51 protein-coding genes and 4 pseudogenes are annotated in these 56,805 nt (G+C 66.4%); 21 read left to right on the top strand and 34 right to left on the bottom strand.

The genetic code is table 11. The features are described 5' to 3' along the window. Nucleotides 1-1,044: 1,044 nt before the first annotated feature. Nucleotides 1,045-2,172, bottom strand: coding sequence for an MBL fold metallo-hydrolase (locus tag WS75_RS19700; protein WP_059682314.1), 1,128 nt, complete (start codon nt 2,170-2,172; stop codon nt 1,045-1,047). A gap of 84 nt (nt 2,173-2,256) precedes the next feature. Here WS75_RS19700 and WS75_RS19695 point away from each other — a divergent pair, with 84 nt between their 5' ends. The 4 genes from WS75_RS19695 to WS75_RS19680 all read left to right on the top strand — a co-directional run bounded on the left by WS75_RS19695 (nt 2,257) and on the right by WS75_RS19680 (nt 6,938). After that, nucleotides 2,257-2,892 (top strand): TetR/AcrR family transcriptional regulator, encoded by a 636-nt coding sequence (locus WS75_RS19695; RefSeq protein WP_059682312.1) that lies wholly within the window; start codon nt 2,257-2,259, stop codon nt 2,890-2,892. Between the two features lie 211 nt (nt 2,893-3,103). Continuing rightward, the gene (locus WS75_RS19690) at nt 3,104-3,595 is read left to right on the top strand and encodes a flavodoxin family protein (RefSeq protein WP_059682310.1); all 492 of its coding nucleotides are present in this window, start codon (nt 3,104-3,106) and stop codon (nt 3,593-3,595) included. Nucleotides 3,596-4,435: 840 nt separating this feature from the next. Beyond that, nucleotides 4,436-5,092: a ProQ/FinO family protein gene (locus WS75_RS19685; protein WP_059682308.1), complete on the top strand. Its 657-nt coding sequence runs from the start codon at nt 4,436-4,438 to the stop codon at nt 5,090-5,092. Nucleotides 5,093-5,876: 784 nt separating this feature from the next. Then, on the top strand, nt 5,877-6,938 hold the full coding sequence (locus tag WS75_RS19680; RefSeq protein ID WP_059682306.1) for a DMT family transporter: 1,062 nt from the start codon (nt 5,877-5,879) through the stop codon (nt 6,936-6,938). Between the two features lie 128 nt (nt 6,939-7,066). On the opposite strand, the gene WS75_RS19675 is transcribed toward WS75_RS19680, so the two are convergent. The 8 genes from WS75_RS19675 to WS75_RS19640 form a co-directional block, all read right to left on the bottom strand. Next, nucleotides 7,067-7,432 (bottom strand): bleomycin resistance protein, encoded by a 366-nt coding sequence (locus WS75_RS19675; protein WP_059682304.1) that lies wholly within the window; start codon nt 7,430-7,432, stop codon nt 7,067-7,069. A 118-nt stretch (nt 7,433-7,550) separates the two neighbouring features. Further along, the gene (locus WS75_RS19670; RefSeq protein ID WP_059682362.1) at nt 7,551-8,141 is read right to left on the bottom strand and encodes a nitrogen fixation protein NifQ; all 591 of its coding nucleotides are present in this window, start codon (nt 8,139-8,141) and stop codon (nt 7,551-7,553) included. A 79-nt stretch (nt 8,142-8,220) separates the two neighbouring features. After that, nucleotides 8,221-8,646: a TOBE domain-containing protein gene (locus WS75_RS19665; RefSeq protein WP_059682302.1), complete on the bottom strand. Its 426-nt coding sequence runs from the start codon at nt 8,644-8,646 to the stop codon at nt 8,221-8,223. Nucleotides 8,647-8,825: 179 nt separating this feature from the next. Beyond that, nucleotides 8,826-10,325, bottom strand: coding sequence for an efflux transporter outer membrane subunit (locus WS75_RS19660; protein ID WP_059682300.1), 1,500 nt, complete (start codon nt 10,323-10,325; stop codon nt 8,826-8,828). Further along, a complete protein-coding gene (locus WS75_RS19655; RefSeq protein ID WP_059682298.1) occupies nt 10,322-11,293 on the bottom strand; it encodes an efflux RND transporter periplasmic adaptor subunit in 972 nt (323 codons plus the stop codon). Before WS75_RS19655 ends, WS75_RS19660 begins: the two co-directional genes overlap by 4 nt. A gap of 2 nt (nt 11,294-11,295) precedes the next feature. After that, nucleotides 11,296-11,508, bottom strand: a complete 213-nt coding sequence (locus WS75_RS19650; protein WP_059682296.1) for a DUF1656 domain-containing protein — start codon at nt 11,506-11,508, stop codon at nt 11,296-11,298. A 34-nt stretch (nt 11,509-11,542) separates the two neighbouring features. After that, nucleotides 11,543-13,693 carry an FUSC family protein gene (locus WS75_RS19645; RefSeq protein WP_059682294.1) on the bottom strand — a complete coding sequence of 717 codons (2,151 nt, stop codon included), beginning with the start codon at nt 13,691-13,693 and terminating at the stop codon, nt 11,543-11,545. Further along, nucleotides 13,690-14,169, bottom strand: coding sequence for a MarR family winged helix-turn-helix transcriptional regulator (locus WS75_RS19640; protein ID WP_059682293.1), 480 nt, complete (start codon nt 14,167-14,169; stop codon nt 13,690-13,692). The genes WS75_RS19645 and WS75_RS19640 overlap by 4 nt, the downstream gene beginning before the upstream one ends. Nucleotides 14,170-14,544: 375 nt before the next feature. Here WS75_RS19640 and WS75_RS19635 point away from each other — a divergent pair. Further along, nucleotides 14,545-14,760 (top strand): annotated as a pseudogene (locus WS75_RS19635) (hypothetical protein); the annotation flags it as partial. A gap of 90 nt (nt 14,761-14,850) precedes the next feature. Here the strand turns inward: WS75_RS19635 and dhaL are convergent. Beyond that, nucleotides 14,851-16,560 (bottom strand): dihydroxyacetone kinase subunit DhaL, encoded by a 1,710-nt coding sequence (gene dhaL / locus WS75_RS19630; RefSeq protein WP_059682288.1) that lies wholly within the window; start codon nt 16,558-16,560, stop codon nt 14,851-14,853. Nucleotides 16,561-16,896: 336 nt separating this feature from the next. Here dhaL and WS75_RS19625 point away from each other — a divergent pair, with 336 nt between their 5' ends. After that, nucleotides 16,897-18,084 (top strand): collagen-like triple helix repeat-containing protein, encoded by a 1,188-nt coding sequence (locus WS75_RS19625; protein WP_059682286.1) that lies wholly within the window; start codon nt 16,897-16,899, stop codon nt 18,082-18,084. 165 nt (nt 18,085-18,249) lie between these two features. On the opposite strand, the gene WS75_RS19620 is transcribed toward WS75_RS19625, so the two are convergent. Further along, nucleotides 18,250-19,374, bottom strand: coding sequence for a sigma-54 interaction domain-containing protein (locus tag WS75_RS19620; RefSeq protein WP_082729666.1), 1,125 nt, complete (start codon nt 19,372-19,374; stop codon nt 18,250-18,252). Between the two features lie 509 nt (nt 19,375-19,883). Between WS75_RS19620 and WS75_RS33705 the strand changes: the two are divergent. The 4 genes and pseudogenes from WS75_RS33705 to WS75_RS19600 all read left to right on the top strand — a co-directional run. After that, nucleotides 19,884-20,036, top strand: a pseudogene (locus WS75_RS33705) (FMN reductase); the annotation flags it as partial. 36 nt (nt 20,037-20,072) lie between these two features. Continuing rightward, nucleotides 20,073-21,179, top strand: coding sequence for a dimethylsulfone monooxygenase SfnG (sfnG, locus tag WS75_RS19610; protein WP_059682280.1), 1,107 nt, complete (start codon nt 20,073-20,075; stop codon nt 21,177-21,179). Between the two features lie 175 nt (nt 21,180-21,354). After that, nucleotides 21,355-22,584 carry an SfnB family sulfur acquisition oxidoreductase gene (locus WS75_RS19605; protein WP_059682360.1) on the top strand — a complete coding sequence of 410 codons (1,230 nt, stop codon included), beginning with the start codon at nt 21,355-21,357 and terminating at the stop codon, nt 22,582-22,584. A gap of 63 nt (nt 22,585-22,647) precedes the next feature. Beyond that, nucleotides 22,648-24,096: an APC family permease gene (locus WS75_RS19600; protein WP_059682278.1), complete on the top strand. Its 1,449-nt coding sequence runs from the start codon at nt 22,648-22,650 to the stop codon at nt 24,094-24,096. Between the two features lie 97 nt (nt 24,097-24,193). On the opposite strand, the gene WS75_RS19595 is transcribed toward WS75_RS19600, so the two are convergent. Next, nucleotides 24,194-24,841 carry a LysE family translocator gene (locus WS75_RS19595; protein ID WP_059682358.1) on the bottom strand — a complete coding sequence of 216 codons (648 nt, stop codon included), beginning with the start codon at nt 24,839-24,841 and terminating at the stop codon, nt 24,194-24,196. Between the two features lie 106 nt (nt 24,842-24,947). Here WS75_RS19595 and WS75_RS19590 point away from each other — a divergent pair, with 106 nt between their 5' ends. Next, nucleotides 24,948-25,799, top strand: a complete 852-nt coding sequence (locus WS75_RS19590) for a LysR substrate-binding domain-containing protein (protein WP_059682276.1) — start codon at nt 24,948-24,950, stop codon at nt 25,797-25,799. 37 nt (nt 25,800-25,836) lie between these two features. Here the strand turns inward: WS75_RS19590 and WS75_RS19585 are convergent, their stop codons facing one another. Next, nucleotides 25,837-26,727 carry a LysR substrate-binding domain-containing protein gene (locus WS75_RS19585; RefSeq protein WP_059682275.1) on the bottom strand — a complete coding sequence of 297 codons (891 nt, stop codon included), beginning with the start codon at nt 26,725-26,727 and terminating at the stop codon, nt 25,837-25,839. 152 nt (nt 26,728-26,879) lie between these two features. Between WS75_RS19585 and ydiJ the strand changes: the two genes are divergently transcribed. Continuing rightward, nucleotides 26,880-29,939, top strand: coding sequence for a D-2-hydroxyglutarate dehydrogenase YdiJ (ydiJ, locus tag WS75_RS19580; RefSeq protein ID WP_059682273.1), 3,060 nt, complete (start codon nt 26,880-26,882; stop codon nt 29,937-29,939). 100 nt (nt 29,940-30,039) lie between these two features. Here ydiJ and WS75_RS19575 read toward each other — a convergent pair whose 3' ends face one another. Both WS75_RS19575 and WS75_RS19570 read right to left on the bottom strand, forming a co-directional pair. Beyond that, the gene (locus WS75_RS19575) at nt 30,040-30,342 is read right to left on the bottom strand and encodes a hypothetical protein (RefSeq protein ID WP_059509270.1); all 303 of its coding nucleotides are present in this window, start codon (nt 30,340-30,342) and stop codon (nt 30,040-30,042) included. Nucleotides 30,343-30,430: 88 nt separating this feature from the next. Further along, nucleotides 30,431-31,585, bottom strand: a complete 1,155-nt coding sequence (locus tag WS75_RS19570) for a branched-chain amino acid ABC transporter substrate-binding protein (protein WP_059682271.1) — start codon at nt 31,583-31,585, stop codon at nt 30,431-30,433. A 402-nt stretch (nt 31,586-31,987) separates the two neighbouring features. On the opposite strand from WS75_RS19570, the gene WS75_RS19565 reads away from it, so the two are divergent. Further along, entirely contained in the window at nt 31,988-32,176 is a 189-nt protein-coding gene (locus WS75_RS19565; RefSeq protein ID WP_059682269.1) for a hypothetical protein, read from the top strand. A gap of 2 nt (nt 32,177-32,178) precedes the next feature. Here WS75_RS19565 and WS75_RS19560 read toward each other — a convergent pair whose 3' ends face one another. Continuing rightward, entirely contained in the window at nt 32,179-33,099 is a 921-nt protein-coding gene (locus WS75_RS19560) for a DMT family transporter (RefSeq protein WP_059682267.1), read from the bottom strand. Between the two features lie 57 nt (nt 33,100-33,156). Between WS75_RS19560 and WS75_RS19555 the strand changes: the two genes are divergently transcribed. From WS75_RS19555 to WS75_RS19540, 4 genes are all read left to right on the top strand, one after another. Beyond that, nucleotides 33,157-34,143, top strand: coding sequence for a LysR substrate-binding domain-containing protein (locus WS75_RS19555; protein WP_059682265.1), 987 nt, complete (start codon nt 33,157-33,159; stop codon nt 34,141-34,143). 170 nt (nt 34,144-34,313) lie between these two features. After that, nucleotides 34,314-34,976, top strand: coding sequence for a hypothetical protein (locus WS75_RS19550; RefSeq protein ID WP_059682263.1), 663 nt, complete (start codon nt 34,314-34,316; stop codon nt 34,974-34,976). 112 nt (nt 34,977-35,088) lie between these two features. After that, entirely contained in the window at nt 35,089-35,550 is a 462-nt protein-coding gene (locus WS75_RS19545) for a hypothetical protein (protein WP_059682261.1), read from the top strand. A 224-nt stretch (nt 35,551-35,774) separates the two neighbouring features. Further along, the gene (locus tag WS75_RS19540; protein ID WP_059682356.1) at nt 35,775-36,275 is read left to right on the top strand and encodes a hypothetical protein; all 501 of its coding nucleotides are present in this window, start codon (nt 35,775-35,777) and stop codon (nt 36,273-36,275) included. 146 nt (nt 36,276-36,421) lie between these two features. Here the strand turns inward: WS75_RS19540 and WS75_RS32510 are convergent. The 12 genes and pseudogenes from WS75_RS32510 to WS75_RS19485 form a co-directional block, all read right to left on the bottom strand. After that, a pseudogene (locus WS75_RS32510) lies at nt 36,422-36,660 on the bottom strand (porin); the annotation flags it as partial. A 138-nt stretch (nt 36,661-36,798) separates the two neighbouring features. Continuing rightward, nucleotides 36,799-37,173, bottom strand: coding sequence for a copper resistance CopC family protein (locus WS75_RS19535; protein WP_059682258.1), 375 nt, complete (start codon nt 37,171-37,173; stop codon nt 36,799-36,801). A gap of 2 nt (nt 37,174-37,175) precedes the next feature. Next, nucleotides 37,176-38,084: a hypothetical protein gene (locus tag WS75_RS19530; RefSeq protein ID WP_059682256.1), complete on the bottom strand. Its 909-nt coding sequence runs from the start codon at nt 38,082-38,084 to the stop codon at nt 37,176-37,178. 150 nt (nt 38,085-38,234) lie between these two features. Then, nucleotides 38,235-38,627 (bottom strand): DUF2946 domain-containing protein, encoded by a 393-nt coding sequence (locus WS75_RS19525; RefSeq protein ID WP_082729664.1) that lies wholly within the window; start codon nt 38,625-38,627, stop codon nt 38,235-38,237. 174 nt (nt 38,628-38,801) lie between these two features. Beyond that, entirely contained in the window at nt 38,802-39,254 is a 453-nt protein-coding gene (locus WS75_RS32505; protein ID WP_257129417.1) for a four-helix bundle copper-binding protein, read from the bottom strand. A gap of 205 nt (nt 39,255-39,459) precedes the next feature. Continuing rightward, a complete protein-coding gene (locus WS75_RS19515; protein WP_059682248.1) occupies nt 39,460-40,329 on the bottom strand; it encodes an HvfC/BufC N-terminal domain-containing protein in 870 nt (289 codons plus the stop codon). Next, a complete protein-coding gene (bufB, locus tag WS75_RS19510) occupies nt 40,329-41,210 on the bottom strand; it encodes an MNIO family bufferin maturase (protein WP_059682245.1) in 882 nt (293 codons plus the stop codon). Before bufB ends, WS75_RS19515 begins: the two co-directional genes overlap by 1 nt. Before the next feature lie 46 nt (nt 41,211-41,256). Then, nucleotides 41,257-41,511, bottom strand: a complete 255-nt coding sequence (locus tag WS75_RS19505) for a BufA1 family periplasmic bufferin-type metallophore (protein ID WP_059682243.1) — start codon at nt 41,509-41,511, stop codon at nt 41,257-41,259. 896 nt (nt 41,512-42,407) lie between these two features. Next, nucleotides 42,408-43,139 carry an energy transducer TonB gene (locus WS75_RS32500; RefSeq protein WP_257129412.1) on the bottom strand — a complete coding sequence of 244 codons (732 nt, stop codon included), beginning with the start codon at nt 43,137-43,139 and terminating at the stop codon, nt 42,408-42,410. After that, nucleotides 43,132-43,530: an ExbD/TolR family protein gene (locus WS75_RS19495; protein WP_059682240.1), complete on the bottom strand. Its 399-nt coding sequence runs from the start codon at nt 43,528-43,530 to the stop codon at nt 43,132-43,134. Before WS75_RS19495 ends, WS75_RS32500 begins: the two co-directional genes overlap by 8 nt. Beyond that, the gene (locus WS75_RS19490) at nt 43,527-44,117 is read right to left on the bottom strand and encodes a MotA/TolQ/ExbB proton channel family protein (RefSeq protein ID WP_059682237.1); all 591 of its coding nucleotides are present in this window, start codon (nt 44,115-44,117) and stop codon (nt 43,527-43,529) included. Before WS75_RS19490 ends, WS75_RS19495 begins: the two co-directional genes overlap by 4 nt. Before the next feature lie 27 nt (nt 44,118-44,144). Next, the gene (locus tag WS75_RS19485; RefSeq protein ID WP_059682235.1) at nt 44,145-46,505 is read right to left on the bottom strand and encodes a TonB-dependent receptor; all 2,361 of its coding nucleotides are present in this window, start codon (nt 46,503-46,505) and stop codon (nt 44,145-44,147) included. 418 nt (nt 46,506-46,923) lie between these two features. Here WS75_RS19485 and WS75_RS32495 point away from each other — a divergent pair, with 418 nt between their 5' ends. Beyond that, the gene (locus WS75_RS32495; protein ID WP_082729662.1) at nt 46,924-47,271 is read left to right on the top strand and encodes a hypothetical protein; all 348 of its coding nucleotides are present in this window, start codon (nt 46,924-46,926) and stop codon (nt 47,269-47,271) included. A gap of 219 nt (nt 47,272-47,490) precedes the next feature. Here the strand turns inward: WS75_RS32495 and WS75_RS19475 are convergent, their stop codons facing one another. The 4 genes from WS75_RS19475 to hflK (WS75_RS19460) all read right to left on the bottom strand — a co-directional run bounded on the left by WS75_RS19475 (nt 47,491) and on the right by hflK (WS75_RS19460) (nt 53,506). Next, nucleotides 47,491-49,443 (bottom strand): heavy metal translocating P-type ATPase, encoded by a 1,953-nt coding sequence (locus tag WS75_RS19475; RefSeq protein ID WP_082729661.1) that lies wholly within the window; start codon nt 49,441-49,443, stop codon nt 47,491-47,493. Beyond that, nucleotides 49,440-50,483, bottom strand: a complete 1,044-nt coding sequence (gene hflK / locus WS75_RS19470; RefSeq protein WP_059682231.1) for a protease modulator HflK — start codon at nt 50,481-50,483, stop codon at nt 49,440-49,442. The genes WS75_RS19475 and hflK (WS75_RS19470) overlap by 4 nt, the downstream gene beginning before the upstream one ends. Beyond that, on the bottom strand, nt 50,480-51,517 hold the full coding sequence (gene hflC / locus WS75_RS19465; RefSeq protein ID WP_059682229.1) for a protease modulator HflC: 1,038 nt from the start codon (nt 51,515-51,517) through the stop codon (nt 50,480-50,482). The genes hflK (WS75_RS19470) and hflC overlap by 4 nt, the downstream gene beginning before the upstream one ends. Before the next feature lie 93 nt (nt 51,518-51,610). Continuing rightward, a complete protein-coding gene (gene hflK / locus WS75_RS19460; RefSeq protein WP_059682227.1) occupies nt 51,611-53,506 on the bottom strand; it encodes a protease modulator HflK in 1,896 nt (631 codons plus the stop codon). 186 nt (nt 53,507-53,692) lie between these two features. Here hflK (WS75_RS19460) and WS75_RS33700 point away from each other — a divergent pair. Then, nucleotides 53,693-53,776 (top strand): annotated as a pseudogene (locus WS75_RS33700) (transposase); the annotation flags it as partial. 214 nt (nt 53,777-53,990) lie between these two features. Here the strand turns inward: WS75_RS33700 and WS75_RS33695 are convergent. Next, nucleotides 53,991-54,152, bottom strand: coding sequence for a hypothetical protein (locus WS75_RS33695; protein WP_156429827.1), 162 nt, complete (start codon nt 54,150-54,152; stop codon nt 53,991-53,993). Between the two features lie 57 nt (nt 54,153-54,209). Next, nucleotides 54,210-55,049, bottom strand: coding sequence for a helix-turn-helix transcriptional regulator (locus WS75_RS19450; protein WP_059682225.1), 840 nt, complete (start codon nt 55,047-55,049; stop codon nt 54,210-54,212). A gap of 240 nt (nt 55,050-55,289) precedes the next feature. Here WS75_RS19450 and WS75_RS19445 point away from each other — a divergent pair, with 240 nt between their 5' ends. Then, nucleotides 55,290-56,411, top strand: a complete 1,122-nt coding sequence (locus WS75_RS19445; RefSeq protein WP_059682223.1) for a polyamine ABC transporter substrate-binding protein — start codon at nt 55,290-55,292, stop codon at nt 56,409-56,411. An 11-nt stretch (nt 56,412-56,422) separates the two neighbouring features. Continuing rightward, nucleotides 56,423-56,805 (top strand): ABC transporter ATP-binding protein (locus WS75_RS19440; RefSeq protein ID WP_156429826.1); only part of this gene is annotated, 383 nt, incomplete at its 3' end.

The raw sequence follows: 56,805 nt of genomic DNA, 5'->3' as shown, positions 1-56,805 counted from the left end.
CATCATCAGTGACGAAGTACGCAGAGGTGCTTGGCTAGCGGCTGATAAGTGAGTGATCTATGTTGGCCGAGCCAATTGATGTCTTCTTCAGACACTTCCGAGCGCGCATGCTCTCGGCCTCCGATGGCACGCTAATTCCAAGCGCGTGATATGGCCCCAATAAAAAGAGCCGATCAGCATCTACAGGCAACGGCGATGAGCTAGGGGAGGGCTAGGGCAGAATCTTATTGAGTGGGCCGTCGATCCGACGGTCGAGAGCATCGGCGTCGCGTCACACGTTCTCGATGGGTTTTGGGCGCGAATTCCTGCGCGTCGCCGAGGCGAGATGGCGCAAATCACCAGAGCGTGAAACAATTCTTCTAAATGGGTGCGTGTGCGGAAACCCTTGCCTAGCAATGGGTTGCGCTACTTTCTTCACGTTGTTTCACGCAAAATGAGCGCGGACGACGGCTGAAATGGGGGCATATGAATCTGGCGCGCGCTATTGGGTCTAGATAATGACGGATAAAGCGGAAACGTATCCGATGATACGTGTTTTGTGATAAATGATACGTCCTGCGAGCGGGCGCGCAGCTCGATCGACCTTCTAGGACTTAAGACATCGCGCGGAACAGGCCAGCATGGATTCAATAGGTAGCGAGTTCGTCATCGCTAGTTGTCACGTGACAACGCGCTGCGCCGACGGCGCCGGATTGCAAACCTGCACGCGTCGGGAGAAATCGAATCGAACGTCTCGTCCCAAAGGCGACGTTGAGCTACGCGGCTTCTATAGACGTCCTAGGAAGGCCGTTCCCGATGGGCTCGGCCTGTATTTATCACTGTGCGGATGGAGAGGGAATTTGCGGACTTTGCGTCAAGAGGGTGAAGCGCATCGCCACAATTGGTTCGACCGTGTATATCTCGTCCTTCGCCGGATGTCAGCTGTCGGGGGCGATTGATCATCGTCGCCGACGATCGGCCAAAGAGTCCGTTACCGAGCCGTATATCACCACGAAAATTCACCGCCGCGGCGTTCCCGTCCAGAAACCGCCGCGGCCAGCGAACCTACTTCGTCGCCTGCGATGCGCACAGCTGCTGCCACCAGCGCGTCTTTGTTGCTGGAGTCTTTGCTGGCTCGTCGACCGTTCGCCACCAACGTTCGCCGCGATGTGGCGCATTCAGATCGAGTCGCTCGCCCATCCTGGGTGTCGACAGCTCGACGCCGCGTGCCATGGCCAATGCCGTGACGCGCTCAAACGGCTCTTGCCAACGGTGCATCGCGAGATCGAACGTACCGTTGTGAATCGGCATCAGCGTGCGACCGCGCAGGTCGATGTGCGCTTGCACGGTCTCTTCCGGCTGCATGTGCACGTAGGGCCATTGCGGGTCGTATGCCCCGGTCTCGATCAGCGTCACGTCGAAGGGCCCAAGCCGTTCGCCGATTGTCCGGAAACCGTCGAAGTAGCCGGTATCGCCGCTGAAGAACACCCGCAGATCGTCGTCGACGATGACCCACGACGCCCACAGCGTGCTGTTGCCGTCAAACAGGCTGCGTCCGGAGAAGTGCTGTGCCGGTGTCGCGGTCAGCGTCAGACCATCGACGTCGACACTTTGCCACCAGTCGATCTGGCGGACCTTTTTCGCATCGATACCCCATTCGATCAGCCGATCGCCGACGCCCAACGTCGTGACGAACACGCCAGTGGTGGCTGCAAGCGCGAGCACCGTTTCGCGGTCGAGGTGATCGTAGTGATCATGCGACAGGAGCACGCCACGCAACGGCGGGAGGTCCACGAGGGCGATCGGCGGCGCATGAAAGCGCTTGGGACCGATGCGTCGGAACGGCGATGCGCGTTCGGCAAATACAGGATCGGTCAGCCAGAATTCCCCGCGCAGTTTCAATAGCAATGTCGAATGCCCTAGCCGATACAGGCTGCGGTCGGGGGCCGCGTCGAGTTGTTCGCGAGTCAGTGAATCGATGGGCAATGCGCCTGTCGGAACCGTGTTGCGTGGCTTGTTCACCAGCATGTTCCACGCGATGCCAAGTGTTTTGCCGAAGCCTTCGGCCGGTCGCGGTGCAACGTTGCTGAAGCGTTCGCCGTTGTGCTGCGGCGACTCGCCGGACAGTGTGCGGCCACGCCTGGCGGCGGCGAAACCCAGTACGCGATGAAGAATTACGAGAGGCGAAGCCATGGCGATTCGTCCGGAAAATAAAGTACACCAGGCAGTGTAGTTTATCTCTGGGAAAAGTAAACTCAGGGGTGTAAAATTTTTCGAATGGATACGAGCACTTCTCCTCAACGGCTGACCGACCGAAAGCGTGCAGCAATACTCGCCGCGGCGATCGAGGAATTCCTCGCGGCTGGCTACGACGGAACCAGCATGGATCGCATCGCAGCGCGCGCGGACGTGTCGAAGCGCACCGTCTACAACCATTTCCCGGGCAAGGAAGCATTGTTCGCGGCGATCCTGCATCAACTGTGGGATGCGACGCTGACTGCCGGCGCGCCGGCCTACCGCGCCGACGTCCCGCTGCGCGATCAACTGCTCGCGCTGCTGGGCCGCAAGTTGCGGTTGCTGAACGACGAAGCATTTCTTGCACTCGCCCGCGTCGCGATCGGTGCGGCCATCCATTCTCCGGAACGCGCGCGCGACATGGTCGAACGCATGGGCGAGCGCGAAGAAGACGTGACGGTCTGGATTCGTGCGGCCGCGGCGGCTGGCCGGTTGTCGGTGACCGATGCCGTTTTCGCCGCGCATCAACTGCAGGGGATCGTGAAAGCGTTCGCGTTCTGGCCGCAAGTGACGATGGGCCAGCCGCCGCTCGGCGCGCAGGAACAACAGAAGGTCGCGGAAACGGCTGCCGACATGTTTCTTGCGTACTACTCGCGCGCGGACCACGCCGGTGTGTGAGGTACCGGGCAGGACTGACCGCGCGTCGTGCGAAGCGCGAAGCGGAACAACTCCGTCGATATCCGCCACGCGAGCCTCATCCTCCGCGTCGAGGAAAGTGCCATTCGAAAACCGGCGAACGCAGGCGCTGGTACGCACGTCGACGTAGCCGGATTGAGCCGTACCGACGCGTGCGGCAGGCGCAAATGAAACCGAACGTGAGCGAAAACCGATGAAGACGCTGTTGATCGTCTATCACACGATGACCGGAGGCACGCAGCAGATGGCCGAAGCGGCCGCGGATGCCGCGCGCGAGCAACCCGGCGTCGACGTCAGATTGCAGCGTGCGGACGCGACCAGCGCGGACGACGTGCTCGCCGCCGACGCCTATCTGTTCGCTACGCCGGAAAATCTCGCCGCGATGTCCGGGCTGATGAAGGACTTCTTCGATCGCTGTTACTACGCTGCGCTCGATCGCGTGAATGGCCGCCCGTATGCGGCGATGATCTGTGCTGGCAGCGACGGCCAGAACGCGCTGCGCCAGATCGACCGGATCGCGACCGGATGGCGGCTCAGGAACGTGGTGCCGGGCCTGATCGTCTGCACCCATGCGCAAACGCCAGAGCGGATCCTCGCGCCGAAGACGATTGGCGGCGAGGATCTCGCGCGCTGCGCGGAGATCGGCGCGGGGCTCGCTGCGGGTCTTGCACTCGGCGTGTTCTGATTGCCGGCGATCGAGCCAGCCGAAGCGGAACCGCGGCCGTGCGCAACGACCGAAGCGCGACACCTGTCGTGCGGTGCCCGATTGCAGCGAATGCCGGCGACGCGCAATTTCCGCGAGACACCGGTCGTGCGAATTGCATCCCCGTTTGCGGCAGCGGCATCATGGCATGTCGATGCGCTAGTTGGCCTTTGTCGACACTGGCGGCTGATGTATTCGGGCCACGGGTTTTTCACGAGATCGCGTGAAGCACCATACGCATGACCGCTGTCGATCCGGCCCATACGACCCACGTTCCGATGCCGTCGTACGCTCGACGATCGATGCGGACGCAACTAATAGCGTGGCGGCAGAGATCGATGCACACTCGCCACGCCGCACGGATCGTGTGCGAAAGCCCGGTCTTCCGGACGATGCGAGTCGGCAGAATTTGGCGTCTTCACTATCCATACCATTGCTCGCCATTTCGGACTGTGGAATAACCGATGCGTCGCGTGACCGGCGCACTGAAGCCGAGAGTGCCGGTAACGGCACTACGTAACGCGAGTGTCGATCCACCGCGAAAACGCCGCCATAATGCGCAACACGACCGCGCGGATGCATTGCGGTTCCCCCGGATTCGTCAAATGCGAACCGGTGAGTCAACCGACGGCCGCGGGTACCGGTATACTTCCACTCCTGCCTTTCTCCGGCATCGTGGCCGGGTGCCTGAAACAGTGGTGGTGGCGATGCGGCCCCGCAATGATCCGCGTCGGTGGCAGACGCGCCGCAGGCGATGCGGCGAACGCCGATGTGCGGAATGGCTGCACGAACCACACCTTATATTCCTGGTGGATTGAATTTATGGGTTTTGAACAACTTGCCGAATTGCGGGCGCAGCTCGCAGCAAAGGCCAAGCAGGAGCGCAACGCGAAGCGACCGGCTACGCAACCGGACGCAGGCGCGAAGCCGAAATCCGGCGACCGGCCAGCTCGGGGGGCCAAATCGGGTGCCGGGGCCAAAGCGCCGTCCGGCGCGAAGCCCGCTTCGGCGAAGCCGTCGACGCCGGTCGATCCGGTCATCGTCGCGATCGGCAAACTGCAGCGCCGGTTCCCGCGCGCGTTCCCGAAGAATCCGGCTCCGAAGGTGCCGCTGAAGGTCGGTATCTGGGACGACCTCGCTCGCGAGGCGCAAGCCGTCGGCCTGAGCGAGGCCGAGCTGCGCGAGGCGATGTCCACGTGGTGCCGCGGCAATCGTTACTGGTCGTGTCTCGTCGAAGACGCGGTGCGGGTCGATCTGCAAGGTAACGAAGCGGGGCGCGTGACGCACGACGACGCGGCGCGTGCGCGCCGGCTGAAGTCGCGCCGTCCGGGCAACAAGGGCGGCGCGCAAGCGGCGAAGGGCGCACCGCAGCAGCCGAAGGTGGAAGCGCCGGCCGCCGCCGAGTCGCAGCAGGCGACTGCGGAGGCACCGGCAGACGCAGCACCGCAGCCCGAGCAACAAACGGCCGCGAGCGAGTAACACGCGATGTGTCGCCGCGCGACCGCGCGGTGACGGCCTGCCTGCGCCTCGCATGCAGCGCGTCACATGACAGACCGACCTGTCCCTTGGGGCAGGTCGGGACTGCCGCCGCTGGCGGCCCAGCCAGTCAGCCTCACCCAATCCTCATCGAACTGCCAAGTGAACCGACGACGAAAGTGTGTCGGCGGACGCTGTGTGCGCAAGGCATCTGTCACACCGGGCAAGCATGGCGAGGCGACGGTATATCGATCAGGGTCGGCGTGCATCATGAATACGCGGTGGCGCCGCAACCCGGCGAGCGTTGCGTAGACGGGCGTCGCGCGCGGCTGCGCATCGATGCTTGCGGACGGACGGCCGACGCGTGCGTCATCGTGTTGGCGACCCACGTCCATCCACTCACGTTTCGTCACAATGATTCGTTATCCTAATGTAATTGGATTTCGGATGAAAGCCGGATTCGCCCCCACGCGAATTTTTCGCACGTGAGCGGCTGTCAAACGCGAAGTGTGGCCGGATTCGACTGACCGCAGGGTGATGTCCGGACGCACCGCACGGTCGCCCGCCCGTCAGTTGGCGACCTGTGACACACACGCGATAATCTCCCCAGCACGAATCGTCGGGCCGGCACGTTGCCGGCTGCGCATGACGCGACAGGTACCTCAAAGCCAGCGCAACTCGCCCGCCATTCCCCGAAATTGAATGGCACCGGCAAACTGTACGCGCCACTGCGTCACACGAAGCTTGCCGATTCCACACGCGCAACGCTCTACGCAAAGACCGCATCATGAATCCGAGACATTCCGCGATTCTCGTCGCGCTCACGGCCGCCGCGCTGTTCGGCGCCGCGACGCCGCTAGCCAAGGCACTGATCGGCGCGATGTCACCGTTCATGGTCGCCGGCCTGTTCTATCTCGGCAGCGGGATCGGCCTCGGCGTCGGGATCCTGCTGCGCGGGTTGCACCGCCGCCCCACGCCGGCCGAGAACGCCGCGCCGCTGCAACGCTCGGACCTGCCGTGGCTCGCCGGCGCGATCGCGGCCGGCGGTGTCGCGGGCCCGGCGCTGCTGATGCTCGGGCTGTCGAGCACACCGGCTGCGACGAGTGCGTTGTTGCTCAATCTTGAAGGCGTGCTGACGGCGGTCATCGCGTGGGTCGTGTTTCGCGAGAACGTGGATCTTCAGGTGTTTCTCGGCATGGTTGCGATCGTCGCCGGCGGCACGCTGCTGTCGTGGGGCCCGGGGCGCGCGGGCGTGCCGGTTGGCGCGTTGCTGATTGCCGGCGCATGCCTGTGCTGGGCGATCGACAACAACCTGACCCGCAAGGTCGCCGCGAACGATGCGATGGTCATCGCGTGCGCGAAAGGCGTGGTCGCCGGGCCCGTGAACATCGGTATCGCGCTCGCGACCGGCGCGGCGCTGCCCGCCATTCCGGCCGCGGCCGCCGCGATGCTGACCGGCCTCGGCGGCTACGGGATCAGTCTCGTGTTGTTCGTCGTGGCGCTTCGCCATCTCGGCAGCGCGCGCACGGGTGCGTATTTTTCGGTGGCGCCGCTGTTCGGTGTCGTGCTGTCGTTGCTGATCTGGCCGGCTCTGCCGTCCGTCACGTTCTGGATCGCGGCTGCGTTGATGGCGCTCGGCATCTGGTTGCACGTGCGTGAACGGCACGAACACGAGCACGCGCACGACCGACTCGAGCATACGCACCGGCATCGGCACGACGAACATCATCAGCACACGCACGATTTTCCGTACGACGGCGATGCACCGCACACGCATCCGCACGTGCACTTGCCCATCACGCACAGTCACGCGCATTTCCCGGACATTCACCACCGCCATCGGCACTGATTGCGCGGCAAAGAAGAACGACGCACACTGCGTGCGATGCGCATCGCAAAGGTACCAGTTTATGGGGACGTTATCGGGTGCCGGCGGTGCCGCGTCGGCGTTGTTCGATGCGGCCGGCCGGTTGCGACTCAGTCTTCCGTCTGAATCAATCGGATCAACGACCCGTCCGGGTCGATCAATGCGCCGACGGTACCGCCCCATGCTTCGCGCTTCGGTCGATGCGCGCGTGGCCAGCCGGTCGTCTGCTCCGGAATGCCGGCGGCGAGTACCTCGTCGAAAAACGTACCGACGTCAGCGAGCCGGAAACAGCAGCTGAACCAGCTCGTGGCCGGATCGAGACCGGGATGTGGAAAGAATTCCAGCAGCAGATCGCCACGTCTGAGGATCATCCAGCCATCGTCGCGCCAGGTTTCGACGAACCCGAGCTTTGCGTAGAACAGCGACGTGGCTTCGAAATCACGCGACGGCAGATTGGGACTCGCAAAGTCGGTCACGGTTGTTTCTCCAACGAGCGTAGCGGTCGAACGAACGCGCGGGAAAACGCGCGGACGGCTGTCGCGCATCATCGGTCAAACGATGCGCACCGGCAAGCCGCGCAGGCCGCGGTCGCGACTATCGTCCCGGGGGAAAGCAGAATCCGAAATCCTCACAGCCCGGGCATCCGGGCGCGGGCCCCGGCGGGAGGCCGAGCGATGCGGCCACTTCCTGGGCGAGGAATTTCTTCCAGCGCAGCTGCGCGACATTGCGTGCGGCGAGCGCGGGGAAAAAGCGATCGAGCATCGCGGTTACTGCGTCGCGTCCGTCAAGACCAAGATCGCGCCACAGGTGATCGGGGCGCAGGCACGCATGCGCGATGATTGCAGCGACGCAGTCGGCATCGTCGTGCGCGACGGCGGGATGCGCATCCCGCATCAGCAGCGCGTGCAGCGTCGCGACGAACCGGGCGTGCACGGCCGGCAGCGGTGCGATGGTGACCACCGGCACGAGTGCGGCCGCATCGGTGGAATTCAGGTACGGAAACTGGCGCTCGAGCAGGCCGCTCAACTGGGCGGGAGACAGGCCGAGCAGCGCGAGCTCATTGCGGCATGCACGTGCCGCAACGAGCTTACCGAACAGATTTGCATCCGGGGAATCGGCGTCGGCCGCGCCGGACAGCAGCGCTAGCAATATGCGTCGATGCGCATGCTCGAGCGCAGACGTCATCGTGTGCGCCTGCACGCCGGCCGCGCGTTGCGCGCCCCTCGGGCGCGGCGAATGGCGGGACGTCATGGCAATCGATCGATCACTCGACCCCAACGATCACGCTCGACGCCTTGAAGAGCGCGGACGCGGCCTTGCCGCTTGCGAGGCCGAGACGATCGACGCTGTCGTTGGTGACGATCGCGACGATTTCCGCACCACCTGCGGCCTTGATCACGACTTCCGAATTGACCGCGCCCTTCGCGATCGACGACACGGTGCCCGCGATACAGTTGCGCGCCGACACCTTGCTGCTGCCGACGTCGACCATCACGATCACCGACGATGCCTTGACGAGCGCGAAGGCATCCGCCCCGGCCGCGAGACCGAGCGATGCGACGCTTCCGTGCGTGATCACGGCGACGATGTCGAGGCCGTCCTCGGTACGCAGCGTGATTTCGTCGTTGACGGCACCGGGCTTGACGGCGCTGATCTGGCCGGCGAATTGATTGCGGGCGCTGATGCGCATGATGACTCTCCGGGAAAGGGGCCGCCCGGCGGGCGGCGCGCGAATGGCGGAAACCGCGGACGAGTTTACCGGCAATGCAGGTGAAGCGCGACGTCGGCATCGGCATACTCGACATGCGAAACCGCGCTCGATGCTGCGCGACAACAGGCGTGTCGTGTACGCCGTGCCGCCCTCCGCGCTTACTTTACAGCGGCCGGCGCAGCAGCCGGCGCACCCGCCGCCGAGGTCTGCTGCGCCGCAGCGGCCGTTCCACCGCCTTCCCATCCACCGCCGAGCGCGAGGAACAACTTCACCTGGTCGGCGGCGACCTGGCCTTCGGCTGCGGCGACCTGCGCACGCACGCTCGTCAGCGTGCGCGTCGCATCGAGATCCGAAATGAACGACTCGCGGCCGGCGGTATACAGGCGGTGCGTTTCATCAGCGGAACTGCGCGCCGATTCGTAGGCCGTGCGCAGCGCGTCGGCGCGCTGCACGTCGGCCGCATAGGTCGCGAGGCTCGACTGCGTTTCGCGCAGCGCGTTCAGCACGACGCCGTCGAAGTGCGCGAGCGCGCCGCCGGTCGCCGCCTCCGCTTCGCGCACGCGCGCGCGCTGGCCGTTGACCGGAAACGACCAGCTGATCAGTGGTCCGAACGACCAGCGATTCGTGTTGGAAGAGAACAGGTCAGCGGCGACGCCGACCGAACCGGCGGACGCGCCGATGCTGATCGACGGATACAGCGCGGCGGTCGCGACACCGATCCGAGCGGTCGAGGCGGCGAGCTGCCGCTCGGCTTCGCGAACGTCGGGACGGCGGCGCAGCAGCGCGGCACCGTCACCGATCGGAATGGGCTGGCGCAGCTTCGGCAGGCGCTCGCATTCGGCGACCGCCTTCGGCAGGTCGGCGGGCGAACGCGCGAGCAGCGCGGCGAGCTGGTATTGCGCGATCTTGCGGCGCCCTTCGAAGCGCGGGATGTCGGCCGCGAGCGTGCGCACCTGCGTGACGCCGCGCGTGACGTCGGTCTGGTTGCCGCGTCCCGCATCGCGCAGGCGCTGCGACAGCTTCACGCGTTGCTGCTGCAACGCGAGCGACTGCTTCGCGATCGCGAGTTCGTCGCCGGCGGAGCACGATTCGACGTACGCACGCACGACGTCTGCGACGACGGTGATGCGCGCGAGGTCGGCGGCCGCTTGCACGGCTTCGCTGTCCGCGCGCGCGGCCTCGACGCCGCGCCGCAGCTTGCCGAACAGATCGAGCTCGTATGACACGCTGATGCCGACCGCGCCTTCGTTCACGACCGGCAGCTTGTTTTCGAGCAGATATTGCTCGGCCGATTCCTGCGCACGCTGCACGGCTGCTTCCGCGCTGCCGGAGAAGCCGCCTTGCTCGTTCGCGACTTCCAGCGCTGCGCGCGAACGCGCGAGGTTGGCCGCGGCGACGCGCAGGTCGGTGTTCGATTTCAGCGCACTGCGCACGAGTTCATCGAGCACGGGATCGTCGTACAGCTGCCACCAGTTGCCGGGCACCGCATCGCGCGACACGAGCGTACCGTTCGCGTCGTCGAGCGCGTGGTTCGCGAGCGGCGCATTCACGTATGCCTGCTGCGGCAGCTTGTAGTCGGGGCCGGCGGATTTGCACGCGCCGAGTGCGAGCGCGAGCGGCGCGAGTGCCGCCGCAAGGCGCAAGCCGTGCTGCTTCATTGCGATGCTCCCGTCGCGCCGACGGCCGCGTGTGCGGATGCCGCAGGCGGCACGGCTGCCGTGGAGGCGCCGGCGGCCGGCTTCGCATCGTCGTCGCGGCGCGTGTGGGTGCGCACCGCGACGGTCGCGGTGCGACCGGCGATCATCCGGAAGTCGTCTGGCACCTCGTCGAGCACGACGCGCACCGGCACGCGCTGCGCGAGCCGCACCCAGCTGAATGCGGGGTTCACGTTCGGCAGCAGGTTCGCGCCTTGCGTGCGGTCGCGATCCTCGATCGCGGCGACGATGCTCTGTACATGGCCACGCAGCGGATGCGGCTCGCCCATCACGACGATGTCGACCGGCTGGCCGATATGGATGCCGCGCAGCTTGGTTTCCTCGAAGTAGCCGTCGACGCGGAACGAGTTGCGGTCGACAACGGACAGCACCGCGCGGCCGGCCGGCACGTATTCGCCGACGCGCGGCGCGCGGTCGTTCAGGTAGCCGTCGACCGGGCTCACGATCGTCGTGCGCTGCAGATTGAGCTTCGCGGTGTCGAGCGACACCTGTGCATCGGCGGCGGCGGCTTCGCCCTGCTCGACGCGCGTGCGGCTTTCCTCGACCTGCTCGCTTGCGACCAGGTTGCCGAGTTGCAGGTTGCGCGCATATTCGCGCTTCGCCTGAGCGAGCGTCGCGCGGCGTTGCGCGAGCGTCGCTTCGGCCAGCCGCTCCGCGAGTGTGTAGCGGGCCTGGTCGATCACGAACAGCACCTGGCCGCGCTTCACCTCCTGGTTGTCGGCGACCTGCACCGCGGTGATGAGCCCCGACACGTCGGGCGCGACCTGGATCACGTCGGCGCGTACGTGGCCGTCGCGTGTCCACGGCGAGAACATGTAGTAGTTGATGATCCGCCACAGGACGAGGGCGGCCACGACGACGACGATCAGGGTGAGCAGGATCTGCCCTGCCGAGAGCCAGGTTTTTTTCATGGTTAGCTAGCCACGAGATGGTGAGACACGATGACGACCGCGGCAAGCACGAACACGTAGATGCCGAGGTCGAAGATCGAACGGTGCCAGACGAGGCGGTAAAAGCCGACGCGTTCGAGCAGCGCGCGCACGACGATGTTGATCAGGTAAGCGATCAGCATCAGCACGAGCGGAGCCGGCACGTATACGCCGAAGATGTCGATTTCGCCGATCATGGTCGCGGTCGGAAAGACAGGTTGGAAAGCGGGATCATGCGCGCGCTCCGTCCGGTGCGGCATGCGGCGGCTGCGCGGACGCGGCCGGGTACAGCGACAGGCGCAGGCCGACGAGCGCGTGCAGCGTATCGCGCAGCCGGCGGTGTGTCGCGGGCGTGGACGGCGCCGCGGGAGCGTCGTGCGTCGTGCCGTCGCCCGCCGATACGGCCGACGCGCCGGGCAGGTTGCGGCCGGCCACGCGCTGCAGCGCGTCGTCGATCAATCCGAGCAGCGCCGGCGGTGCAGGCTGTCGCGCATTCGCGGCCGCGCAGCGCGCGTAGTGATCGGTGACGCCGGCCAGCACGCGGTCGATCGCGTCGGGCACGTCGCCTGTCAGCTTGCGGCGCGAGCGGCGCAGGTCGAGCGCGTTCAGCGCGATGCGCAGGTCGCGGAAGCTCTCGATCGACGGATGACGGTGGTCGTCCGACGCGCCGAGGCGCGGCAGCAGCTGCGTGACGCGATCGAGCATGCGCGACGCGTGGTTGCGCTGGTCGTCGAGCGGCTGCGTCGACGCGGAGCGCGCGACGTCTTCCCAGCCCGAACGCAGCAGGCGCCGCACCGCGAGTTCCGCGCCGAACGGACGCGTCGCGCGCGTCCACACGTACGCGAACAGCAGCCCGGCGACGCCCGCGAGGTTGCTGTTCAGGAACACGAAGAAATCGGCATCGTACGCGCTCTGGATGCTGATGAAGGTGGCGGTGTTCACCGCGACGAGCATCGTCACCATGTTGAACTGCGGGCGTGGCAGCAGCGTGCCGATCAGGATGAACGGCCCCGCGAACATGAGCACGAGCATCGGGAAATCGTGCACGTGCGGCAGCACGACGAACAGGTACAGCCCGGCGAACACGACGCTCGCGGCCGTCGACAGAAAGAACTTGAACACCAGCGGCGCGGGTTCGTCGAGCGCGGCGAAGAAGCTGCACGACACGGCCACGAGCGTGACGGCTGCGGCACCGTCGTGCCAGCCTGACGAGATCCACAGCGAGCATGCGCACACGATCGCGAGCACGACGGTGAGCGTCGAGAACAGCATCATCCCGCGATCGAAGAAGCGCTCGGTGCCGCCGAGCCGCCAGTGTCGGTAACGCGGCTGCCAGACGCCCGACTCGTTCGCGATCAGCGCGCGCAGCGAGCGGCAGTCCTGCCAGATGTCGATGACCTGATGCAGCCGCCACAGCGCGTTCGACAGCAGCGCGCCGTCCCAGCTCGCAAGCGCGCTGTCGGACGGCTGCAGCGACGCGATGCGCTCGCGCAGGTTGTCCGCCACCGGATCGTGGGCCACATCGCCGTCGCTGCCGGCCTTCACGGCCGGCAACGGCGCGTCGAACCACTTTGCCGCGTCGGCGAGCAGCGCGTCGAGGGCCGGCGGTCGCACGTGCAGGTCGCGCATCAGCGCGATCAGCGGATCGGCGAGCGAGGACATCAGCGGCAGGAACAGCTGCATGCGGCCCGCGAGCGCCTGCGCACGGGCGAGCACGCGCGGGTGCGCATGGTCGTAGCTCAGCTGGCTCAGCAGGAATTCGAGGCCGGTGATGGTCGCGGCGAGGCGTTGCCGGCATGCCGACAGCGCCTTGCCCGCGATGTGCCCCGACAGCGTTTCGCGGCCGTAGAACGCGGCGTCCTTGAACCATGCGTCGGTGCGCTCGATCAGCGTCGGCGCGAGCCGGTTCGGGAACACGGCGCTGCCGACCACGCTCGCGCACACGATGCCGAGCACGATTTCCTCGGTCCGCGCGATCGCGACGTCGAAGATCGTCGACGGATCGGTCACCGTCGGCAGCGCGACCAGCGGCATCGTATAGCCGGCGAGCATGAACACGTAGCTGCGCGCGGTGCGGTCGGAAATCGCGAGGTAGAGCAGCGTGCCGCACCACGTCGCGACGATGATGCTGAACAGGAACGGTGTCTCGACGAACGGCGGCACGAACAGGATCGCGGCGGCCGCGCCGAGCGCGGTGCCGAGCGCGCGATACAGCGCCTTCGAGCGCGTGGCGCCGACGAACGGGTTCGACACGATGTAGACGCTCGCCATTGCCCAGTAAGGGCGCGGCAGTTGGAAATACAGGCCGAGATACAACGCCAGCATCGACGCGGCGAACGTCTTGCCCGAGAACAGCCAGTCGCGAAGGCTCGGATAGGTCATGACGCGGAATCGGCGGGGTGAGGCGGACGCGATGCCGGATGGTGCGCATCGGCCGCATTGAACGCATTCAGCACGCGCAGCGTCGCTTCGAGATCGGCACGCGTGACGCCCTTGAGCACCTGGGCGCGCAGCACGCGCAGGTCTTCCTCCATCTTCGCGGTGACCGCGCGGCCGGCGGCCGTCAGCGAGATCGTCTTCGCGCGGCGGTCGTGCGGATCCTCGTCGCGGCGAGCGAGGCCGGCCGCGCACAGCTGGTCGAGCAGGCGCACGAGCGACGGCCCCTCGATGCCGACGTGTTCGGCGAGCGTGCCCTGGCGCACGCCTTCGCCGAGGCGGCCGGCAATCAGCAACGGCGTCGCGCAGGCTTCGGACACGTTGTACGCAGTCAACATGGCGTCGCTCGTGCGGCGCCATTTGCGCGCGGTGAGCACCAGCAGGCTGCTGACGGCGAGGCGGAGGTCGTGCAGGTTGGTCATGGGCGAGATGATAGGGGCAAAAATATTCGATAGCAAACTATCGTTTTTGTCATCCGCATGTCATGCCGCACGCCGGGGCGCCGATCTGCAACGAGCAATTTAGGCGGTGGATCCGGGGATGGTCAAGTTGTCGGGTTGCAAGCGTGCGGCGGATTCTTATGTATCGCCTGCAATCTGGCTCGAACGCGGCGATCGCACGCGGCGGGTTGGCGGTCAGCTACAGGGTTGTAGGGAGGTTGTAAGCACAAGGCGACCCTGGATGACCGCGCACTGGCCATGCGGACCGACCGGATCGCGCCACGCGCGCCGCACCGTCAGGGTTCCGCACGCGATTGCACTCTTTCTGAGCGACCATGTGGAAGCAACGACGGAGACATCGCGGTGACGTCGCCCGATCCGTTCCTCGTCGGCGGCACCGAGCGGCCGAACGCGGTGCGCGTGTGCATCGGTGCGGAGACGACGCATGCCGCATGCAACGCCGCGCTCGCGACGATCGCGGGCGTGTGCATTCCCCGGTTCGCGACACGCGGAGCGCGTCATTGCCTGTTCCGGCGTTGCCGCGCCGGGGCCACAATGCGTTCGATCGCGTGATCGTGCGGGGCAGCGATCAGGCCTCCGAGTGGAACGTACATCTCGCACGAGGGCGTGCGCGCGTTGGCTCGTGCGGCCCTCGCCCGCTGTTTAGCGCACGTGCGGCAGCAACGCGCGCAGCCAGTATGCGACCGCCACCGCGCCGCCATCCGGCGTGCCGATCGCGCGTTCGCCGAGATAGCTCGCACGCCCCGCGCGCGGCGTCATGCCGGCCGTTCGTTGCGCGCCGTGCTCCGCTGCCTCGATGGCTTGCGCCAATGCGCCAGCTGGGTCGCGATCATCATCGAGCGCGCGATCGAACGCATCGGCGGCCGGCACCAGCGCATCGAGCATCGTCCGGTCGCCGGCACATGCGCCGCCCAGTTCGGAGATCGCATCCACCGCGCTGCGCAATGCCGCAGCCCAGTCGCGCGCCGACGGTGCGGCGCTATCCGCGGCATCGGCGAGCCGCCGCGACGCGCGCAGCAGCGCGGTCGCATAGAACGGCCCCGAGCTGCCCGCGATCGCGCGGCGCAACGCGGTGCCCAGCGCCGCGAGCATGCCGGCCGGCGTGCCGTACGCGGCTTCCGGCAACGCGAGGATCGCCTGCGCGGCGCGATGCATGCTCGCACCGAGATCGCCGTCGCCGGCGGCCGTGTCGAGCTCCGTCAACGTCGCTTCGTTGTCGATCAACGCTTGCGCGATTGCGTGCAGCGCCGGCTGCAGCCGCGCAGCCCACGCGTGGCCGGCCGCATCGAGCGGCGGCAGCGGCTGGTCGGACTCGGCTGGCGCGGCCACCCGGATCTGCGCGTTGACCGCGCCGCCGCCGGGCCATGCGCGCGCCTGCGTCGGCGCGTCGAGCAGGGCCACGCGTTCGTCGTTCAGCCGCAGCAGCGAGATCGAGCAACCGGGCATGTCCAGCGCGGACAGGAACGTGCCGCCCCACGCCCGCGCGACGGTGATGCCGCGCCGGCTCAGGTTGTCGTACGCGGCGCGCAGCACGATCGCCAGCTCCATGTCCGGCGTCGCGCCGAGACCGTTGACGAGCAGCGCGACGCGTTCGCCGCGATCGAGCACGAGGTCGGCGACGATGCTCGACAGCAGTGTCTCGACCAACGCGTCGGCCGCCAGTGGCGCGGTGCGTTCGACGCCTTTCTCGCCGTGGATGCCGAGGCCGAGCTCGATCTCGTGGTCGGCGAGGCTGAACCCCGACTTGTCGGCGCCGGGGATCGTGCAGCCGTCGAGCGCGACGCCCATCGTACCGAGTTCGGCCGCCGCGTCGCGCGCGATCGCCGCGACGCGAGCAAGCGGCAACCCGCGCGCGGCGGCCGCGCCAGCCAGCTTGTGGATCAGCACGGTGCCCGCGATTCCGCGTCGCTGCCCGCGCTCGACGCGGCCGCGCAGCGACACGTCGTCGGCGACGATCACGGTCTCCACCGGAATACCCTCGGCGCGCGCGAGTTCGGCAGCCAGCCCGAAATTGAGGCGATCGCCCGTGTAGTTCTTCACGACGAGCAGCGCGCCGTTCGGGCCGGCGCACGCGCGGATCGCGGCGAGCACGGCGTCGGTCGGCGGCGACGTGAACACCTCGCCGCAGACGGCCGCGCTCAGCATCCCTTCGCCGACATAGCCGCCGTGCGCGGGCTCGTGACCGCTACCGCCGCCGGACAGGATTGCGACGAGACGCTGCGACGGCTCGGGCAGCGGCTGGCGCACGAGCACTTGCTCGTCGCCGAGGATCGCGACATGCGGCGACTGCCGCGCGATGCCTTCGAGCATTTCGCGCACGACGGCGGACGGGTGGTTCACGAGCTTTTTCATGGCGACGGGTTCCTGACGGTGGGCCGAGTCCCGGCGGCACGCATGCGGTGCCGTCGGGTTTCGTACTGTGTATGGTAGGCGGCGTGCCGAATGCGGCGTGCCGCGGCCGGCGTTACGTAACATCGAAGCATTCGTAGCACGAATGTAACGAAAACAGACCCGCTCATGGGCCGGAAACGTATCGGTCGTGATCGCGGGCAGGCGCTTGCACGGGCGCGCGGATGCTGGCGTGGCGGCCGGAAGGCCCGTTCGATTGGCGCCGATGGCATGGAAAATGCTGTTTCTCCCCCGGTCCGCAATCGAACATTCCATCGCCTGGACCGCGAGGAGACCATCATGTATCGAACCAGCCTTGTCACGTCCGCGGCGTTGCTCGCCGCCGCCGGCATGCTGGCCGCCTGTGGCGGCAACGACGTCGCCGCGCCGTCGAGCGCGGCAGCGAGCGCCAGCGGCGCAACGAGCGGCGGCAATACGCCCGGCAGCAACACCCCGGACGGCGGTTGGGGCACCAGCGGCGCCCCCGGCACGCGCGGCGTCGTGAGTACTGCCGGCGCGCTCGCGATCGGCGTCGGCTCGACCGTCAGCGGGCTGTCGTTGCCGGTACTCGGGAATACCGTGACGCGCAGCGCAGGCGACACGATCTCGAGCGTCAGCACGATTACGCGCGCCGCGGCCAACGCGCTCAGCGAAGGGCTTGGCAAGATCGGTTCGACGTCCAACCCGGTCGGTACGACGGTCGCCGGCCTCGGCGACGTCGTCGGCGCGACGGCGAATCCGGTTGCGGGCCTCGCGCAGACCGTCCGCGCGCTCGGCTCGGGGCCGCTCGCGCCGGTGACGACACCCGTCGGCGCGGTGCTCGACACCGTGGCCGGCGGACTCGGCGCGGCGGGCAACACGGTCGGCGCGACACTGGCATCGGGCGCCGTGCAGCAGGTCACGCAGCCGCTCAGTTCGGCCGTTACGCCGCTGGTCATCACGGCCGGTCAGGCGACGCAGCAGATCGGCGCGACCGCGGGCCTCGGGCAGCCGGTGGCCGGCTTGCTCGGGCAGGTCGGCAGCGCGCTGGGGACGACGGGCTCGCGGATCGGATCCATTTCGTCACAACCGGCCTTCGGGTCGGTGGCGGCGCTCGTCGGCGCAGTCGGCAATACCGTCACGAACGCGGGTGGACTCGTGAACTACAACGGTCCGAACGGCGTCGCGCCGATTCCCGGGCTGATCGTGAGTCTCGCGGGCGCTTCCGTTGCCACCGTGCAGAACGGTCCGTCGAACGGTTCGAGCGCGTCCGGCCCGCTCGGCGGCTTGCTGTCGGGGCTCGGCTCGACGCCGCTCGGGTCGCTGACCGGTGCGCTCGGCGGCACGAACGGTGCCGGTGCGGCGAGCCCGCTGGCGCCGGTGACGAATCTCGTGTCGACGATTACCGGCACGCTCGGTGGCGCGGCGGGCGGAGCCGGTTCCTCGGCGAATCCGCTCGCGCCCGTTACATCGTTGCTCGGCGGCGTGACGGGCGGCATCGGGAAATAGTGGCGTACCGCACGGCGAGCGGCCGGACCACGCGCTGCTCGCCGTTGCGGAGGCGAGTGGCGCATCGGCTTCGCCAGCGCATGTCGGCGATGAATTGCGACGAGCCGAAGCGTCCGCCGCCCGCATTGCCGATTCGCGGCACCGCATGCAGCCGCGCGATCGCGCTTACTTGACCGCCGCGATCGCCTTCGCGCGAATCAGCCGCGCACGCAACACGTTCCGGCTGATGCCGAGCAGTCGCGCGGCCTGGATCTGGTTGCGGTGACTGAAATCGAACGCGACCCGCATCACGGTATCCTCGATGCGTTCGAACAGGTTTTCGTGCGACTCGTCGAACAGCGCGCACAGTGCCAGTTCGAGCGCCTCTTGAGCGGGCACGCGGCCCGCCGCTTCCCGCACACCGGCAGCCACGGCCGGCACGCATGACGACGACAGGTTCAGGTCGGTGTCCTGCAGCGCATCGTGGCGGCTCACCAGCAGCGCGTGATGGATCACGTTCTCCAGTTCGCGGATATTGCCGGGCCACGAATGTGCTTCGAGCCGGCGCGCCGCGCGCGGGTCGATGCTGCGCGGCCCATGGCCGAGGCGGCTGCGGTACTCGTCGAAGAAGTGGCGCGCGAGCGGCAGGATGTCGCCCGGCCGTTCGCGCAACCTCGGCACGTCGAGCCGCACGACATTGAGCCGATAGAACAGGTCGCCGCGAAACCGTCCGTCCATCACCGCCTGCTGCAAGTCGACGTTGGTCGCGGCCACTACGCGCACGTCGATCGAAATGCCCGTGCGCGAGCCGAGCCGCACGACCTCGCGCTCCTGCAGCACGCGCAGCAGCTTGACCTGCATCGACAGCGGCAGATCGCCGATTTCGTCGAGAAACAGCGTGCCGCCGTTCGCGGCTTCGAACCAGCCGGGCTTGGCGCCGACCGCGCCCGTGAATGCGCCTTTCTCGTGACCGAACAGTTCGCTGTCGACGAGCGTGTCCGACAGCGCGCCGCAGTTCACGGCGACGAACGGGCCGCCGCAACGATGGCTGCCGTCGTGCACCTGGCGCGCGATCAATTCCTTGCCGGTGCCGGTCTCGCCGACGATCAGCACGTTTGCGTCGCTCGGCGCGACGAGCCGCACGCGTTCGAGCAGCGCGAGCGAACGCGGGTCGACGAACACGGGCGCGCGGGCGCGGGCCCGTACATGGTGCGTGGAGCGCTCGAGAACGGGCGCGCTGCGCGATTCGTCCGGCTGCGCGGTGACGACACGAAGATTGACAGGACGCGGCGTTGCAAACAGGGAAGTCATGGCGATGAAGGCGTGAGTCGATCGAACGGTTCGAACCAGCGTCGACTGGCGCCGCGGTCCGGTTGCTGCCTGATCATCGGAGTGTTCAGTGTTTTGGGCCGGACGGGAAACATCGATTTCTGATAACGAAAGCCGGATTGCTGTGCAGGATGCAACGGTGTCCGGTCGCAGCGGTCCGACGAACGAAGGGCACGAAACTGCTGATTGAGCAGCAGCGCATCAGCAAAGGTGTTTCCGCCGGTTCATCGCGCAGTGGAATATCGATGCGATGCGATTGGTGAAACGCTTTCCATGACGGGCTATTTACCCGCGTAAGCCTTGCCCGACGGGCGATTGAATAAAACTTCGTGATGCAGATGATATTCACGATCGCGCATCCGTCGACAATGGCACGCTCCTTGCGAACCCGACACCGTATCGGCGCGGCAACGCGCGGCTCGACAACGGGAACGCATGGCATGAGCAACACCCTCGGCGTGGTCGCCCTATCGGGCGGCCTGCAACGTCCGTCACGCACGCTGCAGATCGGCGAGTACGTAGCCGAAAGCGATTTCGACCACGACGAATTCGCGAACCCCGCATTGCGCGCACGCATCGCGCTCGCGGTGGGCCGTGCGGTGCCGCAACTGCGCCCGCGAACGGTTGCCGCCGCGGCCGCATAGCCCGTCTTTCGTTTCCCCCTTCGATCAGGACCTCTCATGAGCATTCACAAATCTCCGGCCGACGGCGTCAAATTCGCGTACTGGGTGCCGAACGTCAGCGGCGGACTCGTCGTCAGCACGATCGAGCAGCGTACCGACTGGAGCCTCGAATACAACCAGAAGCTCGCGCGCACGGCCGAGGCGGCCGGCTTCGACTACGCGTTGAGCCAGATCCGCTTCACGGCCGGCTATGGCGCCGAACACCAGCACGAGTCGGTCTCGTTCAGCCAGGCGCTGCTGCACGCGACCACCAAGCTGAAGGTGCTCGCGGCGATCCTGCCGGGGCCGTGGCATCCGGCCGTGGTCGCAAAGCAGCTCGCAACGATCGACCACATTTCGAACGGACGCATCGCGATCAACGTCGTCAGCGGCTGGTTCAAGGGTGAATTCACTGCGATCGGCGAGCCGTGGCTCGAGCACGACGAGCGCTATCGGCGTTCGAAGGAGTTCATTCAGGCGCTGAAGGGCATCTGGACGCAGGACAATTTCACGTTCAAGGGCGACTTCTACCGCTTCAACGATTACACGCTGAGCCCGAAGCCCGTGCAGAAACCGCACCCGGAGATCTTCCAGGGCGGCAGTTCGCGTGCGGCGCGCGACAACGCGGCCAGCGTGTCGGACTGGTACTTCACGAACGGCAATACACCGGAGAACCTTAAGGCGCAGATCGACGACATCCGAGCGAAGGCCGCCGCAAACAACCACCGCGTGCGGATCGGCGTCAACGCGTTCGTGATCGCGCGCGACACCGAGGAAGAGGCGCGGGCCGTGCTCGACGACATCGTCCGGCACGCGCACGTCGAGGCCGTGCACGCGTTTGGCGATGCGGCGAAGGAAGCCGGCAAGGCGTCGCCGGAAGGCGAGGGCAACTGGGCGAAATCCACGTTCGAGGATCTCGTGCAGTACAACGACGGTTTCCGCACGAACCTGATCGGCACGCCGCAACAGATCGCCGAGCGGATCGTCGCGCTGAAGGCGATCGGCGTCGATCTCGTGCTCGCCGGGTTCCTGCATTTCATCGAGGAAGTCGAGTACTTCGGCCAGAGCGTGCTGCCGCTCGTGCGCGAACTCGAGGCGCAGCAGCAGCAGGCAGTCGCCGCGTGATGTAGGCGGCCAGCGAGTCGCAGGCGGTCACGCGGGCCGCGCCGGGCGATCGAAGGGTGCGCCGGCGGCGACCATCGTGTGCGTACCCGGTTTGACGTTTCGGATCTCGAAACAGGAGGTCGGCGGCTGCCTGCACGGCGTCGCCAACCGATTCATGGGCTTTGCCGGAAATTACATGTCGACGGAAATCATCGAAGAAAACACGCAATCGCAAGCGGGCGCTACGTCCGTTCCCGTCATCGGCTCCGACGCCGAAGCGATCGACGTCGCGCACCAGGTCGCGGCGCGACTGGCGGAGCACGCCGCGCTGCGCGACCGCGAGCGGAAACTGCCGTTCGACGAGATCGAACTGTTCTCGTCGAGCGGCCTGTGGGGCATCACCGTCCCGCGCGAATACGGCGGCGCGGAGGTGTCGAGCGTGACGCTCTCCGAAGTGATCGCGATCGTGTCGCAGGCGGACCCGTCGGTCGGCCAGATCCCGCAGAACCACTACTGCCTGATCGAGGACATCCGCCTCGAAGGCAGCGACGCGCAGAAGCGCTTCTTCTTCGATCTCGTTCTGAAGGGCACGCGCTACGGCAATGCGTTTTCCGAGGCCGGCGGCAAGAATGTGCTCGATATCCAGACGCGCGTGCGCCGCGACGGCGACGCGTTCGTGCTGAACGGCCGCAAGTTCTATTCGACCGGCACGCTGTTCGCGCACTGGATTCCGGTGCTCGCGCTCGACGAGTCGGACCAGGCGGTGCTCGCGTTCGTGCGGCAGGGCGCGCCGGGGCTGACCGTGGTGGACGACTGGAGCGGCTTCGGGCAACGCACGACCGCGAGCGGCACGGTGATCGTCGAGAACGTGCGCGTGAGCCCGTTCGAGATCTTCCACACGCAGCGTTCGTACGACCGCCCGACCATCGCGGGCCCGTTCGCGCAGATCACGACCGCCGCGATCGACCTCGGCATCGCGCGCGCCGCGCTGCAGGACACGATCGCGTTCGTGCGGCAGCATGCGCGCCCGTGGATCGACAGCGGCGTCGAACGCGCGAGCGAGGACCCGCTGACGGTCGCGCAGATCGGCGATATCGCGTACCGCCTGCATGCGGCCGAAGCGCTGCTCGCGCGCTCGGGGCGCTTCGTCGACGCGGCAAAGCACGAGCCGGGCGAGGAGGCGGTCGCGCAGGCCGCTATCGCGGTCGGCGAGGCGAAGATCGCGACGACCGAGGTGTCGCTGCTTGCCGCGAGCAAGCTGTTCGAACTCGGCGGCAGCAAATCGACGCTGGCGAAATACAACTTCGACCGCCACTGGCGCAACGCGCGCGTGCACACGCTGCACGACCCGGTGCGCTGGAAGTACCACGCGATCGGCAACTACTACCTCAACGGCGTGAAGCCTGCGCGCCATTCCTGGAATTGACGGGCAGCCGCCGACGCCGACGCGGCGCACTCCGCACCGGTTCATCCCTGACGAGACAAATCGATGAGTTATCCAGCAACATCCGCGCGGGCGCTCCCTGCGCAAGACGCCGCGCCGCAGGCGGGCGGCCTGCGGCGCAACTACCTGAGCCTGCCCGAACTGATCGCGCAATCGATCGGGCTCGTCGGCGTGTCGGGCGGGATCGGCGTGCTGATCCCTGCCGTATTCGCGACGGCCGGTAACGGCACGTGGCTTGCATACGTGTTCGCCATCGTTGCGCTGCTGTTCTCGTCGTGGAGCATCTCGGTGTTCGCGCGGGATTCGGCGTCGCCGGGCGCGCTGTACGCGTACGTGTCGGCCGGCATCGGACCGATCTGGGGCGCCATCTGCGGCTGGTCGCTGCTGATTGCCTATGCGGTGGCAGCAGCGGGCATCCTGCAGGGGACGATCAACACGTTTCTCGTGCTCGGCCGCGAAACGGGGCTGCTCGGCAGCGCGACGCCGGTCGGCACGGTGCTGGGCCTCACGATCGTGACCGCGTTCGCCGCGTGGTATATCGCGTTTCGCGACATCCGGCTTTCCACGCGCTTCACGCTGCTCGTCGAACTCGCGACGTTGCTGCTGATCGCCGGTGTCGTGATCGCGACGATCGCGTTCGGCACGCATCCGGTCGATCGCGCACAGCTGACGCTCGAAGGCGTGAAGCCGACGCAGCTTCAGCTCGGGATGGTGCTCGCGTTCTTCAGCTTCACGGGTTTCGAGAGCGCGACCGTGCTCGGCGCCGAGGCGCGCGATCCGTTTCGCGCGATTCCGCGCGCGGTGCTGATCAGCGTGGTCGGGCCCGCGATCCTGTTCGTGATCGGCGCATACGGAATGGTGAGCGCGTTCCACGGCCAGACGCCGCCGCTCGACCGCGTTGACGGCCCGCTCGCGGTGCTGGCGCATCGACTGGGCGCAGGGTGGATCGGCGTGCTGATCGACGCGGGGGTGGCGTTGAGCTTCTTCGCGGCGTTCTTCTCGTCGATCAATGCGGCGGCGCGGATCGTCTACACGTTCGGGCGGCAGGGTGTGCTGCATGCGTCGACCGGGCGTGCGCACGAGACGAATGCGACGCCGCACGTCGCAGTCGCGTTGATTGCGGCGCTGGCGCTCGCGACCGCGCTGGTGTCGACGGCGCGGGGCACGGCGCTGCTCGATTCGTACGGCTATCTCAGCTCGATCGCAACGTATGGCTGGCTGCTCGCCTACGTGCTGGTCGCGATCGGCGCGCCGCTCTATCTGCACCGGCAGCGCAAGCTTCGCGCGCGGCACGTGGCGATCAGCGTCGTTGCGGTCGTGCTGCTCGCGATTCCGCTCGCCGGCAGCGTGTATCCGGTGCCGGAAGGCGTCTACGCATGGCTGCCTTATGTGTTCGTCGCGCTGCTGGCGATCGGGCTCGGGTGGTTCCTGGTGCTGCGCGTCCGGTTTCCGGAGCGGTTGCGCGAGCTGGAAGCCGAACTGCTGACGAAGTGATTGCGCTGCATCGACGGCGCGTTCAAAGCTTGATGTGCGTGACGGCCGGCAGTGAAGCGCCGGCTGGCCGATTTCATGTCAGACATGCGCGCGGCCATTACGCCACACCCGCCATCTTCGATGCATCGACAACCATCTGCACACCGAGGCCGCCGAGGATAAGACCCATCGCCCAGCGCTGCGCGAGCAGCAGCATCGGGCGCCCGTGCAGGAACTTCGCGATGCTGCTCGAGCAGATCGCCACGAGCCCGTTTGCCGACGCGAACGCGGCGATCAGCAGTGAACCGAGAAACAGCGACTGGCCGAACACGCTGCCTTGCCGGTAGTCGATGAATTGCGGCAGCAGCGACACGAACAGCATCGCGAGCTTCGGATTCAGCACGCTGGTCGTCGCGCCCATCGCCAGCAGCCGCAGCGGCTGCTCGTTCGGCAGTGTCCGCACCTCGAACGGCGAACGGCCGCCGGGCCGGACCGCCTGCCATGCGAGATACAGCAGGTAGGCCGCACCGATCGCGCCCAGCACGCTGCCCGCATAGGGCACGCTCATGAACAGCGTCGTGATGCCGAACGCCGCGCCGAACATGTAGAACAGGTAACCGATCATCACGCCGGCCAGCGAAATGAGCCCGGCCGCGCGCCCTTGCGCAATCGAGCGCGACATCACGTAGACCATGTTCGGCCCCGGCGTGACCGCGAGCATGCCGCCGATGGCGAGAAATCCGTAGAGCGATCCGGACATATGCATGTTTTCCGCTTCCTGCAACGAGTGCTGACGGGATTCATTGTCCGACCGTGGAGGCAAACAGTAAAACGGGATAAACTGAATTGATTGATCAGATTATCTGAATGAAATGAAAAAGCTCGACCTCGATGTGCTGGCGATGGTGGTGGCAGTTGCGGAATCCGGATCGTTCGCGCAGGGCGCGCAGGCCGTGCATCGGTCGCCGTCGGCGGTGAGCATGCAGATCAAGGCGCTGGAAGATGCGCTCGGCAAGCCGCTCTTCATCCGCGATACGCGCAACGTGACGGCCACCGACGACGGCAGGACGCTCGCCGAATACGGGCGCCGGATGCTGGCGATGCGCGACGAGGCGTGGGCGTCGGTGGTGCGCCCGGAGATCCGCGGCCGCGTGACGATCGGCGTGCCGGACGACTACATTTCGTCGCTGCTGCCGCAGGTGCTCGGCAAATTCGCCGCGATGCACCCGCGTGTGGAAGTGCGCGTGATCGGCCAGCCGAGCAGCGCACTCGTGCCGATGCTGAAGGACAACACGGTCGACCTCGCGTGTCTCACGCGGATCAAGGGCGTGACCGGCGAGCTGATCCGGATGGAGCCGATCGTCTGGACCGGGTCGCCGAAACGGAACGTCTGGGAAGAGCGGCCGCTGCCGGTGGCCTTTTTCACGCACGGCGGCAGCATGGCGCGCGATCACGCGATCAAGGCGCTGAACCGGCAGCGCATCCCGTTCCGGATGTCGTATGAAAGCCCGAGCTACCTCGGGCTGCTCAGCATGGTCGAGGCCGGGCTCGCCGTCGCGCCGCTGGCGCGTTGCTGCATTCCCGATCATCTTGTTCAGCTTTCGGAGGGCCATGGGCTGCCGCCGCTGGGGGAGCTCGAGGTCGTGCTTGCGCGCAGTGCGCAGTCCGCGCGTGCGCCGTGCGACTACCTCGCCGAGCAGATTCTCTACGAATGGCGCGCGTGACCGGCGATCATCGGATCGCGGCCTGACCCGCGGTGTTTCAGCACGACTTCAGCAACCATTCGCGGAACGCGACGAGCGACGGCAGCGTTTCGTTCCCCGGCGGATAGACGAGGTAATAGCTGCGCTGTCTGGTAATCGCGTCGCCGATCGACACGAGCTCGTTGCGGCTCAGTTCGTCTTCCACCAGCACCTTCGGCACCAGCCCGATCCCCATACCGGCCCGCACGGCCTGAATCAGGTGCGACGTCAGCTCGAAGCTCGGGCCGATACGCATCTGCCGATGGTCGAGCCGATAGTGCGAGAACCATTCGGCCCACGCCTGCTGGTTGCTCGTTACGCCCAGCAGCGTCTGCTGCGCGGCCCAGGCCGGCGTGCGTGCTTCGGCCTTGCGGCGCCTGCCCGCGTCGGGGCTCGCGATCGCGATCAGGAACTCGTTGTACAGCCGATGCGCGTGCAGGCCGGGCCAGTCGTCCGCGCCGACGGTGATGGCTGCGTCGAGGTCGTCGTTGAGGAAATCGATCGCGCCGATCCGCGAATGAAGGTGCACGGTCACGCCCGGATGCGCGGCGTAGAAGTCATGCAGGTGCGGCAGCAGCCATTTCGAGCCGAACGTCGGCAACGTCGCGAGCCGCAGCGTGCCGGCGCCCGCCTGGTGGGACATCGCCTGCAGCGTCGCGCCGCGGATGCGCCCCAGTGCGCCGCTCAGCTCGACGAAGTAGCGGCGCCCGACTTCGGTCAGCTTCACGGAACGGCCCTCGCGCCGGAACAGCGGCACGCCGAGTTGATCCTCGAGCGTCTGGACCTGCCGGCTGATCGCGCTCTGGCTCAGCGACAGTTCCTCGGCAGCACGCGTGTAGCTTTCGTGCCGCGCGGCTGCCTCGAACACGAGCAGCAGCGACATCGATGGGGTGAGACGACGGTAATTCATGAGTTTTATGCAATATTCACCGGATGAGAATTCGTTTGTTTCTCGCGGAAGTTCCAAAGATACTGGAATTCCCGGTCGCGCGGAAACTTGCTCAAAACTCATGTTTCCGAGCACGCGAGCATACCGGTTCGTCCACCTTGCGCTTTTACCCCATGTCGATCGCCCCGTTGCCCCGTCCCGCCAGCCCGCCCGCGAACGCGTACCGTGACTTTCTCGCCGCGCTGCAGGCGGCCGGATTTGCCGGGGAAATCCGCGCGGACCATGCGGACCGGACGGTTCAGGCCACCGACAACTCGATCTACCAGCGCCTGCCGCAAGCGGTGATCTGTCCCGCGCATGCGGACGACGTCCGGCTGGTGGCCCGGCTGCTGGCCGAGCCCGCGCACCGCGACGTCGCGGTGGCGGCGCGCGGCGGCGGCACGGGCACCAATGGGCAGTCGCTGACCGACGGTGTGGTCGTGGATCTGTCGCGCAACATGAACCGGATTCTGGAAATCAACGCGGACGAGCGCTGGGTGCGCGTGCAGGCGGGCGTCGTCAAGGACCAGCTCAACGCCGCGCTGAAGCCGCATGGCCTCTTTTTCGCGCCCGAGCTGTCGACGTCGAACCGTGCGACGGTCGGCGGGATGATCAACACCGACGCGAGCGGGCAGGGCAGCTGCACGTACGGCAAGACACGCGACCACGTGCTCGCGCTCGACTTCGTGCTGATGGGCGGCGAGCAGCTGCACAGCGACGCGCTCGCGGACGACGAACTGGAGCGCCGCTGCGCGCGGCAGGACCGCATCGGCAAGGTGTATCGCACCGCGCGCCGCATCAGCGACGAGAAGGCCGCGCTGATCGAAGCGAAGTTTCCGAAGCTCAATCGCTGCCTGACCGGCTATGACCTTGCGCACCTGCGCGAACCAGATGGCCGCTTCAACCTGAACAGCGTGCTGTGCGGCGCCGAGGGCTCGCTCGGCTTCGTCGTCGAGGCGAAGCTCAACGTGCTGCCGATCCCGAAGTATTCGGTGCTGGTCAACGTGCGCTACGCCGGCTTCATGGACGCGCTGCGCGATGCGCGTGCGCTGCTCGAACTCAAGCCGCTGTCGATCGAGACGGTCGACTCGAAGGTGCTGATGCTTGCGATGAAGGATTTCGTGTGGAGCAGCGTGGCCGAGTATTTTCCGCAGGACGACGCGCGTCCGACGCTCGGCATCAACCTGATCGAATTCAGCGGCGGCGATGCCGACGACGTCGATGCGCGCGTGCGCGCGTTCGTCGAGCATTTGCGCGCCGACACGAGCGTCGAGCGGCTGGGGCACACGCTCGCAACTGGCGACGATGCGGTGAAGCGCGTGTACGCGATGCGCAAGCGCGCGGTCGGCCTGCTCGGCAATGTGCAGGGCGAGGCGCGTCCGCAACCGTTCGTCGAGGACACTGCGGTGCCGCCCGAGAATCTCGCCGCGTATATCGCCGAATTCCGCGCGCTGCTCGACGGCCACGGGCTGCAGTACGGGATGTTCGGTCACGTCGACGCGGGCGTGCTGCACGTGCGCCCGGCGCTGGACATGAAGGACCCGCGGCAGGCCGCGCTGGTGCGGCCGGTGTCGGACGCGGTGGCCGAACTCACGCGGCGGCACGGTGGCCTGTTATGGGGCGAACATGGCAAGGGCGTGCGCTCCGAATATGCGCCGGCGTTCTTCGGCGAGCTGTATCCGTCGCTGCAGCAGCTGAAGGCCGCGTTCGATCCGCACAACCAGTTCAACCCGGGCAAGATCGCGACGCCGCCGGACAACACGCTGCGGCTGCTGAAGATCGATGAAGTGCCGACGCGCGGCGACCACGACCGGCAGATCGACGAGCGCGTGTGGCAGAGCTACGGCACGGCGATGCACTGCAACGGCAACGGCGCGTGCTACAACTTCGATCCGGACGACGCGATGTGTCCGTCGTGGAAGGTGACGCGCGAACGCGTGCAGTCGCCGAAGGGGCGCGCGTCGTTGATGCGCGAATGGTTGCGTCTGCAAGGACAAGCCGGCATCGACGTCGTCGCGGCGGCGCGCGCGCGGCAGCCGTTCATGCGTGGCCTCGTTGCCCGCTGGCGCAACAGCCGCGCCGCGCGCAGCGGCGAAGCCGACTTCTCGCACGAGGTGTACGACGCGATGGCCGGCTGTCTCGCGTGCAAGTCGTGTGCGGGGCAGTGCCCGGTCAAGGTCAACGTGCCCGAGTTCCGTTCGCGTTTTCTCGAGCTGTATCACCAGCGCTACCTGCGGCCGCTGCGCGACTACCTGATCGGCTCGCTCGAATTCACGATGCCGTGGATGGCGCGCGTGCCCGCGCTGTACAACGGCCTGATGCGCGCCGGCTGGGTGCGCATGCTGCTCGAGCGGCACGTCGGCATGGTCGACAGCCCGCTGCTGAGCCGCTTCGACCTCGCGGCCGTGCTCCGGCAGTGGAACGTGCGGCCGGCCGATCCGCAGGCGCTCGCCGCGCTGAGCGATGCGCAGCGCGCGCGCAGTGTCGTGATCGTGCAGGACACGTTCACGCGCTATTTCGATACCGAGCAACTGGCGACGCTGATCGAGCTGGCCGCGCGCGTGGGCTTCCAGGTGTGGCTCGCGCCGCTCGCGCCGAACGGCAAGGCGTTGCACGTGCAGGGCTTCCTTCGCGCGTTCGAGCAGGCGGCGATTCGCAACGCGACCCAACTGGCCGCGCTCGCGCGCTCAGGCGTCGCGCTGGTCGGCCTCGATCCGGCGATGACGCTCACGTATCGGCAGGAATACCTGAAGGTGACGGGGCTCGCCGACGTGCCGAAGGTCGCGCTGCCGCAGGAGTGGCTGCTGCACGCGCTGCCGGAGGCAGCGGCGGGCGCGGGTTCGGACGGCGTATCGGCACCGTATCGGCTGCTGCCGCATTGCACCGAGAAAACCAACGCGCCGGACAGCGGCAAGCAGTGGACACAGGTGTTCGCGCGTCGCGGGCTGCGCCTGGCGGTTCAGGCGGCCGGCTGCTGCGGGATGTCGGGGACCTACGGGCACGAGGCGCGCAACCTGCAGACGTCGCAGGCGATCTATGCGCAATCGTGGGCCGCGCATGTCGATGCGCCGGAAGAGGAGGGCGAAGCGCTGGCGACCGGGTATTCGTGCCGCAGCCAGGTGAAGCGCATGTCCGCGCGGCAGGTGCGTCATCCGCTGCAGGCGCTGCTCGATCACGTGCGTGCGGCGGGGTGACGGGTGGGCCGCGAGTGTGGCGCGGCAGCAGGCGTGACGGTATCGGGCGCGTGCCGGATCGAGCGACACGTGCGATGCCGCGACTGACGCCCGTCCTGGCTCAGGAGCCGGCTTTCGCGGTCTTCCGCACACGCGGCTTGCGCGCTGCCGGAAACGCACCGACGCCGCGCGGCCGTTTCGGCTCGATACCCGTTTTACCGATGACGTGCCGGAAATCGATCTCGTGCGCGGCGAGCGCGCCGATCAGGGTCGCGATGACCGCGAGGTGGGAAGGGACGGTGCCCTTGCTCGAATAGTTCGTGATGGAGCTTTCGTTCATCCGGATCAGGCGGGCGAATTCCCGAGCCGTCAACTGCGCTTTCTTCAACTCCTGTTGAAATTCCGCATACGCCATTGCACACATGTCGCTTCATCTCCGCAAAACTTGAATCGGCACCGCACGGCGCCGGCGCCGACGGATGGCGTTCCCGTCGTGCCGGCGTCGCGGGGCGTTACATCTTCACCTGGTCGAGGAAGGTCTTCTTGCCGCTCTTGTAGCCGTAGATCGAGATGATCCCGTGCGTCAGGTCGCCCTTCGCGTCGAACGTCGTCGTGCCGATCACGCCTTCATACTTCGTCGACGGCATCGCCGCGAGGATCTTCGCCGGGTCCGTCGAGTTCGCGCGCTTCATCGCGTCAACCGCGATGTAGACCGCGTCGTACGCGAACGGCGCATCGAACTTGATACCCTGGTTGAAGCGCTTCTGATACTTGGCGAGGAACGCCGCGCCGCCCGGCATCTTCTCGAGCGCGGCGCCGGCCTGCGAGCACAGCACGTTGTCTGCCGCCGGGCCGGCCAGTTCGGCGAGCGAGTCGGTGCACACGCCGTCGCCGGACAGGATCTTCGCGCGCAGGCCGAGCTGCTTCGCCTGCTTTGCGAGCGGGCCACCGGTGGCGTCCATGCCGCCGTACATGATCGCGTCCGGGTTCTCGCCCTTGACCTTCGTCAGAATCGCGCGGAAGTCGACCGCCTTGTCGTTGGTCGCATCGTGCGACAGCACCTTCAGGCCGAGCGCTTTCGCCTTCTTCTCGAACTCGTTTGCAAGACCCTGGCCATAGGCGGTCGAATCGTCGATCACCGCCACGCTCTTCACGCCCTTCGCCTGCGCGTAGCTCGCGAGCGCCGGACCTTGCTGCGCGTCGGTCGCGACGACGCGGTAGGTCGTCTTGAAGCCTTGCTGCGTGTAGGTCGGGTTCGTGGCCGACGGCGAGATCTGCACGATCCCTGCATCGCTGTAGATCTTCGACGCCGGGATCGACGTGCCCGAGTTCAGGTGGCCGATGACGGCGACGACCTTGTCGTCGACGAGCTTCTGCGCGACCTGGGTGGCCTGGCGCGGGTCGGCCGCGTCATCCTGTGCGTCGAGCTGCAGCGTGACCTTCTTGCCGCCGATCGTCAGCCCCTTCGCGTTGATTTCCTCGACCGCGAGGCGCGCGCCGTTCTCGTTGTCCTTGCCGAGGTGCGAGATGCCGCCCGTCGTCGGTTCCACGCTGCCGATCTTCACGACCTGGTCGGCCATCGCGCCCGACGCGGCCGCGAACGCGGCGGCGGCCAGTGCGACGGTGATCAGGGGTTTGCAGCGCATGCCGACAGTGCTTCGTTCCATCTGCCATCTCCGAATTGAATGTCTTTCTATTGACGTCTCGACCGGCCGGCTGCGGGCCGGGGCGATCGGACGAGTCTCCGTACCCGTCATGGGCATCGCTTGCATGCCGCCCGGGCGAGCGAGTGCCCCGCGTCTGACGCCATGCAATTCGTATGAATATATCCGAAGCCGATTTGGCGCGCTGCGGCGAATCGCGTAGCGGGCGGCGCGGCACGGTTCGGCGCCCGGATTGCCAGGGTGCCGGTTGCCGGAAATCATGCACCGCAGCGGGCCAAAGGCTGCGATTCGCTGTCGATGGCCTTACGGCCGCATCCATTATTCGTCGGGTCGCAGAGGCGAAGCCATGGACACTGATGTGCGGTCAGTCGGAAACTGTTCGGTCGATTTGTCTGCACAGTTTGGATGCTCGCCATCGCGCAGCCGGATTCATGGAGAAGCTTTATCGAGTGCGACATCTGCCGAGCGCAACTAACGGTCAAGCCTGCCGGCATCAACGAATTGGCGCAGGCGTACGGCCCGGACAATACATTCGGCTTCGCAGATGCCGGAGTTCGCCTGGGCCTGTCCGCTTCTGGCTCGACGGGCAGGTGACGTTACGCGTTGCGATCGCGATGCTGCGACCGCCCGCGCAAGGCGACCAGGATCACGCCTGCAATCGCCAGCAGGCCGCCGCATACCGTCTCGATGCCGGGCCGCTCGCCCGTCAGCATCATCGACAGGGCTGTTGCAACAGCTGGCGTAAGATAGAGAAAGTTGGCGGCGCGCGCCGCACCGAAGTAGCCGAGTGCGAAGGTCCAGGTCGCGTAACCGAGTGCCGCGGGAAATACGCCGAGGATCAATACCGCCAGCGTCGTGTCGTGCGACGCGCCGCCGAGCGAGTCGAGCGCGCCGGGCAGCCAGGGCGTGAGCAGCAGCGCACCGGCCAGCAGCGTGTACGCGGCGCAGGGCAGCGCGCCGTATACGGGAATCAGCCGCCGCTGCAACACGAAATAGCTCGCCGAACACAGGGCCGCGCCGAGAATCAGCGTACTCCCCGAGCCGAGGACAAGCCCGCCCGGCTGCCCGTGCGCAATCACGCCGATGCCGGCGAGGCTGACCAGCGAACCGAGCCACCCCCACCGATTGAATCGTTCGCCGAGAAACACCGCGGCAAGCAGCGCGGTGAAGATCGGCAGCGTGTTCACGATGAAACTCGCCGCGCCGGCCGATACGGTCCGCTCGCCGGTATTGAGCAGTGCGTTATAGAGTGCGATGCCGAGGAAACCGCAGGCCACGAAGCGCAACGCATCGCGTTTCGTGGGCCTCGGAGGCCGTCGCCACGCAAGCCACGCGATCACGAGCAACGCGGCGGTAGCAAAGCGCGCCGCCGCGAGTTGCAGGGGCGCCAGGCCATGGAGGCCGATCCTGATGAACGGGAATGCGGAGGCCCACGACATGATCGTGAACGCGACCGCGCCTGCCGCGACGAGCGGTTGTCGCGCGCCGCGCGACGACGATGAGGAAAGGGTATTCATGCGGCAATGGTGCGATGTCGCGAGATGTTAAGCTAGCGCACAGATCAACATTCAGATATGACCATGACTCACAGCTCGGTTCGGCGGCGAGCCGCGAGTCCGGCGCGCGCAAGTCAGCTGACGGATGCGCTGCCGCTTGCAGCGCCGGCACCTGGGCCGCGGCCGCCGCTCGCCAGCCTGGAGACCGTGTGTACGGTTGCGCGTCAGGGTTCGTTCCTGGCGGCCGCCGACGTCTCCGGCGTGACGCACGGTGCGATCAGCCGGCGCGTGGCCGCCGTGGAAAACTGGCTGGGCATGGCACTGTTCGAACGTCATGCTCGCGGCGTGCGCCTGACGCCGGACGGGCAACGCTTCGTCGGCCGGATCGAACAGGCGTTCGCGATCATCGACAGCGCGGCCGATCAGTGGCGCTCGCCGCGTACGCCTCGGCTGGTGAGGATGAGTGTGGTGCCGGCATTCGCGCAGCTCTGGCTGCTCGAGCGGCAGCAGGCGCTCGAGAGCGAGGCACCCGCGTTGCGCATCGAACTCGGCATCGAGCTTCGCAACGTCGATATCGCCGGCGGCGAAGCGGATCTGTCGATCCGGTATGGGCGCGGCAACTGGCGTCAGCTCGAAACCCGCGCGTTCATGCCGGAACGGCTTTATCCGGTCGCGCATCCGCGGCTCGCCGAGCAACTGGCAAAGATGCGCCGCCGGCGCGGCGATGCCGCGCTGCTCGAGATGCCGCTGCTGCACGATTCCGACGTGACCGGATGGCGCACCTGGTTCGAGTCGCTGGGCATTCCGTTCAAGCCGCGGGCGCAGGATCGCCGTTTCGAGGATTACAACCTGGTGCTGGCGGCAGCCGAAGCCGGGCTCGGCGTGGCGCTGGCGCGAACGCCGCTCGCGGACGCGTATCTGAAGCGCAGCGCGCTCGTTCGGGTGAGCCGCCGTGAGGTCGATTCGCCGCTCCGGTATCACTTCGTGCATGCGAAGGGGGAGAATCGGCCGGAGGTGCTCGCGTTGATGGAGCGGATGCGGGCGGCGCTGGGGGAACAGGGTTAGGTTGTGTGGGCGTGGGGGCCTGCTTCGGCGGCGCGCCCCAAGCCTGTGCGTGGATACATACAGATGGGCCGCGGGATCGTCGACAATGCGACCGCGGAAAATGATGAGGTTGGAGAGATGAACGTAAATCGAGCAATTTTGCAGTCGTTCGGATGCACCGGAGGTACACGATGAACAGACCAGACAAGTCGTCGAAAGCGCGTGCTGCGCTCGATCAGTTGTTCTCGGGCATTGCGCCGGCGGATGCGAAAAGCGCGTCACGCCCGGGCAATCCGTTCGATGCGGCGGGGGACGATGTGTCTACCGACGCCGACGGCCGGGTGGAAGTGACGCTGTCGACCAGAATCCAGTTGCGCGGCTACCCGGGTGCGGATGCGTTCATGAAGCGCATGGCCGAAGCGTGGGGCCTCGAGTGGGGGACGTACGATAGCGTTCAGGCCATCGCGAAGCTGCCTGCCGGATGGCGATCGCGCCGGCTTCCGGAAGTCACGCAGATCGTCGACGGACACGACGTGCTGCGCGCGGAGAGCAGTCTGCAGGGCGGCGAGATGTCGTACCTGAAAGTGAACCCGCGGTACTACATCGACGCCCGCAAGGGGTTCGGCTGGGGCAAGTCGTCGAAGGCATCCGACGATCCGGATCTCGATGGCCCCGACTGGAACTGCTTCGTGATCGATCGGGAAAAGTCCATCGAAGTGCACGAATTGACGACCTCGTCGTTGAAGGCCGATATGGACAATGCCCGCGCGACGTTGCTGAAATGGCTTGACGAGAACTATCCCAAGCATCGCGATCCGTTTGCGTATTGGTCGGACTGCGAAGGGGCGTCGTAGCGTTGCGTGGCGGCCCGGGTCGGTATCGCGGGTACACGTTGCCCGATCGTAATCGCCGCGGATGGGCCGCACGCCGCGTCGATGTATCAGCCGGTCGCCATGGGGGCGCCAATTGAAGCGAATCAGTCCGGTCCAGATTCTCTGGGCGGCGTTTGGCGCGGCGGTCGGGTCGACCGTCATCGAGCTGCTGCTCTGGTCGATCGCCGGCGATGACGCCATCCGGAACCTGCTTCGCGACGCGCGCCTGACGGCAGCCATCGTGATGGGGCGCAGCGTGCTCGGCTCGTCCGCCGGCTTCGATCCGATCGTCATGGGTGTCGCGACGCTCGTGCATGCCGCGCTCTCGCTTGCCTATGCGGCCGTGCTGGCGATCGTGGTGCGGAACATGTCGCTCGGGGCCGCGCTTCTCGCAGGCGGCGCGTTCGGACTCATCCTGTACGGCGTCAACCTTCACGCCTTCACGGCGATCTTCCCGTGGTTCATCGCGGTTCGCGGCGCGATCACGCTGGTGGCCCATCTGGTATTCGGGGTCACGGCAGCGGCTGTCTACCACGTCGTCAAACGCCCGGTTTGACGCTCACCGCGGCAACGATTGCCGACGGTTCCCGCTTCCTTCATTCGCATCCCGACCCCTGGAATAACCGGGCGTGCTGCTTCGTTCAGCCGTCAGGAGACCCGATACGAAGCGGCGGCCCGTTACCGCCGCGCGATGAATCTTGCGCAAGCAAACCGACGTGCCGGGTGCGGCCAGTTACACCGGCGGTCGAGTGGTCGGGGGCAACAATGCGGGAGCCGATCATGTGCAGCATGTTTCGATTCGGAATTGGCATCGTCTGTCTTTGCCTTTCCGCGCCTGTCCTTGCGCAAATGGACGACGAATTGCCGGACTACGGCACAAACTGCCGCGCGGTCGTCGCGCAAGCGAACATCGACGGCACGGAACAGCAAATCGTGGGGCGGGCGTGCCTGCAAAGCGACGGCACATGGCGGATCGTGCAAAGCGACGACGGCAGCGTGCTGTGGTACCCGGCGGCGGCCTATCCGTATCCCGATCCGTGGTACTGGGGGCCGCCGCTTTTCATCGGCGCGGGCGTGAGCTTCATCTTCGTCGATCGGTTCCGTCATTTCCGCCACTTCGATCACGTCGATCACTTCAACCGGATGGATCATCGCCACTTCGGCATGCCGGTGGGGTCTGGCTTTCACCATGGCCCGTTCATCGGCGGCGGGGGCCACGGATTCGGCGGCATGCATTCATTCGGTGGCATGAGCGGGGGTGGCGGATTGCGGCGGCATTAGGCCGGCGTTTCGACGTACGGCAAACGCGTCGCCCGGTTCGAACGCCAGGTCGATCTGAACGTCTCGATTGGGAACGCGACAGCGTAAACGGCGCAAGCGCGCACGATGGTGCGCGCCTGCGTGGTTCGCGCGATGCGACGTTGCGATCAGACCTTGTGGCGAATCCCGACGACCGCGAGTTCCTGCGTATCGGTGCCGGAGTTCACGCAGTACGAGCCGACCGACGCGGCGGCTTTCACAGTCGCACGCGCTCGCGTTGAGCGTGTTGCCGCCGCCTTCTGCTAGCCGAACAGCGCATACGGTCTGTGCGCTTCGACAGCGCGTAGTCCGCGCCGAGGTTCACCTGGTTGTCGTGCGCGGAAGCTGGGCCCGTCAGCGACGTGTAAGTGTTGCAACCGGCGGCGCATGAGCGACGGCGCGTCGTCCAACATCCTTGCCGCCAGACAGCCGCCCACCGCGCATGCGAATGACGCATTCGCGAGGGCGGCCACCACGATCGATGCGGATGGCGCGACCGGTTCCATTACTTCACCCTGAACGAATAGTCGCCATGCGTGCGATGCCCGTCCGCGGCCACCGCCACCCAGTGCACGGTGTACTTGTCTGGCGGCAACGGCGGCAACGCCACGCTGATCGACTTCCTGTCGTTCTGGTCGATGACGGCCTTGGCCGTGTTGACGGGCTTGTCCGTCGAGTTGCTGACGGTCAGCGAACTGAACGCGGGTTCGAGCGGCCCGTCGAACACGATCGTCACTTTGGCGGGTGCCGGCACTTCGGCGCCTGCCGAGGGTGTTTGCGTTTGCGGGAACACATGCGCAAAGGCGACGACCGGCATCAGGATGGCCGTCGCGATCGCTGCTGCGCACGCGCCACGCCGAAGGCGCTTGAATTGACGCATCGCTATTCTCCTTTGCCGAACAGCGGTTTGCCGATCGTGTTGGGAAACACGTCATCCAGGTAGAGATGCGCCTGCAGCAGCACGCCCACGCCGGTTCCGCTCGCATGATTGACGGGAATCTGCGCCTCGACGCCGAACTGGCCCCAGCGATTGACCCACATCACGCCGGGATTGATCGTGCCGGTCGTGTGGCCCGAACAGGGACTGGCGGTGCAGGTGTTCATCGGAAATTCGACGAGGGGGATCAGGTTGTTGAACGGCGCTCCGAGCCCCATGTCCTGCACATGGCTTTGCAGATACGGCACGCTGTATTGCACGGTGACGCCCCAGCTCAGCGAGTTCGGATCGGCGCTGTTCAACGTCAGGCGCGGGCCGACGGTTCCCGTGATCGCCAGCGGCTTCAGGTATTTCAGGCTGTCAGGCAGATCGCCGAAACCCTTGCCGAAGTAGAGCGTCGGCGTCACGGCCGAATGCGGATCGGCGATCGAATGCGCGCCGGTCCCGCCCAGTTCCATGAACGCACCGATCGAGGCCATGAACTCGTGCTTTTCGTTCACGTAGAAGCGGTACTTGGCGCCGACCTGCCAGTTGTCGAAGCCACGCGCCGAGCCGCCGTTCGGCGCGTTGAGGTTGATGTAGGTGCCCGTCACGGAAAGCTGGAAGCTCGGCGTGATCCGCTTGTCCCATTCGAGCATCGTCGTGTTGGTGTTCTGCTTGTCACCATCGTCCGTGTAGGACTGGAGGTGGCCGAAGTTGAGGTTGAGTTCGTCCCCGACGCCGGGGTCGTCAACCGCCATCGTCGCAGGAAAAACGCGATTCCCGGCCACGGCATGGGCCGACGCATCGACTGAAATGAGGCACGGCGCGAGCGCGCACAGCGCCGCGGCGCCCCGTTTGAGAGTGGTTCGCATGATCCGGTCCTGGACATGTTGTTATGACGCGCCCCGCAGGCCGTCCGGCCGACTCCGAAGTCCGCGCTGGGCAATGCAGGGCAGGTACGCGCGAGCACAGCCACGTCGTTTGCCGACGTCGCTGGAATCGCGGGAAAGCGTCAACGAAGATCAGGACCAGGCAGGGGGCGCGCGCGGCTGAACCGGCGTCAGAACCGTGTAGGGGCGAAACGCATCGGCGATGACCGGCGAACGGAACGAGGCCTTCAGCGGCGCGACGCCGGAAATCGCCATCGTGCCGGGCAAAGCCGGCGAGTGTGCGATCAGTCCGCAGTAGGGGCATGCGTCGCCAAGCAGCGACGAATCGGAACCGTGATGGTGGGCGTGATGCCCGGCGTGAGCGAGTTGGCCGACCGCCATCACATGGTGACCATGATGGGAATGATCATGGACATCGGCATGCGCACCACGAAGCACCTGAGAGACGGTCGGCGCGACCATGCTCAACAGGATCGCGAGCATCCCCAGAAAAGCCCCGATTTTCTGACGGCGGCGGCTGGTCATGGCACACCAACTAGACGTCGATGCAAACAGTATGCGGAAAATCCGCGTGGGGATGTTCGAACTTTCCGTTAAGTAAATACCCGCAAAGATGCCGAAGCGCAGGCGGCGGCCAATCGCGGCCGCCTGGTGGAAGCGGTTCTGCTGATGGGGGGAGCGACGAATCCGCTCCGGGGTTCAGGTCGCGAGCACTGCGCGGCACGCATTGGCGCACGTGCGGCACGACTCCATGCATGCCTTGCACGGTTCGTGGCTATCAGCGTGCTTCTTGCACTCCGCCTCGCAATCGGTGCATGCGTCCAGCGCGACCTTGGCGAGCGCGGGAAGATAGTGCGAGTTCTGGTTGGCAAGCTGTTGCAGCGCGGTGCAAAGCGACAGCATTTGGGACGCGCTGGTTGCACAGGCAGCCAAATCCTTGTTCCCCTTGCCCAGAAGGCCAATGCAATGGCTCACGCAGACCTGCCCCTTCGACATGCAATTGCCCGCTGCGTCGGCAAGCGCGCTGCCGTGACCGCCATGATGCATGTGAGGGCTTTCCGCAGGCGCGCTTTCCTGGGCCGAGGCCCGCTCCATCGTCGCCAATGCGGAAAGCGCCAGCAGCCCGGTACCGAATAGTGCGTCACAATTCACCACGACGACAACACATCCGAAGGTCAGAATTCGCAGCCACCGGACAAACGGGGCTGGAACCGCCAAATCCTAACATCGCGGGCGCGCTTATGGCTTAGTCGCGTGAATCGTTCTTGCCCGATGCAAAGGCCGACGAACGAATACGTGCACCCTCCCGATGAGCGTGGCGACAGCGGCGTTCAGCTCGCCGTCTCGAACACTCCGGTCAAGCTGATTGTTGGGCCGCGCTCGCGGCGGTGCCGGTAATCGCCGATGCCGCTATCCACGCATGCCATTGCGTGGCGAAATCGAATTCCGGATCGATCGCAAACGCGGCGTCGAGCGCTTCTGCCAGCGTTTTTTCACGTTGCAGTGCGATGAAGGCCGCGTGTGCGGCCTCGGAATGCGCGAGAACCGTGGGTTGCCATCGCGGGCGCACGATGAGACTCCACGTACGGACGTCGAGTTGCTGCGGGAAGACGCCGCCTGGCTGATGTGCGCGCCAGACGTCGGCAACGGCATGGTCCGACGCGATGGCCGTGCATGCCGGATGCACCGCGAGTGGCGTATCCAGCAGGCGCTCATCGCCGAGATCGAGCCATTGCTGCGGCGTGAATGTCGTGACGTCAGCGGCGAAACAGGCGATGTGCAGCGCCCATTCGAGGCGAGCGACGTCTGCGAAATACCGGAACCGCGAGTCTCGCTCGTAATTGCCGACAAAGGCCGGCAACGCATCGCCGAAGCGATTGAGGTCGCCGCTTCGGGACGGATGCGTACGGGTGTAGGCAAGTGACAGCGCATCGAAGTAGGCGCCACCGACGAGCGCCAGCAGCACCGGATACGCGTTCGCGAGCGCCGCGCGCCAGTGGGCGCGAACGTTGCCGCGATAGAGGCCCAGGCGCTGGCGCAGGGCGTCGGCGGGATCAGCAGCGAGTTGAACCTGCGGTTCAGGTGACGTGTTCCCCTTGATCGCAGCCGATGCCCTCGTCGCCGCCGGTGACAAAGGTTTCAGATGGGCGAGCAGGGGCGCCTCCTGCTCCGGATTGTCGAGCGCGTTCGCGAAGATCTGCTGGAGCGATTCGAGCGGCGTGGCCATCAATCGTCCTGCCTCGGCGCAGCCTTCATTTGCTGTCGCCCGTTCTGGCCTGCGCGAGATTGCGCGACACGCGCGAGCCGGGCCTCGTCGACCAGTACGTTCAATGGCGGAATATCCGTGTCCCATTCGATCAACGTCGGCACTTCGCCGAAACGACGCAGCGCATGTTCGTAGAGGTTCCACACGGCAGGGGCAACACGTGAGCCATGGTCATCGATCACGGCGATATCGGTCGCGCGATGGCCGGCCAGATGGATTTCGCCGATCACGCCGGGCGGCAACGCATGCATCGATGCGATCGCGTCCTCGCCGTGATTGCACTGGTTCACATACAGGTTATTGACGTCGAGCAGCACGCCGCATCCGGTACGCCGAGCCAGTTCGGCGAGGAACGCCGTTTCGCCGTACTGGTCATCGTCGAACCGAAGCCAGGTGGAAACGTTTTCGAGCAGGATCGGCCGGCCGAGTACCTCCTGAACCTCGTGGACTCGCGCCGCGAGGTGGGCGAGCGCTGCGTCGGTCAGCGGCATCGGCAGCAGGTCGTTCAGATGGCCAGCGGCCGTCGCACCCCAGCACAGGTGGTCGGAAACGAGCGCGGGTTCGATCCGCTTGACCAGCCGCTTGAGCCGGCCCAGATGTTCGGCGTCAAGCGCAGCGGCCGAGCCGAGCCCGAGGCCGACACCATGCAGGCTGACCGGCAGGTCGCGTCGCACGGTGTCGAGCACGTGCAGGTCATACCCGCCATCGCCGAAATAGTTTTCGCTATGCACCTCGACCCAGTCGACCGCGGGCGGTGCTTCGAGGAAGTCAGCGTAGTGGGCCTGACGCAGCCCGATACCGATACCGGATGCCGCGCCGGCAACCGGACCGACCGTGATCATGTGACCTCCCGGGTATGGCGGTGATCACCCTGGGATACGCACGGCATCAGTTGCCGAACGTGCCGCCCAGTTTTTCGCAGGTACCGATTGGCACGATCTTGAAGTCGCCCTTGTCGTTGTCGACCTTTGCCTGGCCGGCACAGCCATGCACACCCGTCTTGCTGCCGCAGTCGTTCTGGCCGGCCTTGGCGATGCCATAGCACTGCACCTTTGGTTCCTCCTGCGTGGCCGCGACGGCTGCCGCAGCTACACCGGCGAGGGCTGCGGCAAGCAGGGCCTGCCGGCTGAAGTTCGATTTCATTGTCTTCTCCAGGTAGGGGCGGCACGCGATTGCCGATGGAGTCGGCGCCATGAATCGCTCAGGCAACTGCGTTCGCAGGCACTGAACGAGCACATCGCCGTTGGCACAATCCTGCCACCGTCTGTACGAGTATGACACGCCGTTTTTATAGATTCATTCGCGCCTTCCCCTACACGGTCATGGGGATAATCCCGCCAAACAGACCTTGCCCGGCCGCCCGTCACCGACCCGGCCAGATACGCTCGACCGTGACCATGCGGCCTGACGTCCATGACGATCACGTCGGTTTCGGGTCTGGTCGCGTTCGTTGTCTGCAGCATCGAGGGTCTCGGACAGCTTTTGGACAGACTGTATTTCTCGGGACCAGTCGGGGACGCAGTGAGCGAACTGACCGGAAATTCGCAGTGCGATTGATTGCCGCGTGGCTGACGCAGGACATCATGCGCCCGCGGTCCATTTCGCCGCTTGCGGGTATTGCGATCGGCTCTTGCATCACGTGCCGGCGCCGTCACCCGCTTTGCCGCAATGGCTGGCGGCTCCAGTCGACGGAGGCATACAACCTCCGGCTTAGCTTACGTTCGTCTTTCGAGACTTCCCCCGGGCGGGACGCCCCCGGGATTCGCCGTTCCTCATCTGACGCAACCATTCCCAGCGGTTGATCCAGCGGCTCGGCTGCGCTTGCATCGGTCTATCGCCGAACCACTTGCCGAGTGCGGCGGTCGTCCGGCACGCGGCATCCTCTCGGGGCTGCTCAATTACCTGGTGACGGCCGGAGCCGACAGGATTCACACTCAAATATCGACTGTCGGCTCGGATCGCAGCGACAACGCGCTGCACCTTGCCGTTGCTGCGAAGGCTTGCGCATACCCCTGCTGCGCGCGGGCACCCCAAATCGCTCAATTCACGTTGAAATGCACGCGCACGTCCTGTTGGCTCTCGACAGGACGCCCGTTTTCCATCGCGGGGAAAAAGCGCCATCGGCGCAGGGTCTCGAGCAGGATTTGATTGAGTCGAGGATTCTGCGTCGGTTTGACAAGATCGATGTCGAACGTGCCGTCTGCGTGGACAAGAAAGCGGGCGACCGCGATCGCCTGATATCCCTGCTCGCGCAAATCGTCGGGTAGTTCGGGCAGCGGCTGCGAAATCAAACGTGCCTGCGCATTGCCCGCCGAGGCTGAATGAGTCGTGGTGGAGTCCGCTTTCGTCGCAGAGGCAGACCGCGCATCGTCGAGTGCCGCATGCGCGGTTTGTGTCTCCGTCGACGCAAGCGGTTGTTGCGTCGGCAGCGCGTCGTGCGGGGGAGCCGGATCGAACCGCTTCACGGCGGCGGCATGCCGAACCGGCGCGAGCGCCTGCGCTGGCCGTAGCGGCACCGGCTTCGATACGGTGTGTTCCATTGGTGCCGCTTTCGATTCCGCATGCGTCGTGGGTGGCGCACTTGGCGGCAGTTCGACCACCTGCATCTGAATTGAATCCGGGGCGGGCGAAGCCGGTTCGTCGCCGGAGAATAGCCGCGTCGAACTCACAAGAAATGCGCCCCAGATCACGCTGGCGAGCGCGATGGCTCCCGCGAACCGACGCCCGTAACGATCGGGCCGCGAACCGGATTCGAGCGCGTGCCTAGTCACGATGAACCGCGATGAGAAAATGCTCGGCCCCGGCCCGCCGGGCTTCAAGCATCGCCTGCACCACGATGCCATGCGTTGCACCGTCGTCCGCCGCGATCACAATATCGTGATTCCGGCCGAGCAGATGTGCGACGGTACCGTTCACGCGGTCGAGCGACACCGGTTGCTGATTGACGAAGATCTGGTTCGTCCGGCTTATCGCCAGCGTCAATGGGCGATCCGCCTGCAGCTGCTGCGCGTGTCCACGCGGCAGATTGATCCCGACCGCGTCGAGACGCTGCATCGCGAGCGAGGTCAGCATGAATGTCGCGAGCAGGAAAAACATCACGTCGATCATTGGAATGATCTCTATACGGCCGCGCCTTGATGTGCGCGAGCGGCGCAGTTTCATGACGACGTCCCCGCCTGTTCGCGCGCCAGCCGCATTTCGGCGAGCCGTTCGTTCGCGAACGATTCGAGATCGTCCATCAATCTGTCGACGCGTCGCGAAAAATAGTTGAATGCGAATAGCGACACGAGCGCGATGACGAGGCCGATCGCAGTCGCGACGAGCGCTTGTGCGATGCCGCCCGACACGCCGGCGGGACTTACGAGCCCGTCGCCGCCAATCAGCCGGAACGAGTGCATCATCCCGACGATCGTGCCGAGCAGGCCGAGCAGCGGTGCGGCCGTGACGATCGTCTCGAGCAGCCAGAGCCCGCGGCTCATGTCGCGCTCGACCTGCTGCGCGGCGGCATCGAGCTTCGCTTCGACGTGCCAGAGCGGCGTCGTACCTTGATCGAAGATCGCGGCGAGTCGACGTGTCACGTGCCGCTCCGGCAGTGCGCGAGCGGCGCTGCCGCGCCCGCTCGTATAGCGCCAGAACACGTATGCACGGTCGAGCGTGATCGCAAGTGCGATGATCGCGAGCGCGCTGAGCGGATAAACGACCCAGCCGCCGATGCGCAACGCATCCGTGAAACCTGCCCATTCATTCATCGTGTGTTACCTCGTGTGAGCTGGAACTCAGAAGTGTTTGGTCAGGCCAGCATAGATCGCGCGCCGCGGTCCGAATTGCGGCGCGCCGACGCCGATGCCCGAGCCGTCCCGCAGTTGATAGACGCGGCCGAACGTATTGACGAGCGCGACGCGGGCGTCGAATTTGCCGACGATCGGCTCCTCGAAGTGCTCGAGCACGCCGAGATTGACCTGTGCGTACCATGGCAGGCGATCGGTATTCGCAAAGCCGCGCCGCAGGCCGCTTCCAACGATGCCGTCGGCGCTGAAGGTCGTCTTGCCGAGCGAATACGCACCACCGAACGACGCCGTGATGCGCTGATCGTGATCGAGATACACCCAATTGTTCGCGATGTAAGCGAGCTCGTCGGGACCGAAGTTGAATTGCGCGGACTCGATGTTCTTGCCCTGTGCGCCGCTATACGCGACGTTCAGATACGCGGAAACGTTGCCCTGCTTGTAGCTCGACGTGAATTCGAGGCCGTACACACGGCCGTCCTGATAGTTGAACGGCGTGAAGATCAGTGCGGTGCCGAACTGGCCTTCGTCGAGCAGATCGGACACCTTCTTGTAGTACGCGTCGAGCCCGACCGTGAGCGCGGGTGTGAGCCGCTGTGTGATGCCGATGTCGAAATAGTGGCTGCGCTCGGGTTTCACAGGATCGTTCTGCGCGCTCGGGCTCTGGTTCGTCGTGCCATTGAACGTGCTGATCGTCGAATCGGACACGAGTTCGAACGCCGGGGGCGTGAAATAGCGCGCGTAGCCTGCGTGCAGCGTCGTCGATTCGGTTGGCTGATAGACGAGGCCGATACGCGGACTCAACTGGCCGGCCTGCACGTATTCGTTCATGCGATCGACACGCAGGCCGTAGTTCAGCGTCAGCTTTGGCGTGATCTTCCATTCGTCCTGCGCGTAGAGGCTATATAGATAGCCCGACTTGTCGTTCGAATCCGAAATCGTGGTCGGCTGATCCGACAGCTGATTGCCGTTGTCGTCGACAGGAAATACTGCGACGTTGTTGTTGAAGACCGCGTGCTCGCGCTCGAACATCACGCCGGCACGCAGTGTATGGCTGTCGTTCAGTCGATAGGTGAAGTCTGCCTGGACACCGTTCGCGCGGTTGCTGTGGAAGTCGTCGGACGCGACGCCGTTGAAGATCAGATCGCCGACCGGATCGGGATTGAATTTCGTACGTGTGTAGCGCGTGAAGAGCGCAACCTGGTAGTCGAGCGCACCGCCGTTCGTGCCTTGCAAGGCGAGCACGGCGAAGTTGTTCAGTTCCGCCTGCGTCTCGTTGAGCGCGGCCGAGTCGAATGTCGAGTTCCCGTTGAGCGTGTACGCGGGCGCGATGCCGGGGGTATTCGGGATCTCGAAGCGATTGCTCGTTGTGCCGAACATCAGACTCGCGCGCGTGAATGGATTCAGCAGATACGACAGGTAGCCGAACGCGTTGCCTTGCCGCGTGTGGTCGTGCAGCGGATTTCCGTTCGACGTCGGCGCCTCGATGCCGAGATTGTTTTCGCCGAGCGTGCCGGAAAAGTAATAGATGAACGGGCCGTTCGAACCGAATACGTCGGCGCTCGTCTGGAGCGTCTGATGACTGCCGCCGTAGACGTCGATCGTGCCGCCGTTGCCGGTGTCGCCGGATTTCGTGCGAATGTCGACGACGCCGGCCGTCCGGTAGCCGTATTGCGCGGGCAGCGCGCCGGTGACGAGGTTCACCTGGTCGATGATCCGCGAGTCGAGCGACTGGCCGAAGCCGCTGATCGGCTCGGGAATGATGATGCCGTTCAGCCGGTATTGCAGATTCGCGTGATCGCCACGTACATGCAGTTGCCCGAACGAATCGTAGGCAACGCCCGGCGCTTGCAGCAGCACCTGATTGAGCGGCGTGTTCTCGCCTTGAGGCAGTGTCTCGATGTCGGCCCGCGAGAACCGGTAGACGCTGGCGCCGACTTCCGGCAGCAGTCCGTTGCGTGCGCGATCGAGCCGTTTCGCGTTCACCGTCACGTCCAGCGTGCCTGCGTCCTTGCCGAGCGTCACGTCGACCGGGGCGGGCGCCTTGCCTTGTGCGACTGTCGAGACGCTCGTGCCGGTCGCGTATCCGGGCGCGTCGACGACTGCCACATAGGTGCCGGGCGCGACATTGTCGAACCGGAAGTGGCCGTCGGCGCCGGACTGCGCGTGCGCGACTGCGTGGCCGTCAGCATCCTGGAGCGTGATCCGGGCGTGTGCGAGCGCGTGACCTTGCGTATCGGCGACGGTGCCGGCAAGGGTCGTGCCGGCATCGGCGGCGAAAGCTTCAGCCTGGAGGAACGCGGCGAACGCCAGGATGGCGGCCTGAGACAGTAGCAGGCGGTTGATTTTCATTGTGCGTTTCGGGATGGGGTCGTTTTTTTCCCGCGAGAGCACGTTGAAAGGCACGTCGAAATGACTGGATACGTTATAACATATCATTTCTAGGGCGCCATTTCCCGTCTACGGGAAGCCTCTTGCCGACGTGAGCGAACAGGACGCACGCGTCACGCCAGAATCGAGATGATATAACGTTGCATTCGTCGTGCACAATGCCCCTGTTTGTTGCAGGTCGGTGAGTTTCGCTCGACGCAGCCATGCCGACTGGCCCTCACGGTCGGCCGGGAGTATCGTTAGGGGGCGTGCCACGCATTCCGGTTTCGTTTTCTGGTGGCGCAGATCCGCGCCAGGCAGGTTCCCCCGTCGAAGCCTCTTTCGATGCGGCATCGACAGGTGGTCGTCGAATGTTCCCGTGCGGACAAAGGAGACAAGCATGAGCCCATGCAACGAACCTCATCATGCTCACCATGACCATCAGCATGGCCCGGGCTGCGGACACACCGCCATCAAGCACGGCGACCACGTAGATTATCTGCACGATGGCCATTTGCATCATCCGCATGGCGATCACGTCGACGAACACAAGGTCGAGGTCAGTGCAAACAATCCGGACCAGTGCACGCCGGGTTGCGGCGACCATGAACCGGGCCACGTCCACGGCCCCGGCTGTGGGCACGAGCAGGTGCCGCATGGCGATCACGTCGACTACCTGGTCAACGGCCGTCTTCATCACCCGCATGGCGATCATTGCGACGACCACGGTCCGGTGGAAGTCGCCTGAGCAGTATCGAAGCGCGGCGGGGAATCGGATTCCCTGCTGCCTTCTCGGACGCCGACAGGTGCATCAGGCGTGCCAATATCGCCACGGCTGAAGGCACGCTTTCCGTGCCCCCTCGTTTGGCAGCGAGCTGCCATTCATTGAACGAGTATTCGTCCGGATCGTGCTGGATCTGGCAGTGGCTGCCTGTAGGGGGCCCGTCAATCTGGTCCTGGACACAAGCTAAGGAGCCAGCGCCGAACTAGAGGAGTCGTCGATCCGCAGCAGACGGCCGGCGTTGGCAATTACGATGAACGTGCCGACGTTGTGCAGGATCGCGGCCCACACCGCGCCGAGCACGCCGGTTGCGGCCAGCGCGATCACCGCGAGCGTCCATGCGAGGCCGATCGCCGCATTGGTCGTCGCCGTGCGCCGGCATTGGCGGCCGAGGCGGATGCAGGTCGGAATTCTCTTCAGGTCGTCGCCCAGCAGCACGACGTCGGCCGACGCGATCGCGATATCGACGCCGCGCTCGCCCATTGCGATGCTGGTCGAGCCCGCCTTGATCGCCAGCACGTCGTTCAGCCCGTCGCCGATGACGAGCGGATGCAGGCCAGCGCCGATCTCGCGCATCACGTAATCGAGCTTGTCGTGCGGCAGCGCCTGCGCGATCACCGTCTCGATGCCGGTCTCGGCCGCGACCTTGCGCGCGACGGCCTCGCGGTCGCCCGTCAACAGCGTCTGCCGCGCAAGGCCCAGCGTCCGCAGCTCGGCGAGCGCTTCGCGCGCGTCGGGACGCAGCGTATCCGCGAAACCGAACCACGCGAGCAGTCGCCCGCCGAGCGCGAGGCCGACGAGCGGTCCGTCGAAACCGTCCGGGGCCGACGGCAGCCCACCGACGTAGTCGGCCAGCAGCACGGGCCGACCCAGCACGGCCGTGCCGTCCGACGTGTCGGCGACGACGCCGAGCCCGCGCAATTCCCGCGTGCGTTCGAACGGCGCAACGGCGGCGCCGTCGAGACCCGACGCGGCGGCATCGCGCACGAGCGCGCGGCTCGCCGGATGCGCGCTGCCTTCGCCGAGCCGCGCGGCCAGCGCGCGCGCCTGCGCGCCGTCGACGCCGGGCTGCAGCCATACCTGCCGGACCTGCAATTCCCCGCGGGTGAGCGTGCCCGTCTTGTCGATCACGAGCGAATTGACCTCGGCGATCTTGTCGAGGAACGCGGCATTGCGAAACAGGATGCCGTGCCGCGCGCCGACCGCGATCCCGGCAATGGCCGTGGACGGCGCGGCGAGCACCAGCGCGCACGGGCACGCGGCCACGATGACCGCGAGCATCGCCGACGCATTCGCAGACGTGAACCAGACGATCGCCGCGATCAGCAAGACGAGCGCGAGATACGCGCCCATGTGCCGCTCGAGCACCTGCGTGACAGGCGGCTTCGCCTGTTCCGCGTGCTGCATCAGTGCGATGATCTTGCCGAGCGTCGAATCCTTGCCGGTGTGGGTGACCTCGATGCGCAGCACACCGTCGAGATTCAGCGCGCCGCCATAAACGGTGCTGCCCGCATCGACGTCGAGCGGCACGGATTCGCCGGTGAGCGGCCCGTTGTCGACACTCGACGCGCCCGCTGTCACGATGCCGTCGACCGGAATGCGCGCGCCGGCCACCACTTCGATACGGTCGCCCGCACGCAGCGCGTCGTACGCGACTTCGGTGACGCTGCCATCGGCGCCGATGCGGCGCACGCGGCCGGCCGTCAGCCGGCCGAGCGCGCGAATCGCTTCCTGCGAGCCGAGCACGCTGCGCTCCTCGAGCGCGTGCCCGAACGTCATCACGATCGGCAGCAACGCGGCCGTCGTCATGTCGCCGATCGCCCACGCGGCCAGCATCGCGAGCGCGATCAGGCGATCGGTCACGCCATGCAGGCTCGGCGCGCGCAGGCTGTGCCAGGCGCTCGCAAACACCGGCCCCGCGACGATCAGCGACGCGAGCGCGGCGAGCAGTTGTGCGAGCGTCTCGCCGCCGGCCGACAGCATGCGCCACGCGAACGACAGCACGAGCAGGCCGCCCGCGAGCAGCGCCAGCGCGATCTGCCGCGTGATCGTGCGACGTTCGTCGGACGACAGCGCGTAGGCGGTGGTGCCGGTGGAAGCGGCATCCGGCTGCGTGGCCGGTTCAGCAAGCGAATTCATCGGACGTTTCCGGGCAGGATCAGATTCGAGGTGTCATGCGGATCGATCGTCGTCACGCGCCCGGCTTTCGACAGCACGCGCTGCACGCGGTCGCGATACAGCCGCGCCAGCAGCCCCGGATCGCCGTTCTCGCGCAGCGTCGCGTCGAGCTGCCGGATCTCCAGCGTGTTGGTCTGCGCAGTTGCGACGCGTTCGGCCGCGCGTGCCTGCGCGTCCTGGACGATCCGGTCGGCATCCTGCTGTGCATCCTGCCGCCGCTGTTCGGCGGCGGTGCGGGCTTCGGCGATGGTTCGCTCGGCGACCTGCAGCGCCGTCAGCACCGCGTTGAACGCGTCGGCGGCCGCACCGGGAAACGCAGGCTGCACGTCGACACGCGCGACTTCGACACCGAGCCCCGCGCGCGCCGCGTCGAGCGCGCGCAGGTGCCGCGCGATCGCGTCCGCGAGATCGCCGCGCAACCGTTCGCGACGCGCGGCCATCTGCCGGTCGGCGGCCAGTTGCTCGGGGCGCGCGACCAGAATCGCGTCGAGATCGCGAGTCGCCGCGACCTCGACGGCCGACGCGGACACGATCCGCTCGAGCGCCGCGTCGAGACGGTCCCGCTGCAGCACGTACGCGTACGGATCGCTGACCCGGTAATAGAGCACCGCGCTCAACGCGACCGCGCCCCCGTCGCCGGTCAGCACGTAGCCGGAACCGGCCAGCGCGTCGGGCAGCCGCGTGACGCCCTGCGCGGACGGCGCGAGCGCCCGCGGATCGCGGTCGAGCGAGCGGATCCGCTGTTCGAGCACGCGCGCGGCGCCCGGCACGAGCAGGACCGATTCGAACGGGTGCGGCCATGCGATCACGAGTCCGGCGTCCTGGGTGCGCACGAGCGCGCCGAAACGCATCACGACCGCGCGGCTGTCCGCCGGAATCCGCCGGATGTTCGAGCCGGCCCATGCGCACGCGGCGAGCACCGCGAGCGCGGCGACGAACCAGAACGACAGGCGCACGGCCTGCGCGCCCGGCCCGAGCGGCGGTGCGGGTTGGTCGCTCATCGCGCGGCCTTGTGCGCCTTGGGCGCCGGCGCGGCCTGCCCCGACGCGTCGGCCGGGCCCTGCACGAGCACGCGGAACGGCGCGGCGTCGGTGCGCAGAATCAGGTTCGTATTGGTGCCGACCACCGCGTTCAGCGTGTCGAGTGAGCGCAGCATCGTGTACAGGTGCGGGTTGCCCGCGTAGCTCTTGCCGTAGATGTCGGCCGCGTCCTTGCGCGACTGCGCTTCGATGCCGGCCGCTTTCACGTTCGCATCGGCCAGCGCGATGCGCGCGTCGCGCTCGGCGTCCGAGCGGATCTGCGCGGCCTCGCGATTGCCGTCCGCGGTGCGCTGGGCTGCCACGGTCTCGCGTTCGGCGCTCATCCGGTCGACCGTCGCGGCGAGCGTGACGGCCGGCAGCGTCAGCCGTTCGAGCCCGACCTGGACGACGCGCACGCCGTATGCCGCATAGAGCTGTGCGTCGATCTGCCGGCGCAGCGCATCTTCGAATTCGCCGATCTTCACCTGGGCCGGATCGGTGTTCACGAGCGACGCGAGGTCGTACCCGGCGGAGGTCGTCTGCAGCGCGGACCCGACGAGCGAGCGAATCTGCCGCGCCGCTTCGTCCGGCTCGTTGCCGACCGCGCGCATGAAGCGCCCGATGTCGCGCGCATCGGCCGGCACGCGCCACGCGACGTAGGCCTCGACGATGATGCGCAGCCCGTCGCGGGTGCCGACGTCCTGCAGGCCGCTCGACGTGGTGTGCAGGCGCAGGTCGACGGGTGTCACCGCGTCGATCGGCGCAGGCAGCCGCCACGCGAGCCCGGGTTCGAGCAACACGCGCACGGGCCGCCCGAAGCGCGTGACGACCGACGCCTCGCCGGCGCGTACCTGTACGAAGCTTGCGACCGCGAGCGCGACGAGCACGCACAGCAGCGCGACGGCGACACGCAGCCGAAACGCGCCTGGTGGTTGCGGTGCGCCGCGATGCGCGTGGTGGTCGTGGCCATGGCCGTGGTGCGCATGATCATGCGCGTGCGAATGAAACAGACTCACGATGTCGCCCCGGGTGCGGTGTCGCCCGCGTGCGGTGCGGCGGCACGGCCTGCCGCCGTGTTGCGCCGCCCGCGCGGATAACGCCGCGACATGTCAATGGATGCCGGCCAGATCGCCGGCGGGAGTGTTGCGAAGATCGACGGTCGCCCGCGTGCCGTCGGCAAGCCGGTCGTCGATGATCGTCATGCGCGCGTTGCGCAGCCCGCGCTGCAGCCGGTCGAGGTAATACTCGAACGGAAACGCGGGGCCGCCGAGCCGGTACGCGACCAGGTCGGCGTCGAAATCGATCTGCTGCACGCGCGCCGCCGACACCGTGTCGCCGGCCTGCGCTTCGGCGTGCGCGACCCGTTCGAACGCCTGCTGCTGAGCGTTGCCGAGCAGGCCGGCCGCGAAGCCGTGCGCCTGAGCGACGCTGCCCTGTGCACGGATCTGCGCGGCCTGCACGTCGTGGAAGGCGGCGGCCGCACCGGTCGGCGGATGCACGCTCTCGATCACGACCGCGATCACGTCGACCCCGCTTTGCAGCCGGTCGAGCTGCTGCTGGATCGCCTGCTTCAACTGGTCGGCCATCGCGGCCTGATTGGTTTCGAGCAGCGACTCGAGCGTATGTGACGCGAGGTAGTGCACGAGTTCGCGATTGGCGCTCGTGCGCACCGTGCTTTCCGGGTCGATCGTGCGATAGAGCGCCGCGCGCGCGTCGGCATCGGTCGGACCGAGACGGTAGTCGACCCGCACGTCGGCGTTGACGATCTGGAAGTTCTGGCGGTCGCCGTTCGCGCCGGCGATCACCTGGGTGGTTTCCCACGGATGCGGCACATCCCACAGACGGTCGAGGCGCTCGGGCGTCGGACCATCGGCAGGCACGGGCGACGCGTCGGCACTGCCGTCGTTCGCGCTGCCCGCGATCGCGACCTGGTGCACCGCGCCGTTGTCGACGATGCGCGCGCGTCCGAACGGCCAGGGCAGACCGACGTGCAGGCCCGGCTGCCAGACCGCGACCGGCGCGCCGAACCGTTCATAGACTGCACGCTGCTCCGGATTCAGCACGACGACGGCGGTGAGCAGCCACGCGCAAGCGACAGTGGCGGCCAGCGCGCCGGGCAGCAGCCGCACGAAGCTGCGCCAGCCCCAGCTCTGCCGCAGGTCGATGCCGTAACGATCGCGCAGTTCGGCGCCGAGCGACGCGAACGGCGACGGGCGACGGCTCAGCAGCCCGGCGAGCGCGCTGGTCGGCACGACGGCGCCGCGCGGCACCGCGAACCACGACAGCACGCCTCGCAGGGCCAGTTCGGCGGCGACGGCTGCGTTGAGCAGCGCGACCGCATGCACGAGCCCGTCCGCGGTGCGGTGCCGGAACGCGAACCATGCGGCGGCCACGGCACCCGCGAGCGCGGTGGCGAGCGCGACGCGCAGCACCCGCGTGAGCGAAGCGGACACCGCCGAACCACTGGCGGCCGCCGCATGATGGCGTTCGACGACGAGCGTAAGAAAGGCGAGAACGATGCATGCCGCGCCGGCCGCGAGCGTGGGTTCGGGCGCCGCCATCGCGCGAACCAGCATGGCGGGCGACGGCGGCTGCCATGCGAGCGCGGCAAGCGCGGCGGAGAGCGCACCGCCGGCGGTGACGGCCCACGGCCGCCAGTCGATCGCGGCGGCGATCGCCGGCCACGGGTTGTAGTCGTGTTCCGGTTCCTGTTTGCGGCTGAACGCATTGCGTAGCCAGTCGCCGATCAGCGTGGCGGCCGATCCTTCCGGAGGATGGCGGCGTGCGCGGCCAGCGAGCAGCACGCCGATCGCGACGACAAGTACGTTGCACCATGCGCTGGCGAGCGGCGCGCACCAGCGCAGGTCGGCGGGCAGGATGTCGACGGTGCCCAGCGTGCCGAGCACGGCAACCAGCAACGCGGCGGCCCCTGCGACCGGCGCGAGTGCGTCGCGGCCGGCCGGGATGCCGGGAGTGTGGTCGTTGCCTTCCGCCTGTTGCCCCATCGGGGTTCCTTACGTAAGCGTTACAGGGTGTGCAGGAATCCGTGCGGAATTCTGCGAGCGGCAATGTAGCGCGGCGGATGACGAAACTCAAGGTGATCTACGCGAGTGGAGGTATCCACACTCTGGACCGGCCAGCCTTTCGTTGACATCTTCGAGCCATCATTTATGGCAACCGAGGAGGTCAGTGTGAGCAGCAAGCGGTATACGGATGAGTTCAAGATCGAGGCAGTCAGGCAGGTAACCGAGCGTGGTCACTCGGTGGCTCACGTCCGGCAATTCTACTCAATGTACGACGGGGCACTTGAGGACCGGAACAGACTGGCAAACCGACTTGCCGGGCATCACGACCAGTCGACAGGTAACAGTCAGTGATTCGGGGGTGAAGTTCGCGGGTTCAAGCCGCCGACCAACGATTGAAACGGTTACTGCGCTCAAACGCCGATGGGACGGCCATGTAACAGATTTCCGAGGCTGTCTAAATTTGCTAAGCGAGCACGAGCTCGACGACCGGATCGTACTGGCGGCCGAGCGTCACGGTGCCGTACGTGCTGCATCGGATTCCCCCGTTGGTCGACTTGTCTGACGAGTCGGCGAACGATATGGACAGCGCACCATCAAGGGAACCAACGAATTTTCGAATCGTCATGAGGCGGCGCGAAGATGGATGCGCGCGCAACGAGCCGACGCCCTGCGCGCGGGGAACCTACGCGTCGTGCCGCCGCGACGCGTTTCTCAGCACGAGCGTCATCAGTTGCCTGCGCGATTCGACGCCGAGCTTTGCGAATGCGCGTTTCGCATACGTGTCGATGGTGGACGTCTTGAGGCCCATCGCCTGCGCGATCGCGGCCGACGTCATGCCCTGGATGAACGACGCGCACACATGCATCTCGCGTGCGGTCAACCGTTCCTGCCATTCCGGCAGCCATTGCGCGACGAGATCGAGATCGAGGTCGAGCGCATCGCGTTGTCCTTCGTCGGCGGAGATTGCGCCGAGCAGGCGCTTGTGCGTGGACGCCATCGGCAGCACGACCTGCGACAGATGTTTCAGCAGGCTCAGCTCCTTCAGCGAAAACGGCGGCAGCCGCCGCGAACGCGCGATCGAGATCGAGTAGCGCGTGCCGCCCGTCACGCCCGCGATCACGCATTCGTCGTGAATATCGCCGGCATCGAAGAACAGATGCCGGAGTTCGCTCGCGACGCGCTGCGACGATACCTGCAGCAACTGCACGTCGCTTTCCGTTTCGATCGCCGCGTACGTGGCGTCGTCGCTCGCATAGCTGCGGTAGTAGTGGCGCATTACCTGCGCGACCAGCTCGGGCTCGCGGCCGAAGCTGCCGATCCAGCCGACGCTGCGCCGGCCCGACGACGCACTGCGTTCGTAGTCGAGATGCACGGCGTCGAAGTCGACGTAGCGCACGAGGGTGTCGTAGACGGCGCGCATGAACTGCGGCGTCCCGACGGCTTGCGCGATGTCGCCGAGCGTTTCCGTCACGAATGCGACGTGGCTCAGCGGGAGATCGGGGGCGGGAAGCGCAGCGCTCATGGCGTCGTGTTTCGAAGATTTCAGGTGGCGCTACAGGTATCACGAACAATTTCGACTGGCTACGCGGGAATCTACCCAAGCGGCCCTGATCGACGTCGCCGTTTGTCCCGGTTTTCGGGACTGACGGTGCGGGCCGCGATCTCTACATTGACCCTTGTGCTGAACACCGCTTGACGGCGTTGACGCGAGTCCGGACCGGACCGGGCGCAACGGCCGATCGCCATCACAAGGAGAATCCCCATGCGTATCCGTATTCGCCGTCGTCCGGCCTTCCGCGCCGCGCTCGCCACCTCGGCGGGGCTCGCCCTCGCGGCCAGCCTGTCCGCTCACGCGGGCGAGTCAAACCTGAACGTGTACAACTGGTCGGAGTACGTCGCGAAGGAGACGGTGCCGAACTTCGAGAAGCAGACGGGCATCAAGGTCCGCTACGACAGCTACGACAGCGACGATACGCTGCAGACCAAGCTGCTCGCGGGCAGCTCGGGCTACGACATCGTCGTGCCGACGTCGAACTATCTCGCGCAGCAGATTCAGGCCGGCGTGTACCAGAAACTCGACAAGTCGAAGCTGCCGAATCTCGCGAACCTCGACCCGGCGCTGATGAAGATGATGGCGAAGGCCGACCCGGGCAACCAGTACGGCGTGCCCTGGGCGTGGGGCACGACGGGCATCGGCTACAACGTCGAGGCGGTCCGAAAGCGGCTCGGCGACGCCGCGCCGACCGACAGTTGGGCGTTGCTGTTCGACCCGGCGAACGCCGCGAAGCTGAAAGGCTGCGGCATCTCGCTGCTCGATGCGCCGGACGCCGCGTTTGCGGCGGCGCTGCAGTACATCGGCAAGGATCCGGAGAGCAAGAACCCGGCCGACTACCAGGCGGCCTACGACGTGCTGAAGAAGATCCGCCCGTACGTGACGCAGTTCAGCTCGGCCGGCTACGCGGACGATCTCGCGAACAACGACGTATGCGTCGTGCTCGGCTGGTCGGGCGACGTCAGCATCGCGCGGCGGCGCACGCAGGACGCGAAGCGGTCGTACGAAATCCGCTACGTGAATCCGAAAGAAGGCGGCCTGCTGTGGTTCGACGTGATGGCGATTCCGAAGGATGCGCCGCACCCGGAAGCCGCGCTGAAGTGGATCAACTATATCGAGGATCCGAAGACCAACGCGGCGATCACGAACGAGATCTTCTATCCGAGCGCGAACAAGGCCGCGCGCGCGTTCGTGACGCCGGCGATCGCACAGGATCCGAACATCTACCTGCCTGACGGCACGCTCGCGAAGACGTCGCTCGCGATGCCGCGAAGCGGCGACATCGCGCGGATGCAGAACCGTTTGTGGCTGCAGTTGAAGTCGGGCGGTTGAGGGCGACGACGATGATCCAGCTCCTCCAGGATGCGCCGGCCGCGGCCGGCGCGCGCTACGACGCGTTCGTGCGCATCGAAAACGTCGTGAAGAAATTCGGCGATAGCACGGCCGTCGACAACGTGAACCTGACGATCGCGAAGAACGAGCTGTTCGCGCTGCTCGGCAGCTCGGGCTGCGGCAAGTCGACGCTGCTGCGCATGCTCGCAGGGCTCGAGACGGCCACCTCCGGCAAGATCTTCGTCGACGGCGAAGATCTCGCGTCGCTGCCCCCGTACCGCCGACCGGTGAACATGATGTTCCAGTCGTACGCGCTGTTTCCGCACATGTCGGTCGAGGCGAACGTCGCGTTCGGCCTGAAGCAGGAAGGCACGCCGAAGAACGAAATCAAGGA

It is taken from the genome of Burkholderia sp. FL-7-2-10-S1-D7 (genome assembly GCF_001524185.1).
Taxonomy (GTDB): Bacteria; Pseudomonadota; Gammaproteobacteria; order Burkholderiales; family Burkholderiaceae; genus Burkholderia; species Burkholderia diffusa.
Note: the sequence above shows the minus strand (reverse complement) of the source record. Positions and strands in the feature narration are given on the sequence as shown.

Coding starts and splice junctions, on each gene's coding strand:
- WS75_RS19445 (WP_059682223.1), top strand. CDS start 55,290: ATGCGTATCCGTATTCGCCGTCGTCCGGCCTTCCGCGCCGCGCTCGCC.
- WS75_RS19680 (WP_059682306.1), top strand. CDS start 5,877: ATGAATCCGAGACATTCCGCGATTCTCGTCGCGCTCACGGCCGCCGCG.
- WS75_RS19475 (WP_082729661.1), bottom strand. CDS start 49,443: ATGAATTCGCTTGCTGAACCGGCCACGCAGCCGGATGCCGCTTCCACC.
- WS75_RS19695 (WP_059682312.1), top strand. CDS start 2,257: ATGGATACGAGCACTTCTCCTCAACGGCTGACCGACCGAAAGCGTGCA.
- WS75_RS19700 (WP_059682314.1), bottom strand. CDS start 2,172: ATGGCTTCGCCTCTCGTAATTCTTCATCGCGTACTGGGTTTCGCCGCC.
- WS75_RS19645 (WP_059682294.1), bottom strand. CDS start 13,693: ATGACCTATCCGAGCCTTCGCGACTGGCTGTTCTCGGGCAAGACGTTC.
- WS75_RS19530 (WP_059682256.1), bottom strand. CDS start 38,084: ATGCGAACCACTCTCAAACGGGGCGCCGCGGCGCTGTGCGCGCTCGCG.
- WS75_RS19595 (WP_059682358.1), bottom strand. CDS start 24,841: ATGCATATGTCCGGATCGCTCTACGGATTTCTCGCCATCGGCGGCATG.
- dhaL (WP_059682288.1), bottom strand. CDS start 16,560: ATGAAAAAGCTCGTGAACCACCCGTCCGCCGTCGTGCGCGAAATGCTC.
- WS75_RS32495 (WP_082729662.1), top strand. CDS start 46,924: ATGAGCCCATGCAACGAACCTCATCATGCTCACCATGACCATCAGCAT.
- WS75_RS19450 (WP_059682225.1), bottom strand. CDS start 55,049: ATGAGCGCTGCGCTTCCCGCCCCCGATCTCCCGCTGAGCCACGTCGCA.
- WS75_RS19685 (WP_059682308.1), top strand. CDS start 4,436: ATGGGTTTTGAACAACTTGCCGAATTGCGGGCGCAGCTCGCAGCAAAG.
- WS75_RS19585 (WP_059682275.1), bottom strand. CDS start 26,727: ATGAATTACCGTCGTCTCACCCCATCGATGTCGCTGCTGCTCGTGTTC.
- ydiJ (WP_059682273.1), top strand. CDS start 26,880: ATGTCGATCGCCCCGTTGCCCCGTCCCGCCAGCCCGCCCGCGAACGCG.
- WS75_RS19495 (WP_059682240.1), bottom strand. CDS start 43,530: ATGAAACTGCGCCGCTCGCGCACATCAAGGCGCGGCCGTATAGAGATC.
- WS75_RS19525 (WP_082729664.1), bottom strand. CDS start 38,627: ATGACCAGCCGCCGCCGTCAGAAAATCGGGGCTTTTCTGGGGATGCTC.
- WS75_RS19625 (WP_059682286.1), top strand. CDS start 16,897: ATGTATCGAACCAGCCTTGTCACGTCCGCGGCGTTGCTCGCCGCCGCC.
- WS75_RS19665 (WP_059682302.1), bottom strand. CDS start 8,646: ATGCGCATCAGCGCCCGCAATCAATTCGCCGGCCAGATCAGCGCCGTC.
- WS75_RS19600 (WP_059682278.1), top strand. CDS start 22,648: ATGAGTTATCCAGCAACATCCGCGCGGGCGCTCCCTGCGCAAGACGCC.
- WS75_RS19550 (WP_059682263.1), top strand. CDS start 34,314: ATGAACAGACCAGACAAGTCGTCGAAAGCGCGTGCTGCGCTCGATCAG.
- hflK (WP_059682227.1), bottom strand. CDS start 53,506: ATGGGGCAACAGGCGGAAGGCAACGACCACACTCCCGGCATCCCGGCC.
- WS75_RS19555 (WP_059682265.1), top strand. CDS start 33,157: ATGACCATGACTCACAGCTCGGTTCGGCGGCGAGCCGCGAGTCCGGCG.
- WS75_RS19505 (WP_059682243.1), bottom strand. CDS start 41,511: ATGAAATCGAACTTCAGCCGGCAGGCCCTGCTTGCCGCAGCCCTCGCC.
- WS75_RS19560 (WP_059682267.1), bottom strand. CDS start 33,099: ATGAATACCCTTTCCTCATCGTCGTCGCGCGGCGCGCGACAACCGCTC.
- WS75_RS19490 (WP_059682237.1), bottom strand. CDS start 44,117: ATGAATGAATGGGCAGGTTTCACGGATGCGTTGCGCATCGGCGGCTGG.
- WS75_RS19670 (WP_059682362.1), bottom strand. CDS start 8,141: ATGACGTCTGCGCTCGAGCATGCGCATCGACGCATATTGCTAGCGCTG.
- WS75_RS19660 (WP_059682300.1), bottom strand. CDS start 10,325: ATGAAGCAGCACGGCTTGCGCCTTGCGGCGGCACTCGCGCCGCTCGCG.
- WS75_RS19655 (WP_059682298.1), bottom strand. CDS start 11,293: ATGAAAAAAACCTGGCTCTCGGCAGGGCAGATCCTGCTCACCCTGATC.
- WS75_RS19650 (WP_059682296.1), bottom strand. CDS start 11,508: ATGATCGGCGAAATCGACATCTTCGGCGTATACGTGCCGGCTCCGCTC.
- WS75_RS19485 (WP_059682235.1), bottom strand. CDS start 46,505: ATGAAAATCAACCGCCTGCTACTGTCTCAGGCCGCCATCCTGGCGTTC.
- hflK (WP_059682231.1), bottom strand. CDS start 50,483: ATGAGCGACCAACCCGCACCGCCGCTCGGGCCGGGCGCGCAGGCCGTG.
- WS75_RS19565 (WP_059682269.1), top strand. CDS start 31,988: ATGCTCGCCATCGCGCAGCCGGATTCATGGAGAAGCTTTATCGAGTGC.
- WS75_RS33695 (WP_156429827.1), bottom strand. CDS start 54,152: ATGACGATTCGAAAATTCGTTGGTTCCCTTGATGGTGCGCTGTCCATA.
- WS75_RS19640 (WP_059682293.1), bottom strand. CDS start 14,169: ATGACCAACCTGCACGACCTCCGCCTCGCCGTCAGCAGCCTGCTGGTG.
- sfnG (WP_059682280.1), top strand. CDS start 20,073: ATGAGCATTCACAAATCTCCGGCCGACGGCGTCAAATTCGCGTACTGG.
- WS75_RS19515 (WP_059682248.1), bottom strand. CDS start 40,329: ATGGCCACGCCGCTCGAATCGCTCCAGCAGATCTTCGCGAACGCGCTC.
- WS75_RS19570 (WP_059682271.1), bottom strand. CDS start 31,585: ATGGAACGAAGCACTGTCGGCATGCGCTGCAAACCCCTGATCACCGTC.
- WS75_RS19535 (WP_059682258.1), bottom strand. CDS start 37,173: ATGCGTCAATTCAAGCGCCTTCGGCGTGGCGCGTGCGCAGCAGCGATC.
- WS75_RS19575 (WP_059509270.1), bottom strand. CDS start 30,342: ATGTGTGCAATGGCGTATGCGGAATTTCAACAGGAGTTGAAGAAAGCG.
- WS75_RS19590 (WP_059682276.1), top strand. CDS start 24,948: ATGAAAAAGCTCGACCTCGATGTGCTGGCGATGGTGGTGGCAGTTGCG.
- WS75_RS19605 (WP_059682360.1), top strand. CDS start 21,355: ATGTCGACGGAAATCATCGAAGAAAACACGCAATCGCAAGCGGGCGCT.
- bufB (WP_059682245.1), bottom strand. CDS start 41,210: ATGATCACGGTCGGTCCGGTTGCCGGCGCGGCATCCGGTATCGGTATC.
- WS75_RS19620 (WP_082729666.1), bottom strand. CDS start 19,374: ATGACTTCCCTGTTTGCAACGCCGCGTCCTGTCAATCTTCGTGTCGTC.
- WS75_RS19690 (WP_059682310.1), top strand. CDS start 3,104: ATGAAGACGCTGTTGATCGTCTATCACACGATGACCGGAGGCACGCAG.
- WS75_RS19540 (WP_059682356.1), top strand. CDS start 35,775: ATGTGCAGCATGTTTCGATTCGGAATTGGCATCGTCTGTCTTTGCCTT.